We start from the raw sequence: 45207 nt of genomic DNA, 5'->3' as shown, positions 1-45207 counted from the left end.
TTGGTCATAAATTGGCCTAATCAACTCAATGCACAAAAAATATCTTGGCGATTATCAGTTATTCTGATTGTCACCAAGATATTTTTCTGTTTTAAGAGAGTTTTGTCCCACCCTCTTTTTGATACTATTGAGCGATGTTAATCATCTGTCTCCATTGATAAAAGTAGGGCAACTCTAAGTTGAATACTTAAATGAGGATCATCAATTGACTTACCAAATAGTTGTGAACATTTGGTAATCCGATACTTGACTGTATTACGATGTATAAAGAGTTCCTCAGCTGTTTCTGTAATGCGGCATTGATTATTCAAATAGGTATTGAGAGTTTTTCTTAATTCTAAATCACTCTCATTATCAGGGTAAGCCAAATTCTTAAGCATGGCGATACAGAAATAGCGAATGTCATCGGCTGAAACATGTTCGACCAAGCTTTTAATGCCTTGATTTTCATACAAATAAAGTGGAGAATCATGGCGAGGATTGGCTTGTTTAAGACTTTCCATCGCTTCGTTGTAAGAAAAACGGAATAGGTGAATTTCAGCAACGGGGTTGCCAATACCAAAACTAACGGAGATTCCTAAACTGTTTTTGATAGTTTCATGAATGCCCATCAACATGCCTTGAACATCTTTTTCGGGCTTTTGAAAAAGCAATCCGACTCGCCGTTTGTTAGAAAGTGGAAAAGAAACAGTGCTGTTTGCATATTTTTTTGACTCTGTATAAAACCACTCAAACATTAATTCTTCGATTTCTTCGCTATGAAACTCGAATTGCTTCGGAATGGTCATTTCAGCAATTACTGCTCGGTAGCTATTACTTTTGATAATGTTAAATGGTTTTCCGTAATCAATCCAGTTGTCAATTTCCGGATCAACATCAAAATTTTTATCTGTTAACTTAGTGAAAAATTCTTTTTTAGCGGCACCTTCATTAATCATTAGGAGGTGATCCTTATAAATTGTATAAGATAAGACGCTAATGGCTTGTTCAATCGCAAGTTGAGAGAATGGGTACGGAAATTGATCGGATTTTAAAATAACTAGCATATGAGGGAAAATATGATTATTACCAATCGGATACATAGTGATTAATAATGACTGATCTTCTCCCGTTTCTTTAACAATTGAATGAGTTTTACCTTGATTATGGCTTTGACGAATCTCATCTTTTAATTCTTGGAAATGTTCTTGACTCAATAAATCATTCATCTTAAACCCACGGCTTGTTGCCTGAATTTCTCCAAAAGAATTTAAAATGAAAATAGGTCGTTTAATGAGTGAGCTTAAGTGATTGATTAGAGAGTTGACCGAAGCCCCTTTCATCATCATATTAGAAAATTTTCTCTGAATATCAAGGGCGAAATACATGAGCTCTGTGTGGTTGTCCCAAATATATGAGAGAAGCTGATGAGAAATATCACCTAATGTACGGGAAACTGGAATTTGAATCAGTGGAAATCCCAGTTCATCTGCAACGGCAATGATTTCTGGATCTAACTCGCTGATAAAGCGTCCGAGTTTAATGGCAATTCCTGCGCTTGGGAGCGCATTTAAGGTTCTGATTAATTCACAAAGTGCTAGAGGGTTATCCTTAAAGGCCATAGCAGTAGTTAATAGCAGAGCGTTTTGTGGCAAATAGCCAGACATATCTGGTGTTTCTGAAATTTCTATTGTATCAACAACACGTGATAAATCGGCGTGTTGATTAAGTAAGGTTAGATCGGAAAAACGTGGTACATCAAGTATTTCTTTTATCGTTGACATGCTAAAAACTCCTTCATTGTTCCATTACGTCTATTCTACTAAAAATAGGACTAAAGGGAAAGAAAAAGCTGAGAGGTAGAGTGGCTTTATTAGGTAAGAGGATCTATTTGCCTTTTTCTTGCTTTTATTACCTAGAAAGAGAGTGAGTCATTTTTATGAAAGGTGATATTAAGGGATTTTCAAAACTAATCTCATAATTTCGACGATTATATGAGTCATGTTAGCTGAATTAATGGTTTAATCTTAATTAGACAACCTAGTTAATAGTGTGATATAACTAAATAAATAGCAACCATTAAAAGTAGTTGCCAGCAGCGTGTGACAATTAATAGAAAAACAACATTCATTTAGACGATGTATGCTTTTAGCGTACATGAACGAATCGAGAAAAACTTAATATATAACGATGGTTAATACATATCTTTACTTTTAAGGATAAAATGAAGGTGGGAAATTATAATTTTCAAGGACCAAGCTGCTTGGAGTGGCAATGATAAAATAACTATTTTTAAAAACCAGACGTACGCTTTTAACGTACATAGACGAATCGAGAAAAATCAATAACGAGGTCTAGTGCACATCTTCCTTTTTAAGGATTAAAATGAAGGTGGAAAGCTTGTTTGATAGTTAGCCAAACCGATTCTTAAGGAGGTTGACTACTCAAATCAACAATGATAAAATAACGATATTTTGAAAGTGTATGTACACTTTTAGCGTACATGAGCAAATCGATAAAAAACGATGGCTAGTGTTTGTTTTCACTTTTTTGGCCTGAAATGAAAACAAAAGGTTATTTTACCAGCTAGATCAGCTCAATTTGGTAAGGATAAAATAACATTTTTTTGAAAAGCTGTGTATGCCTTTAGCGTACATGAACGAATCGAGAAAATGTAAATAAATAACGTAATAGATTATTAGCAGAGGCTGCTTAAAAGCGACCGACATAAATTAAAGAGAGACTCAACAGTGGTGACTTACCGAAAATTCGGATAAAGTCGTCACTGTTGAGTGTTTTTTATTGAAATTGGCTCTGGTTAGATGAAGAAATCACTCAGACTATCATGATAGTCTGTTAACTAAGATAGTACATTATCTTAATCTTACAGAAAAGGAGAGAGAACAGTGGCAATTAAACTTTATGATTCTGAATTAAATGTCATGGAGGTTATATGGGAGCACGGTGATTTAACTGTCCTAGAGATAGTCAAAATTTTAAAGGAAAAAATAGATTGGAATCGCAACACGACGTATACTGTAATAAAAAATGCATAAAAAAAGAAGTGATTGAACGTCGAGAGCCCAACTTTCTTTGTTATGAATTAGTTAGTAAGGAAGATATTCAAACGCAAGAAGCGACGTTATTGATAGATAAAATGTTTTCAGGTTCGGTTGAAAATTTATTGACAACTCTTGTAGGAAGTCAGTATATTTCTAAGGACGAGATTGAACACCTGAAGAGATACATCGACCAAATGGATGATGAGACTGATGGAAAAAATAGTTGAGTTGAATATAAAGGTGGGGGTATTCATTTTATTTCTGATAACTTGCTACAATTATTGGCGAATGATTTCCTATTTTAATGAAGCTGTTCCACTTGAGGCGTCATCTGAGCTTGAGCAACTAATGAGAGATCAAGCGTTATCAAGGAAGATTAAGCTAAAATCCTTTGATAAAATTTCCACTCCTTTAGTTATAGGAATCATTCATCCAACACTTATTTTTCCTAAAAATTTAGATTTTACTAAAAAAGATGAACTAGCTCATATTGTAACGCATGAATGTATCCATATTAAACGGTTTGACAATCTTATTAAGTTGATGATGATGGTTGCTTTATGTTTGTATTGGTGGAATCCATAGGAAATAGCTGTAAAAAAGCTTATTCACTTACCTTATTAGGAACAGTTGAAAAAAGGCAATCTTTTTTTTCAATCATGCAGACTTTCGCTAAATCCCCTTTACAAGAAAGGCTAAAATTTATTATGACCTATGAAACTAAAAGTAAATTGAATCGTTCTTTAGGCTATCTTCTTATTGGCTCTACTTTGACACTATTTGTAACAGTAACGACCATGTCAAAACAAGAAGCACAGCGTGTCGGATCAGAACAAACAGTCCCAGTGCTAGTACCCACGCCAACAGAAGGTAATAAACTGCCTCAAACAAAAGAAGAAGTGACTACTCGCATGACTAATGCAACAAATTACTATAAGAGTGCAGTGGGTACCTTTGAGGAGAGTTCTCAGAAGGGTAAGCATACTGTCGATTTTTCTGTTTTAAATGATGGAACGTATAAAACATATAAAAAAACGGTCAGTCAATATGAAGAGTCAAATACCACTTCGATTTATTTAAGTGATGATCGCTATCAGATAGAGTATCAGGAATTGGAAGATGGGAGACTAAGTGAAGTGAGTCGAGAAAGCATTGACCAAGATGCACTTAGTTCTTTAAAAGCAGCCAAGGATCATGTTACTACGTTGGCTAGTAGGCTCTCAAAAGATGAAGAGGGGAATTTGATGGTTGACTATAAAATACAGCCTTTAGATATCCGTTATTCTCAAAGCGTTCTACTTCCTGAGCAACTGGTTAGTCGTTACAATCCCACCAGTTACTACTTTGCCTGCATAAGGATCACGTTTACTAATTTTTTCCAGATAAGGCGCAATTTTCTTATCCAAAGTGGTTAGTGTAGCGGATACTACCCAGCTCTCTTTTGGCAGGTCTTTATAAAATTTTTCTGGTTTACCGAAAGCAGGATTTTGATCAGCAAGATGTTTCCAAAGTGACCAACTACCGCCGGGTTCATGGGTGATTGGGGCAGGATGGTCATTATCACCATAGGTTGTACTTTCAGTAATACTGCCATTTGTGACAAATACTAAGTCATTTTCGGTTAGATTAATATGTTTTTCTTGCCCACTGATTTCAACAACTAAAACATTCGCTTGTAATTGATTGTCTTGTTGTTCTACTAAAATATTTTTTACGGTTGTCTCATATTGAAAATGAACACCATGAGCTTCCAAGTATTTAACTAATGGCAATACTAAGGATTCGTATTGATTGTATTTGGTGAATTTTAAGGCAGATAAATCTGGCAGGCCGTCAATATGATGGATAAAGCGCATGATATAACGGCGCATCTCCAAAGCAGAATGCCATGTCTCAAAGGCAAACATAGAAGACCAATAAATCCAGAAATTTGATTCAAAAAACTCGTCAGAGAAGACATCAGTAATTTTTTTGTCTTGCAATAACTCTTCAGAGGTTAGAAAAAGTTTGACGATTTCTTCAGCAGCTTTATCAGACAGAGTGAACTGTCCATCAGTTGGGATGCGACGTCCACGATTTTCAATGACACGACAATTGGAAGAGTTAGGGTCCTCTTTATTGAGCCAGTAGAATTCGTCAAGTACAGAGGCGTCTTCTACTTCTAAAGAAGGCACAGAACGGAATAAATCCCACAAGCATTCAAAATGGTTTTCCATCTCACGACCACCGCGAATAATAAAGCCACGGCTGGGGTGATCGATCCCATCTAGGCTACCACCAGGAATTGGTAATTCTTCAAGAATATGGATATTTTCACCTTTCATTTGACCATCACGAACTAAAAAAGCGGCTGCTGAAAGTGAAGCTAAGCCCGAACCAACTAAATAAGCTGATTTTTGGTCAACATTTTCTGGTTTTTTAGGCCGTGTAAATGCTTCATAATTCCCATTACTTCTATACATAAGATACACCCTTTCTTCTTTTGTTACGTTTATTATGGAAGATAGAGTACCTTTTTGCAACTGTTAACCCCTCAAATAATTATTTGTTTGTATAACGGATATAATGTATTTGTAGAGAGGCAAAATTAACCAGTGTTATAAAAAACTATGAATGATGGATGAGAATTTAACAGGAAAGAATGGTTTGCTATCTCTTAGCTTTTAGAGGGGTCTTTTTTGTTATGCTTTTTTTTAAGAGCTTACTTATTTTGGCATAATGAACTAATTTTTTGTACTCTTTTTTTGATAGAATGACATTTGAGGAAAAAGGAATGTTAAAATGTCTGGTTAAGCGACGATAAGAGTCTTCTTGAGTGAGACTCTCTAGCTTCCATCTATAATAAAGAAGGTTAGAATTTTTGGGGAAAGTTGTTTCATAGATCCGCCAATAAAAAAGAATATCAGAGAGTCTATTTTCTAATTGTCTGTATTTAGTTCTTTTTAAGAACATCTCTCTAAATTCTCCTTTCTTGATTTAATGAGATTATTTCTTTGAGAAAGTATTTTTCCCAAGAAAAAACGTCAGTCTTTTAGACCAACGCTGATTTGAGTTGATTATTACGATAAGCGTCATAATTAGTATAGCATTAATTAATAAAAAAAGAAGAGATTCTTTTGTTGCTTGACTGTTAAAGTGACATTTTCAAGAAGACGAAGATATGATACACTAATAAGAAATAGGATGAAAAAAATGACTCAGTTAATGATTACTAAACCTAAAGCGTTTATTCAATTTTCAAATCAGCGGAGGGAAGAATTTAGTAGCTTCAATTTGCACGATTACTTCATTTTTTTGCTGATTTTAAGGCTCATGGTATTAGCACGTCGATGATGTTGGAGATGCTGATCGTTCTGAAAAATAGAGACTATATAAAAAGAGACGTTAATCCCAAAAGTAGACGAATGACTTTCATTTTTCTATCTGAAAAAATGATAAATTGCAAGCTACAGATGACAAACTAAAATCAATTTCAGGATTATATGTTGTAGGGAATGATGTCGCTGGATTCTATGAAAATAATACTGTTTATCCGTCATACGAGGGATTAGCAACAGGATTCGCTTGGAATTCAAGGCGAATTGCAGGAGAAGATGAGGCTAAAAAAGTAAAGTAACTAACAAAAAAATAGTCTTCCACTTGAACTAGTAATGATTGCTAATTCAAGTGGAAGACTATTTGGTTAAATGGTAACTATAGTCAAGTAAAGAGCTTATTTCTTTCATTGAAATACTACCATCAAGAGCTATAGAAAGCCAATTAGATTTGTTCATATGATAGGCAGGGAAAAAGCCTTCTTTTTGCCTGAGACTTCCGATTAGCTCGGGCTCAAGTTTAAGTGTGATAACATCTATTAGGTGATCTCCTTCTAGTCCGATTTTTTGGTGAGGAATTGTCATTATGATTCCATACCATTTTTGATTTTCTGTATGTCTTAGAACAGCTATTTTTGGAGAGCGTTTAAAAGGATAATCTGGAAGAGTTTGATAGGTAGTTTTCACATAAGTAAGTAATTGCTCTTTAGTCATTTTAGTCACCGTCATTCCAACTAGCTTTACTGAATGCTAATTTATTATTCCTAATTATATCAAAGATATCCCTATTTATCCCTACTAGTTACTCAATAATTTGAAAAATAGTGTCCAATGGTTGACGTTTTTTAGAGGTAGCTCCTTAGCTCGGTAACCGAAGCTAACCATATACAAAATCCCAAATTTGGTTGGATCTATTAAGGGTTTATCGGATAAATAGGCTTGATTAAAGCCTTCGATGGGACAGCTATCAATGCCCAAAAATTTAGCAGTAGTCACCATATCTGCTAAAAGTTTGAAGTCATTTTTCTGAAACTGTTGAAAAATGTTTATTGTCCTACTCTATTTTCAAGTGGAACTTCTATAATAGTCTCAAGAATAAGCGCCATATGATCGCTTGTTGAGGTTGCGTTTTTTCGAGACAGGGCAATAACAAAACGACTTGCTCTGCCAAGGCTATTTAAGGCTCCCCACGCAATTGTCCGGATGTCTTCTTTTAATAAGTAGAAATTTCCAAGGCTTGAATTCGAATGAGCTAGGAGAGAGTCGTGCTAATTCGATAATGGTTATAAAATCCTCGGTAGCAATTTTTTACTAAAATCAAACTTTTTGCAGGCATATCGTCGGTTCATAATAGTAATAATATCATTAGTTTTTGTCATAATATCTCAATCCTCTCTTGTAACTATTCTCATCATAACAACAAAGAAAAAAGATAGAAAGTACGGTAATTTTTTATAATAAATAGATATAGATTTCACTTAGTATCTAAAGTATACTGGTGGAAAGACATAAGCAAGGTAGGTTACCCATATGGAATGTCCTGTAAAAAACAACGGTAAATTTAATTAGTGGCAAATAGAAGCCAATTATTTTATTCCGTTTATTGAGAGGGAAAATGAGATTTAGTGAGATTCAGCGACAGCTATCTGGTATTATACACAAGTCATTAGTGAATCAATTGTAAATTTTGGAAAAAGATGGATTAATAAGTCGGACAGTTTACCAGTAGTTCCACCAAAAGTAGAATATGAATTGACGGAATTAGGAATGTCGATGAAAGAGATTCTTTTAACTATGTATCAGCGGGGCGTGGATTACGATAAGTCAGACTTGCGTGTGGATAGAAAATAAGCAGAGAGAAGAGGAAATATAATGTCAATCGAGGAGTATTTAACCGTAGTGGCAATGGAAGAATGTGCAGAAATTCAACACGTTTTATCTAAAGGATTAAGGTTTGGTTTTGATGACCATCCTGATAAAGCGAGTGCCACAAATGAAATAGTAGTGTTGATCGAATTTTATCAGTTGAGTGCAATGATTGAAGAACTCCAGAGGAAAGAAATTGTTACAGAATTTTCTCAAGAAAAAATTGCTGATATTAAGGCTGAAAAAATAAGAAAAGTTTACTATTATATGAAGTATTCTGTGGAAAAGGGCTTATTAAAAGACTAGCATCACTGGTTATTAATTGGCTTCCCCACATTTTAATGCTAAAATCTGATTAGTTGAGTCATGATTCTAGGAGGAGTGAAAATCATGATAAAAAAATTTGAAATTATTGGATGTAGTCTAATTGAGGCGACACCGTTTGTATTAAGTAACACAGTTGTTCTAATCCCGTATTTATTATTTTTAGAATTGAGTGATGGGCATAGTTCACTAAAAATTTTACCTTTTGTTTTATTCTATACCTGCAGAATGACCGGCATATTTTTGATTCGAGGGATAAGAATCGGGTTAGATAGTCGTAAGTTGTTGGTGTTATCTATTTGGTTTGGCGGAGTTGGAGCTTTTTTTGGTGTACTTGGTTCGTGGGTCTTTTTCTTTTATCTTCTTTCAGGAATATTTCTTGGGTTAAGTGCAGCGTGGTTTCAGCCTGCTAATTTAACGATCCATTATTATGAAAAAAAACAAGTGGCTACAATGACCACAGGCATGACTTATTTTTCGATACTATTACTATTGTTCAGCTTATTTTGGGGAATGAGGGTACCTAATCCTTTTCGCCAATTAGTTGTTTTGTTGCTATATAGCATATTCTATTTAGGGGCATATCAAGCGATTAAACGTCATCCCAAATACGAACTGGAACGAGTGAATCCTGCAAAAAAATTATTTGTTTCTAAGGAGCTTGTTGTTTTTGCGAGCTATTTTGTTTTATTATTTTTTCTGCGTAGTAGTCGGTTATTACGAGATGTAAATGAGTTGGACATAGCTGTTATTGGCTTTTCTGTTGTTTTTTGCATCGCTGTTATTTTACTAGGTCGAACTCATAAAATATGGCAATTACCTGTTTGGTTAAATGTCTTAACTTTTTTAAATGGGATGTTAGGTAATTTTCTCTTTCTATTTGGTTCGTTGTATGTTGGGGCAATTTATGGATTTGGGAAAGTGAGTATTTTAGTCTATTTGCCTTATGTGTTGGGGATGATTTTAGCAATGTTTGGTATGAAGCGTGTTTTTCAGTTTTTTTCTTCTAGTCACCCTATAACAGTTTTGTTGGTGGGACTTGCGCTTGGTTTAGGGCTATTTCTGGTTCCCAATTTTACGGCAGTTGCCTTATTTGCTATTAGCTTCTTTCGCAGCGGACTGAGTAGCTGGCTTAATGATTACTATTATCAGGAGGAACTTATTCCAGTGGATCAGCGACTTATGATAAAATTCGCAACGCAAAATAAAGGCAGTTTAACTCATCAATTTCTGTTAATGTCTAGTATGCTAGCCTTAACGACTTTTTTCGGGAAATCAGGTACATTGTTACTAGATATTACTAGTAAAGGGCCGGTTTCCGCTACAGAACTGACTGTTTTGAATCTAACTAAATGGTTAAGTTGTGTGGCACTTATTGGCGTAATAGTGGGAGTTTATGATTTATGGAGAAAGGCTACGAAGGAGCAGAAAAATGAAAAAATGAATTAGAAGCTGGTGAGATAAAAATGATGTGAGCAGTATTTAGACATATTTTTTAATTAATAGTTGCCAAACAATTTGAGGATGAGCGTTTGTCTCATCTTCTTTTTTATAATGATTTGTGTTGTCTCTTTTTTTTATTTTCTATTCGGTCTTTTTTTTGATCGTTGTTTAGGTTTGTTTTGAAGCTGTGAATGAGTTTCAGGTAGCAGTAAAAAATAAGGGGGAGCATTGCTAAGCCAATTACGCCAGTTACTAGGTCAAGAGTAGTTAGCTGATGCTGTTGTAAAACATAGATCAGCTTAGAAATAGCTATTAAACAGGCCAGTAGGTTAAGTACAAACAATAGGTATAGGTATAGATAAGGTAGTCTTTTTTTTATAAGTGAGACTTGTAAGCGTGTCATATGAACCTCCTTTAGTTTTTCCTTAATAGTAACACTTATTTATGACGAGCGCTGACAAATATTGAGGCGGTTGAATAGGTTTAACAAAAGTAAGCTCTATAATTATTTTCATTTATTGTCTAACAAATGGAACGTTAAATCATATAGTATAGTAGTGAGAGCAGAAAAGAGGGAAGAATGTGGAGCATCTGTTTGAAGAATATCACCAAATGGTGTATAGCTTATCATTTAAGTTGACGGGCAAGCAAGAGGAGGCGGACAATGTTTTCCAAGAAACATGGCTACAAGTTGCAAAGCATATCAGTCAATTAGATGAAACCAAAAATCCTAAGAATTGGTTGTATACGATTTGTCTAAATTGCTTTAGGCAACTACACAATCAGAAAAAACGGAAAAATTATTATGTGAAAAAGTACGCAAAAATGGAAGATTACGAGTATGAAATCACTGGTTTAGTTGCTAGAGAAACGGAAATAGTAGAACAATTGACGGAAAAAGAGCGCAAGGCTTATTTACACCAGATTATTTCTAATTTGAACGAGCTTTATCGAGTGCCTATCATTTTGTTCTATTTCGAAAATTTAAGTTACAATGACATAAGCGAGATGCTAGAATTGCCATTAACGACTCTTAAATATCGACTACACCGAGCAAAAAAATTAATCAAATCTGAAATGGAGGCGTATCAAAAGGATGAGAGAAGGTAAACCTAATTATATGAGTGCAGATGAATTAGTGACGAATTTTTCAGATGAATTTGAACAAGAGTTAAAGAATTTAAATGACGTACCCATTTGCGAGCCGTCATTAGATTTGATAGCTGAAACCCGTCAAAAAATGGTTCAAGTGATTAATCTTCAAGAATATGAACAGCAAGTCAAATTGAATGAAAGAAATCAATTGGATACAGAGGAACATTTATTGGATCGGATGATTCCTTTAACGCTGTTCATGAGTGCTCTACTGTTGATCGCATTGAGCGTATTGTCATACAGATTTTTAGAAGTTGGCACTTTAAAAAAAATGATTGTTTATACGAGTTTATTTTTTTCTGCAGAATCATTTTTATTAAGTGTTGTTATTAGCTGGAAGCAAAAGCAAGTTACACAAAGGAGACGAGATAAATGACAGAAATTGTATTTGTAATTGTTATCTTAATTGTACTATTATTATTTGGTGTAATAATTCCATTAGGATTAATTGGAAGTTGGGTATACAATGATGCTAAACAATTTCAGCGCATCAATGACTGGCTAACACCTAAAATGTGGGTAGTGATTGTTATTTTTAGTAACTATATGGGATTGATCATTTATCTGCTTGTCCGTAAAATATATACTCAAAAGCAAGCGGATTGTCAGATTTGTGGGTATTCTAATTTTAATGACGCCAATTTTTGTAATCGGTGTGGAGAGCCTTTAGATTGGCCCGCTGTAAGGGAAAAGCCGATTAATACATCGTATAAAAAGTTGATCATTGGCGGCTTAAGCTTATTTTTAACAATAGTGACGGTGATTGGTGGAAGTATTTTTTATGCAGCAACCACTAGTGCTCATCATTCGTTTTCAAGTGCTGTTTCCTGGTCTGTTGTAAAAAAAGGGGGAGTGAGGCAGGGCTTCTTAAGTAGAGAGTTTACTAAAATGGTTAAAACAAAAGAGAGATTTACTTTTACAAGTCAAGAGAATCATCCTGAGTTAAAGTATGAATTAAGGGCAAAAGAAGGGCAGATTAAGGTGGAAGTTCTGGATGAGAATGGGAAATCTGTTCTTAAACTGACAAGCCCATCAGAAGGAACGGCGACAAACGAATTAAAAACCAATAGAACTTATGAAGTGATTGTGCGTATTGATTCTGCGAAGAATGGTAAGTACTTGCTAGATTGGAAATAAATGAATAAGATCTATAGAAAAATGTCGATTAGTTAAAAAACGACCCTAAAATGGTAAAAAGTGTCTATTTTTAAATAAGGTTATCCGTTTTTATGTTTTATTTATATTAAATATTGCTTTTAATAATTGTTTAATTCTGTCATTTGTCTATTAAAATATATTGATTGCTCATCACTTCTCTTGACTAATAGCTTGAGTAAGGCCGATAATCTGAAGTAAGAGGGGAACTGACCCGTTTCAGTAGGTTAGGAGGAGATGACGAAATTGGCTGTTTTTTTAGATAAAAATGAAAAACGGGATTTAGAGATATTGTATCACTTGTATTCAGAAGACAAATTCTGGCCAGCTGAGGAATTGGCAAAAATGGTCAATTGCTCTGTTGCTAGTATTTACAACTCTATCTCTATCTTGAATGAATTAATTTTAGTAAATAGTGTTGGTTGTTGGATACAGATAGAAAAACGTTCAGGAATTAAAATACACACCTCTTCCTATGCAAGTGTCTATTATTTAGAGTGTTTATATATTGAACAAACAGTGACGTATCAGTTATTGACTAAGTTATTTCATGGTCAAGTCGAATCAATTGAACAGTTACAAGAAGATTTTTATTTATCTCGAAGTACTATCTATCGTAAACTTACAATAATCGAAAAGTTTTTGAATCAAAATGGGTTTATTTTTTCAAAAAATGACATGGTTATTATTGGATCAGAATCTAGCATTCGTGAATTTTTTTATCTATTTTATATTTCTTTAGCAGATGAGCATATCTGGCCATTTCAAACGGTCTCTTTTACATCGTTAGAAGAAAGACTAGCAAAAATCGTGGAACAAGCAGCTCTAAAAATATCCTATCCTGAAAAACTGAGAATTATCTATCGAATGGCAGTCAATGCTGTTCGATTTCAGCAAAATAAGTATATTACCGAGTTGCCTGAAATCGTTCAAATTGCGCCTAATTTAGAATTTGAGTTGAAAAATGTAAAAGAGTTATTTTTAGAAGAGGTCCCACATGAATATGAAGCTTTAGAATTTAAGGCGTTATCATTAATCTATTTAACTTATAGTGGTTCGCTGGATGTAGATGAGACGCTAGAGATAGAAGAGGCGGTCTTGTGGAATGACACAAAGAAAACAAAGGCATATGAACTAGTCACCAATCTATTAGCAAGGATATCAGATAAGTATCCAAAGCTAGAACTGTCGAAGTTATTTTCGTCACCAGTCTTAATTTATCAATTATTAGCAGTTGCGAATTACAGCCTACTTTATCCAGAACTAGATGTTGACATAGATCTTAATGATCGCTGGAATAAACGGTTTCGTTCTCTCACATATTCGTCACTAGATAGACCGAAATTCACAGAAGTGTTGTGGGATTCAATTTCATTGGTTCATGAAGAAAATAATGGTATTTTGATCAATCCACATCATGTTTTCTATTTTATTTACTCTGTTTTTAGTCAAAATTTTGACTTAAGATTATTCGAAACAAGTATAAAAATTAAACTAATCATGGAAGTAGGCGGTTTAAGTGAGAGTGACTTGAAAGAAAAACTTAGCCGTTTTCTTCCTCATAATGTTGAAATAGTAACAAGTAATACTCGACATGATGAAACGACAGCATATGATTTAATTATCTCGGACTTATCACATCTAATCGTTGACTATTCAGAAACAAAAGAACAATACATCTGGGCTTTCCCGCCAACTGCGAGAGATTGGCAAGCAATTAAGCAGATAGTAGAAAGACTACAATTAAATAACACGTAAAAAATCTCCAGATGTCTTTGTACCAACATCTGGGGATTTTTTTATTCATGTTGATACATAACGCTAATTCCAGCTAAAATGATATCTAGTGATCGAGTGAAACTTTCTTCAATATCAATAGGCTGACCAAAACCTTGGTTCACTTGGAGTATAGAAAACCCGTGCATCATACTGCGGAGGAGTCTAATTGTATGAATAGTTTCGTCATCTGATAAATTGTAACTTGCTAAAACTCTAGCAAAAATCGAAATAATGTCAGTTGATAGAGTATCTGCACGAGAGCTTTTCCACTGATGAACAAGCTGGGTGCTTTCGTATAATCCAGGATTATTTATTGCGAATCTAAGATAGGCGGTACCCATAGAACGCAACGCATTTCCACCAGATAGGCCGACAGCTGATTCAAGTAAAGTGTTTTTCAGGTCGCTTAAACCACGGATAATGAGGAGCTCGTGGAGTTCGTTTAGGCCGTCAATATGATTGTATAGCGAAGGCGTTTTTATGTTTAATTCTGTGGCTAATTTTTTTAAACTTATGTGTTGAAAACCGTCTTGATCAGATAATGTGATGGCTTTATCGATAATAAGAGCTTGAGTAATTGTCCTTTTTTTACGCATTGTTTTCCTTTCTTAACTTGTTTTCTGCTCGTGTGATTGCTTTTTCGAATAGTATTTTAGGGTGATGGAGAATAGGACCATGACCGATTGCTAGTGCCGCTACGTTCATTTGGCTTAATTTTTTTGCGGTTTCAATGGCTACTTTTTTATTCCAGGTAACAAAAGATGGAAATGGGAAAGTAAGTCTTAATTCTCCAGTGACTGTCAAACTTGGACGTGTGTGAAAGGCGTCGCCAGCAATAAGTATCTGTGAGCGTTCGTCATAAAAAGCCATTGCTCTTAAAGAGCCAACATAATCATTCTCAACGAGTTTTTTATCTGGAACTAGATTTAAATTTTTAGCGAATCCGCCTTTAATAGGACTTTTGGGTTCATTATCGCGTAAACTGAAATCACCTGCCATGAGTGCAGAATCTCGCTCTGATATGCAAACAACAGTTGTTGGGAAGGTGCTTTTTAAGACCTCAAGACCTCCAATATGATCCCCATGTGGATGAGTTAAGAGGATTCTAGTTAGTGGTTTTCCTATCAGAGAAACCGTGTTGATAATTTTTTGATAGCCTATACCAATTCCTGTATCAACCAGTGTCAGGCTGTCTTTTTCCTCAACTAAGTAGCAATTGATGGGAAATAGTCTTGGGAAAAAGGTTAATTGATAAACCGATTCTATTTTTGTTAATTTCATAGTTCTCCTCCTAACTTAATTAGTATTATAACTAATTAAGTTAGTTTTTTCAATGGTTGTAATTATGTAGAAATAGTTGATTGATATAGTTAATACAATTTCAGTAGTTTTGAGCACATCATTCAGTAATGAAGTGATAAATAAGTTATACTTACTATATAAAAGGAAAGAAAGGGTGAGCGTCATGAAAGTTGGAAATGTTCTAATTATAGTTGAAATTTTGTTAGTTATTGTTCTATATATCGGTTTCTATCTAGTCATTTTTATAGGACGACTTAAAAGTAAATTTATTAAAATAAAAACACAGACGCTTCCTTTAAAACCAGAAAAAAATTTTCCGACGAAAACTAAATTGAACCAATTTAACTAATCTGCTATTTTTTGTATTACTTTACTGTTAAGCTCTAAGAAAAGTCACAGATTATTCGCTAATAATTAGTGGCATCACAAGCTAAAGTCCGTTAAACTTAAGATAAGTATATGAAAAGTAGGGGATTTTATGGGAAAAAGTCAACAAAAATGGCAAGTAAAAATGATGAAGCTAATGCATGGCCGCTACGGTCAGATGGATACACTGAACAAACATTTATTAGTTGTAAGTTTTAGTTTGATGTTTGTTATTATTTTTTTTAGATATTCGTTAATAAGTATGCTTGAGTTTATTGGACTTGCTGTCGTGTATTATCGGTTACTTTCAAAAAGAATTTATATACGTAGTAATGAGAATCAAAAATATTTGAAGTGGTTAATCAAGATTAAAAAGCCATTTGTTTTTAGATTAAATCAATTTAAGCAACGTAAGGCTTAAGTGTACTAATTGTAAACAAGCAGTTAGAGTCCCTCGAAATCGTGGGAAGATTATGATTACTTGTCCAAGTTGTCATGAGAAATTTGAGAGAAAAACGTATTAAAGGCAAGTGACGTTAAATAAGATAAACGCATCAAATCACTATTATTAAGAAGTGATTTGATGCGTTTTGTTTGATTGGAGGCATTTTTATTTATGAGTTAATATTATCTAACCGTGAGTGATTCTCTTTAAAAAATCATTAATGACATCAAAATATAAGTCTGGATCGTATAGAATTGACGAAAAGTGCGGAGCATCTTGAAAAACCACTAACTCTTTTTTTCCCTGTGTTGCAGCCATATTTTTTTTGGACATTGTCAATGGAACAAAACTATCAGCATCGCCATGAATAAAAAGGACCGGCAAGTGATTTTGTTTTAATTGTTGAGAGGCAGAGGCAGCATAAATGGTGAAGCCTAGTTTGAACTTAACAACGTAATTAAAGAAAGGTAGGATGGGAATCCAAGTGGGGATCTTAAAAGCTGAGCTTAATAAATAAGTGAAGAGATCTGGTAGAGAGGTGTAGCCACAATCCGCTATAATACCATGAACTATATCAGGTACTTTTTCCCCACTAGCCATTAAAACAGTAGCAGCTCCCATAGAGTCGCCAAACCAAATAATCTCAGCTGGTTTTTTCGTTGATATAAGAAAGTTAGTCCAACTTAATACGTCACGGCGTTCTAGCCATCCCATAGTTATGTAACGTCCATCACTAGCGCCATGAGCTCGTTGATCAACTATTAAACAGTTGTACCCTTGAGTTATTAACTGACTAGCTATATAGGCGTTGTCTGTTTTACCACTAGTGCGATAGCCGTGAAAACAAATTACCCATTTTTGACTTGGTTCAGTTGCAAAAAGAAGACGACCTCGCAATGTTAATTCATCAAACGAGTGAATTTCTACATGCTCTTTGGCTTTCTCCCAATATTTTTCAGCAATTTCTTTTTGAAAAGTCTCACGTTTTACGATTAAATCGTCGTGTTCAGCATCAATATCACTATTAACCTGGCTGTGAGCAACATCCTTAAACCATTTATTTTCTCGATCAAAAACACCATTAAATAAAAAGTGAGCAATGAAAATTAATGCACAAAAAATAATGATACTGATAATAGTTAGTAAAATTAGAACAAATTTCATCAGACTTCTCCCCTTAAGAAGGTTTAATTAGTGTCTTTATTATAGCACATATGCTGGATATGACAGTGATTCTATACAGATAAATCAGAGTTATGGTACTATATAATAGAATGAACAATCAATTGAAACGTGTCTAGTTTTATAAAAAGAAATGAGGAGAGGAATATGGAAGAGAGAGGAAAAAAAAGATGGACAACAGCTATTATGCTCATTTGTCTGGCTGCGACACTTAACAGTTTGAGTCAAGTTTTTTGGAAACTGGGAGATATGCACAGTTTAAAAGGAATTTTATTATTGATTTTAGGGTTAGTAATATCTGGTGCGGGCATGATTTTCATGATGATTTCATTTAGATTTGGGGAAGTGTCAATTTTACAACCGATGATGAGTATTGGTTTTGCTCTATCGATTGTTTTTGGTTCACTATTTTTTTCTGAGACGATTACCATTAATAAATTAATTGGTACAGGGATAATCATTATTGGTGCTGCGCTACTTAACAACGAAGGAAAGAAAGGTGGTAAGTGATGACGTGGTTCGTAGGGATTATTTTGTTATTGACGACAACCCTTACAGGGAGTGTTGGGGCATTGTATTTAAAAAAGGCGATGAATGACATGCCAGAGTTAACTGTTAGAAATGTTTTGCGTTCAGGAGCGGCCTACTTAGGACTCTTTTTTTACGTATTAAGTGCGATAACGACCATTATTTTATTAGGATCATTTGAATATTCTGTTGTTTTTCCAATGACGTCCCTTTCTTATGTTTGGACTGCAATGATTTCTGTATTGGTTTTTCATGAACAGCTAACGCCGAAAAAAGTATTGGCAATTTTGTTCATCATTATTGGTATTTTTGTGTTGAGTCAGTAATAATGAGTTTAGGAGATTTGAGACAAATTGATAATTTAGTAGATAAGCGTCAAATTAGGAGAGAGTGGGGGCTAAAAGATGAATCAAGAAAAGTTTTGGGCAATAATTGAGACGACAATTGAAACTTACAATCACACGATGGCATCTTACTTGGAGGAGCTTACTTTCCAGTTGGAGATGCTATCAAAAGAAGATGTGGCAATTTGGGATAATTATTTTGAAGCATACATGCAATTAGCTTATAAGGAGAAATTATGGGCTGGGGCCTTTATTTTAAATAAAGGAGAGTGTAGTGATGATAGTTTTGACACTTTCCGAGCTTGGCTAATCTCTATGGGGAAAGAGTACTATTTTGAAATGCTCGAACATGTCGATAATTTGGCAGATTTAATAGTATCGCATCCTGAAAGTTATGTGGCACGTTTTGAAGAAATAATGTATGTGGGGCAAGATGTTTTTATGGCCAAAGTTATTCGAGAAGAGCCAGAGGAGGATGCAGAAACTGGCTATTTTCAAAGTCTTGCTGAGCATTCATTGTCGCAAGTCGAATTAAATATGCTTTATCATGACATCATTTACGATCGAAACATGGATGCTGAATGGGATGAACATGGTTTAAAACGATTGAAGCCAGAATTACCTAAATTATTTTCTAATTATTGGAGATATATGGATAAAAATGCGAGTAAGTGGGAGTTATCTACTCATAGTGATGATTTTTTTAGTGAAAAGATGATGGATGAATGGGTTGATTAATGTGAAAAAGATGAGTGTTTTGCAATGAATATGAAAAAATAAAAAAATCAGACTTAGGTCTGTTTTTTTTATTTTTTAATAGAGGTATACTTGTCACAATAAGAAAACTAATTGTAACTAAAAAGTAACAAAAGGAAATAATCGTTACAATTTAATCTTAGAATGACGGAATGGAGGAAAATAAAAATGATGAAGAGAACAGGATGGTTGGTTGCTTTATTGATAGTTGCGGCAATTGGGATGGCGAGTATTGTGTCTTATAACAGTATTATAGGAAAGGAAGCCGAGGTTGATAGTCAGTGGGCAAATGTAGAATCGAAATTACAGCGCCGATATGATTTAGTACCAAATCTGGTTAGTGCGGTTAAAGGGAGTATGAAGCATGAGGAAAAGATTTTGACCAATATTACAGAAGCACGTACTAAATTATCTGGAGCAAAATCAGTAAAAGAAGTTTCAGAAGCAAATAGCGAGATGGAGGGCGCGTTGTCACAGTTACTAGTGGTGATGGAAAACTATCCAGATCTTAAATCATCTGACAATGTCAAGACTTTAATGACTCAGCTAGAAGGGACTGAAAATCGTATTTCGGTTGAGCGAGATCGCTATAATGCTTCTGTTAAGGATTACAATTTAACGATCCGTAAGTTTCCAAAATCAATATTTGCCAAAGTTTTAGGATTTGATAAAAAAGACTTTTTTGAAGCGGATAAGGGAGCAGAGGTCGTCCCCGTTGTAGAGTTGGAAAACTAATTAAAATGATGTGATGAAATTGTGAGTGCTTGTTTTAGAGAACAATTATCTTATCATGTGAGGAGAGTGGAGAGAATGAAAAAGTTAAGTAAGGGATTAGCATTACTTGTTGTTTTGTTTGGTTTATCGTTAATAGTCGTGACAAAAGTTCACGCTCAAGAGACTATCTTCGTTGAAGATAAGGCTGGGATTCTATCGGACAAAGACGAACAGTATATTCACGAATTAAATGAAACGACTTTTAAGCAATTAGAAGGTAGCCCGCAATATGCAGTGGTGACACTTAATAGCTTAAAAGGCGAAAGCATTGAAAGTTATGCTGAGAAGAAATTTCAAGCGTTAGGAGTTGGCAATAAGGAAACTAATAATGGCTTCTTATTTGTTATCTCACTTGAAGATCGTGAGTATCGGCTAGAAACAGGCTATGGAGTTGAAGCTGTTATCACAGATGGCATGAAGGACGATGTTATCACAGATCAGATCGAGGATTACTTAAAATCAGAACAATATGAGCAGGCCGTGATGGCCGTGTCAAGAAATATAGAGGGATTGGTCAAAGAGCGTTACGGTAATTACGCAGCTTCAGTTTTGGCTATTCAAAATAGAAAAGCCAGAAACAAACAAATTGGTGTTACTATATTAGTTGTATTTGCTAGTTTGGGTCTTGTGATGGTGCTTATGTTATTGGGCTATCTTGTACGAAAAAGAAAGATTCAGCGTCAGTTAGAACATTATGTTAGTCCTAACTTAAAAGTTAGAGTTTATCGTCGTTCTACGTCATTCAACGAGATAACGATAGGAGGTGGAACGGTTGGTAAGTTTAAAGACTATCAATTGTCTAAAATAGCTGCAACAAAGTTAATTAAACAACCCAATACTTCAGCTGTATTAAAAGATGAGCAGATGGTTAAACAATTGTTGGCCACTTGTTTAGTGGAGGATGTGGTCATCGCTTATTGGTCTAGCAACAAGGCGACTAATTTGTATGAGGTTGATATTTATTTAGTTCATGAGAAGATTCAAGATATGGTTAGAGAGTATGGTAATCAGCTTTTTTCATCTGATATTATGACTAAAAATCCTTTGTTTTCTACTAGTGGTCACCAATTGATTGAGCCCTATATGAACTGCTTGACTGCTGATCATAAACGAGCTTTAGAGATTACTGAGTGCAATAAATCAATCGCTAAAGAGGCGTCTTTTGCTTTTTTGAAAGCGAAACAGATTGCTTTCAAAGATGGTGTAGATCAGCAGCTGATGGTAGGGTTAATGACTTACTTCTTATTAGAAGGTCGAAATTTAGCTGAAGAAGGAGCTGTAAATCGTGATTTTTTAAGTGATATGACTCTTTCAAATGCTTATAAAAAAGCAAAGAAAAAACGTCGTGATATTGAGTCTGGTTATCGTCGCCAAGCGCTCTCTGATTTAGATCATATGGTGATTGGCGGGTATTATATGCAGCAAGCAATGAGTTGGTCAAATTATTCTTCTAGTGGTTCTGATGGTGGAGGGGCATCATTTGGCGGCGGCTCTAGTGGTGGCGGTGGTTTTTCTGGAGGGTGGTAAGTGAAAATACCTTGCGCTATTTTAGTTAGAATTAGAGTTGTTCGGTTGTAATGATTCGTGCTTTCATCAATGCTTGACGAATAAATAATCCGACAAATGATGCTCCAACTGCTTTGATAATCCCAGGAATAATAAAGGCGATAAAGCCACTGGAAAGGGCTACTTGCCAAGTCATGTTGGCAGAAAATTTTAACCAAAAAGTGCCAAAGAATAAAGTAATCAAGGCGCCTATTGTATTAGCGATAATGGCCCAAGAAAGTGTATATCGAGTTCGTTTTAAAATAAGACCTGTGATTAATGTATTAAAAATGAAGCCGACTAAATATCCGCCTGTAGGCCCAAATAAGCTACTAATACCTGATGAAAAGCCAGCAAAAACTGGTAAACCAATAATTCCCATGAGTAAATAGAGAAGTACAGCAATCGTGCTATTAATTGGTGATAGGATAGTTGCGACGATTCCAACCGCAAATGTTTGCCCAGTCAAAGGGACGATACCTAAGGGAATGGTGAATTGAGCTATGATGCCAATCACTACAGCGAATTGAGCATTTATTATCATTTGTTTCAATTTTTTGTTTCTCATAATGAGTCACTCACTTTCTAATGTTAACCTATTTTTATTTAAGGTTAACAAATGAGATAAAAAAAAGCAAGTCTAAATTTTTTTATTAAGAAAAAAACGAGGCAGAGAGATCTGACCTCGTTTCTTTAGTTATCTAACGGTAATTGGTGTACTGCAACTCTATCGGTAAAGCCAAATCTCTTAATAAAGCCATGACAGCTTGGAGATCATCTCTGCTTTTACCAGTGACTCTGACTTTGTCTTCTTGGATAGTTGCCTTGACCTTTAATTTAGAATTTTTTATTGCTGTGGTGATCTTTTTAGTATTTTCACGGTCGATTCCACTAACAAGTTCACCATATTGGCGAGCATTTCCACCTAAAGCCTTTTCGCTTTTAGTAAATTGGATATTTTTTATCGGAACAGCATGCTTGACGAGTTTACTGAATAACACGTCTTTTACTTGTTCAACCTTATAATCATCTTCGGCAACTAATAGTAATTTATTATTTTCTAATTTGATGTCAGCGATAGAATCTTTAAAATCAAACCGATTTTTAATTTCTTTTAGGGCAACCGCCATCCCATTTTTCACATCTTCGATATTAATCTCTGACACAACATCAAAACTTGCTTCTTTTGCCAAATAATATTCCTCCTCTTGTTTTTATCAGCCAACTTATCTTGCTTTTTAAGGTTATGTTTAGAAATGATAACGTTCTTTTAATTTATAGTATCATGAAAAGAGAAAACTATAAAGGAAAGACTATGGATAAAAATGAGAATTTAGTGTGAACGTGATCAATTAGTTTGGCTAGAAAGTCAGTGTTCTCATGGGGAGTTTGTTCGTTTATTGTTTTTTTACTGATTTTAATTCAAAAGGCTTTTAATCGGTTTAACAACCTGATATTCTTAGCTAGGATATAGTTTTGGTAGAAGGGGAAGATGAAATGAAGAGACGTTATTCGTGGTTAATGGAAAATGAATTATTAACAAAAATGGCTGTTATTCTTTTGACGGGAATTTTATCCGCAATATCTTTAAATATGTTTTTAATCCCAGCTAATGTTTTTTCAGCTGGGATGAATGGAGTTTCGCAGTTAGTTTCTGGTGCATTTGAGATGTACTTAGGAATTCAAATAGATACAGGGCTACTGATTTTTATTTTAAATATTCCAATTTTTATCATTAGTTGGTTGAAATTAGGACGATCAGCGACGATTTATAGTTTTATGACTGTTTTATCTATATCGGTTATAACAATGCTAGTTCCACAGGTGATTGTAACTGACAATGTGCTTATGAATTCCATCGTAGGCGGTGTTCTTGTTGGAATTGGGGCTGGATTGTGTTTGAAGTTTGGTTTTACGACTGGTGGTCTTGATGTAATCGCCTTAATTATTGGCAAAACAACTGGGAAATCAGTTGGTAATTTGATGTTTGGTATGAATTTACTGATTATTTTGGTAGCAGGCATGATGTATAATTGGGAAAGTGCTCTTTTCACCATTATCTCTATTTATTGTTTAACACAAGTAATTGATGTGATTCATACTGGTAGTCAAAAAGTAACTGCAATGATTATCTCCCACCAATCTGAACAAGTAATTCAAGAATTGATGGCAAATATTACAAGAGGAATGACACTATTACCAGCTCGTGGGGGCTACACGAACAAGGAAAGTACGATGATTATTATGGTCGTTAGTCGTTACGAGTTATTCGATCTTGAAAAGTCTGTTTACACAGTTGATCCCAATGCTTTTATAAATATCATGCCAACTCAAAGTGTGATGGGAATGTACTGGAATCAAGATCAGCAAAAGGCCTTTAGCCAAAATAAACAAATGCATTAATGCACACCCTAAAAAACAAGTAACGCGAAAAAATTCGCTTTACTTGTTTTTTTAGGGTGTGCAAATAAATGTAATTATGCTATGCTTTATAAAATAAGTATGTAAGGATGTAGATAGGATGGAACTATTCGGGACGAGTAAAATAAATGAGCTTAACCATCTAGAAATTGGGGGCTGTGATACGATTGATCTAGTAAAACAATATGGCTCACCACTATTTGTTTATGATGTGGCGTTAATTAAAGAAAAAGCACGAGGCTTTAAGAAGACATTTGAAAAGTTGGAAATGAAGCATCAAGTAGTTTATGCTAGCAAAGCCTTTACGGCGGTCGCTTTATATAAATTATTGGCAGAAGAAGGTCTGGCATTTGATGTTGTGTCGGGAGGAGAGCTTCATGCGGCATTAAAGGCCGGGGTTAATCCAGAGATGATTGAATTTCACGGTAATAATAAAACAGCTGCCGAGTTGACTATGGCTGTGGAGGCAGGTATTGGAACAATTGTGGTTGATAATTTCTATGAAATTGAATTGTTACAAACTATTTTGAAAGAATTGGGTCAACAGCAAAGAATTCTATTACGTGTTTCACCGGGAGTGGACGCTCATACGCACAGCTATATTTTGACGGGGCAGGAAGATTCAAAATTTGGTTTTGATGTAAAAAGCGGACAAGCTGAGCAAGCACTACAGCTAGTTTTAGCAGATGATGTCTTTCAATTAGTAGGAATTCACTGTCATATTGGATCGCAAATTTTTGGTACAGAAGGATTTGAAGCAGCAACAGAAAAAATGATGGCTATTCTTTTAGATTGGCAAAGTCGATTCGACTATACAGCGACTATTTTGAATTTAGGTGGTGGGTTTGGTGTGAAGTATTCGGAAGAGGACACGCCATTAGCGGCTCCTGAATACGTTAAACAAATCGCCAGCATGGTGAAAGAACGATCATTGGCAGCTAACTATCCTTTACCTGAAGTCTGGATAGAGCCAGGCAGAAGTATTGTAGCAGAAGCTGGCACAACTCTTTATACGGTTGGAGCACGTAAGTCTGTTCCAAGTATTCGTACATTTGTTTCAGTTGATGGTGGGATGGGAGATAATATCCGTCCGGCTCTTTATGAGGCTAATTACTCTGCAGTGGTAGCGAATCGTATGACTGAAAAAGCAGAAGAAACAGTGACTGTTACTGGTAAGTACTGTGAATCTGGAGATAAGTTGATTAGCGATATTTCACTGCCAGTACTTGAGGCAGGAGATATTTTAGCACTTGTTACTACAGGTGCATATGGTTATTCAATGGCTAGTGTTTATAATAAAAATCCGCGACCTGCTGTTGTTTTTGTTGAAGAGGGGGAAAGTCGATTAATTATTCGACGGGAAACATATGATGACTTACTCAGTCTGGATGTCGATTAGTTAAGAAGTACTACATAAAGAATTAATAAAAAAAGAGACAAAGTTCAGAGTTCTTCTGATTTTTGTCTCTTTTCGTCTCAGAATTGAAAAAAATCTAAGAGTGTGGGAGCCAGTAGATCATTGTCAATTATGTAGCTCCCATGATCGTGGCCCTCAACTATAAGTAATTGAGCATTTGGAATAGCTGTTACGAGCGTTGGAAATAGTTCTGGCTTATAGATATCATTTTCAGCCCCCACGATAAGAGTTGGTAGATGTATTCCTTTTAGTGCATCAATAGGAATATTTGGTTCTTCCATCATTAATTTAAACAAGGGATTGTTAGTTTCTGCATATTCTTCTTTAACATAAGCCATTGAATCCTCAGTAAAGTCATCTGGGCTTATATTTGGTCCAAGAAGAGCCATTTTTTTCAGACGTGGATGTTGTTGGATTCCCAAGAGTAAGCCAATTATTCCTCCATCACTGAACCCAACCAGTGAGACATCCTCCAAAGCTAAGGCGTCCATGAAATTTGCAATATCAGTACTCATTGAGTCGTAAGAAAAGTCTTTAGTAATCTCACTCTTGCCATGATTGCGACTATCTATCGCATAAATAGTATAGTGTTTAGCAAGTTTTTTTGCGAGTGCATTAAAAATTTGATGGTCTTCACCATTGCCATGCAACAGGAGTAGTGGGCTACCAGAACCAGAGCGTTTGTAGAATAAACTAATTTTATTAGCAAGTTGTTTCATTTCAGCGACCTCTTTTCAGTTAGTCTTCTCATTATAGAACAAGTGTTCTTGTTAGGCAAGTTCAACAAATAAGATAACAACAATTGTTTTATAGAAAGTAGGCTTTGTGATACAATTGTATAACGAATCAATTAGGAGGACAATTATGATTGAAATATATGATCGTGTCATTGATGGTATCCCTTTATTAGAAGTTGTTGATAGTGCACTGAAAGATGAGAAGTTGCCAACAGTTGTTTTTTACCATGGCTGGACCAATGTCAAAGAAAGTGTTCTTGTTCATGGATTTGAAATTGCTAAAAAAGGCTTTCGAACTATTTTACCTGAGGCACTTTACCATGGTGCCCGAAATGATGGACAGCCCTTAACAGACGAGCGTCTTTTAGATTTTTGGGAAATTATTCACCACAATGTAGATGAGTATCCGCAATTAATGGCTTACTACATTAATGCTGGGCTGACAGATCCAACTCGATTGGGTGTAACGGGGCTTTCTATGGGTGGGATTACAACCTGTGCTTTATTAGCTACGTATCCTGAGATTAAGGCGGCAGACTGTTTGATGGGGTCTCCAGATGCTATTGGCTTCACAGAAAAAGTCCTAGAAGAAGCGAAGAAACGCGGCATGACATTGCCGGCAGATATTCAAGCGCAGCTAGCTGCTTTAGTACCTCTATCTTTAGCAGAAGCCCCCTCTAAGATTGCTGGTAGACCAGTTCATTTTTGGCATGGGACACGTGATGATGTGGTTCCGTATCAACCAACATTTGAGTTTTATCAGGCCGTTAAAAATCAAGAGTTTGCCCAAAATATGAGTTTTACAACGACTGAGGATAGCCATAAAGTACCTTATGTAATTTCTCAAGAAACGGCTTGCTTCTTTAAAAATAATTTGTAAGTCACGATAACGGCAACTTTCTCATTTACAAAGAGAGAGTTTACGGGTATTATATGGAAGAGGATGCGTTCATTCTAGGAAATGCTAGAGGCGTATGTCACTAATCAATTGAAATAAGGAGGCATTTTAATGAGCGAGCAGTGGACTGAAGAAGAAGTGGAAGCTATTAAGGAACGCATTTTAACTGCTTTAGAGACGGTCATTGACCCGGAGCTAGGGATTGATATTGTGAATCTAGGGTTGATTTATGAAGTAGAATTTGCCAGCGATGGTTTTTGTACAATAAAAATGACGTTAACAACAATGGGTTGTCCCTTAGCCGATGTTTTAACAGAGAATATTCATGAAGCTTTAAAGGATGTCCCGGAAGTAACCGATTCAGAAGTGAAACTGGTTTGGTATCCAGCCTGGACAACTGATAAGATGAGTCGTTATGCACGGATTGCTTTGGGGATTCGTTAGTTTCAGATGTGTCACAGATTTTTATAAGCTAAACAGCTTCTGTTATCTACTTTTAAATGAGTAGATAACAGAAGTTGTTTTGATTAGTTAGTGATTATTTTGTGTAGAAATAACAGAAATGTGTAACTTTTTTTTAAGATAAAAAAAAATTTGTACCTAAAAATGACGAGGTGGAGTCTGATTGTTATAATAGTTAGACTAAAAAGCTTTTTGAATGGAGATAGATTTATGAAGATGATTAAACAATTATTAATAGTGGCTACGCTTTTTGTAAGCCTAATATCAGGAACAGCAGCATTAGCAGCAGAAAAAGCAAAGGATGAAGGATGGGACATCCCCAATATTGCACTTGGTAATGGATTGAGCGATTCAGAAAAAGAGGCAACTAAGAGTCTTTTAATGAAAGACTTGGATAAAGTCTCACTTTTGAAAGGGACAGGTGTTACAAAAAACAATCTATTTGTTGTAGACGGTAATGATTTGGTTAAATATGTGACAGATGTTACTGAGTTCACCAGCCAGTCAAAGGCCTACTCGAGTGCATTCATTGCGCGGACTAAAGAGGGGTCAGGAGTCACCGTTGAAATCGTTACTCCTGAGACAATCACTGCAAGAACCGAAGCGATGTATCGTTCTGCTGCGATTACAAGTGGTGTGTATGATGCGTATATTCGTATTGCAAGTGTTCGAACTATGGATGGCAGTGGCGCCTTAGCAGGTATATACAAAATTTACGATGAGGTTGAGCCTGCAACTGATGCTGCTGAGCAGACAGAGCGTGATGAAAAACGTGAAGTGGCCCAAGAACAGATGCAAGTTGTTTCAGCAATTGATGACGAGAATAAAGGTAACAAAAATTACTCATCTGAGAATATTTTAGTGATGTTAGCAGATATTCAATTGGAATTGCAAAAAATTAATGATAAGTTAGACGGCATGTCGAAACCAGAGGTTCAAAAAGAAGTTGAGACAATTGTGGATGATCAAATTACTAAAAATGGTTTAGAAGAGGCCATTACACCTGAGCTGCGCAGCCAAGTTGTGACTAACATGGTGAATTTTTCAAGTACAAACGCAATTAATGATCAAGAAATGACTAAGCAGTTATCAACATTTAAAAAAGATATTATTAAGAATGGCCAAGAATTCAAAGATAGTTTACTTTCTGATGAAAATGTAGCAAAAGCTAAGAGTGGCATTTCTGGCGCATGGCAAAGTGTCAAAAATTTCTTCGCAAATTTGTTTAGCTGATGATTATACATTGTTACAAGTGATCAGAATGTATTCTGCTTACTGGCTAAAAGGATGGAAAATTGATTCCATCCTTTTCTATTTTCTGAAAAGTGTTGATAATTGTGAGTTAAAAGAATAAATGTTAAACTTTAGCGAAGGATCAAAGGGATTTGTAGGTTGATTAGGTAGTGAATTACTTGAATAATTGGAGGAGACAGATGAAAAATAAACTGACTCAGATTAAGCTAGTTTTAGCTGTTTTTATAGTTGGGATGCTTATTTTTGCTTATTTGATGCCACGGATGTTTACTTATTTGTTGTTAATTTCAGAAGTGGTCGGAGTACTTATCAGTTTAGAATTATTACTTGTCGATAAACGTGGAACGAGTTCAAAAATTGCTTGGATTTTAACAATTCATTTACTTCCATATATTGGCATAGTTCTTTTTCTTTTTTTAGGAAGAAACCCTGTTAATCGTCGTTTAACAATGAATCAACTTAGTGAGCAACATAAAATAAAACAAGCAGTAAGTGAATGGATGGGAAAAGCGGGGAGCGACGTCAAGATGCCAGCCTTTGCTGCATACAATCGATCTCTGAGTGGACAAGTTCTCGTTTCCGGGAATCGCTTTAAAATTTTGACGAATGGTCTGGCGACGTATGAGGCTATTCTAACTGAAATTATGCGTGCTGAGGATCATATTCATTTGTTTTTCTTTATTTTTAAAGAAGATGAGATTGGTCAAAAATTAATTAACTCATTGATTAAGAAAGCAACAGAAGGTGTAGAAGTTCGTTTTGCATTTGATAGTTTAGGTTCTTTAAAATTTTCTTTTGACACAATAAAAAAAATGCAGGCAGCAGGAATCGAAGTTTTAGCTTATGATCCTGTGAATACGATTCTTACGGCTAGTCATTTAAACTGGCGCAATCACCGAAAAACAGTTGTAGTTGACGGGAAGATAGGTTTTACTGGTGGTGTAAATGTGGGAGACGATTATTTAAGTTTGGGCTCTCGCTTTGAATTTTGGCGCGATACTCATATGAAAATTGAAGGACCGCTTGTTGTTTATTTGCAAGAATCTTTTCTTTATGATTGGATGTACATGAGTAATCAAGAGAATGCAAGTGAACCGTTTATTTCAAAAGAAGGACGGCAGCTGTTTTTCAGTCCGAATTTGGCAGGAGTTGACAGTGGGCAAGTCATTTATGGTGGGCCATATGATCAGGAGAGAATTGTTCGTGAAAGTTTATTGACATTTATTAGTGAGGCGAAAGAAAGTATACGAATTGCAATGCCATATTTTGTCCCAGATGAAGAGTCATTGGCACTATTAAGGCGTTTGGCGTTAAATGGGATTAAAATTCAATTGCTAATGCCTGGAAAAGGGGATCGAGGGATTTCTTTTAATGGAAGTAATCATTTTATAAAACCGATGATTGAAGCCGGAGCGGAAGTATTTCATTACCAGTCTGAATCATTTTTACATTGTAAAATTATCATAGTAGATAATCATTATGCAACGATTGGAACGACTAATTTTGATGTTAGAAGTTTTCGTCTCAATCACGAACTGTCAGTGTTTATGACTCATGCAAATGAAGCTGTTGCGCATTTAGTTGCTGATTTTGAAGCTGATTTAAGCCGATCAACTCAACTGACATTAGATAGTTTTGCAGAGCGCTCATTGTTAACCAAGATTAAAGAGCAATTGAGTTCTTTATTTGTTCCAATTCTCTAAAAAAGAGCAAATAAAAAGGCATCTTGTGAACTGAATAGTTTCACAAGATGCCTATCTTGAGTTCGAACAATTATCGTCCATGTAATTACTCAATCTCCTTAGCTGATTTTTTTTAAAGCCGCTACTGCTTGTTCAATTGTTACGCCATAACCGACTTTAGCTGCATCTGCTTGATCGTATGCCATAAACAATTGAGTAGTTGTATCAAGTGCGATACGGTACTGCATTGTTGTGTTACCGAATGTCATTGTAGTCATAGTAATTTCTCCTTTCTTTATTTCCTGAAAGGCTAACACTCACTATCAATCAATCCCATAACGAAATTCCATCTTAAATATACCTTAATGTGTCAAAAAAAGCAACTACTATGCTGTTGAAAAGACATTAAGATTACCATAAGAACAAGTTTTCACGTGTTTTCAGTCATTTCTGGTAGATACTTCCAAAATCGTTTTGGCATGTGATTTCGTTGACAGGTTGGATTTGTTCGTTCATCAATAGCAACAGTTTCAAAGAAAGTGCGCCACTGAGAGTGAATCTCAAGTTCCTCAGGAGAGAGGGTCAGCTCAGGTACATTGTGAAGCTTTTTAAATTGGACTCGCCGGTTTTCATAAATGCCAAGCATCTGTGAGTATCTCTCGCAAATAACAAAGCGTTCATAGGGATACCGTTGGCAAAAGAATGGCATCAAATAGGGAAGTACAGGATGTTTTGGGTGAATGACGGCAATTAGCCAACCGTCTACTTCGTTGAATCGGGTGAAACCTTGGTAATGATGAATTTCAACATTTAATTGTTTAATGGCAATAAACAGATGTTCAATTTCCTTTTGATAGGTATGCCGACTCAAATTATCGCCGAAGTGAAGAGCGTATTCAATTGCGATGATTAATGCTGACTCGCGATTCTCTGCAATAGAGGCAAAGCCTTTTTCGATGAAGTCCCAATTACTTGGTATTAATCGTTGTTTAAGTCTTTTTTTTACTCGAGTTGCGAGTTTGAAATCTGTTTCTATATAGCGACCGCTAAACAAGGTCTGATCAATTTCAGCTGTTGAAAGCAGCTGAGAGGGTCTTTTTTTTTCCCGAAAAACAGCTTCAACACTGCAAAGAAATCCCTCAAAACTACCATCGTATTCTAAAATGTCGTTTGTTTCTAGCATCATCCGCTTATGCCTACCTCTCGTTGTTTTTCCCTTGCTAAATACTCGGCATCAAATAGAGTCAATTGTTCGCTTTTGGATTGAGTGTTGGCTCCTTTTAGTTGTTGGTAATCCTTAGCAGACATCAATGAGGCTATTAAGCGCATTGGATCAGAAATCGACTGATTATTTGCATAGTCTTTGCAAGCTACAAAGTATTTTGCTCGTTTCATTACTGCACCCGTCTTCACTAAATCTGTATAGTCTAATTGTCGATGCTTGCGTACCTCAATAATGCGTCGAGCACTCGTTGGTCCAATCCCTGGAATTCTTAACAATTGACCGAGGCTAGCTTGTTGAACATCAATCGGAAATTGGTCGTAGTGCTGAATTGCCCAATTCGCTTTCGGATCAATATAAAGATTAAAGTTTGGCTGTTCAGGTGTTAATATTTCATTAGCGTCGAATTGATAGAAACGCATGAGCCAGTCTGCTTGGTAAAGCCGATGTTCTCTCAGCAAGGGTGGTTTTGTATCTAACGATGGTAAAAGAGTGTGAGCCACAGTTGGAATATAGGCAGAAAAATAAACTCGCTTCAATTGGAATTTTTTATAAAGCGCATTAGTAGTTTGCAAAATTTGGTAGTCATTGTCAGGTGTTGCTCCAATAATCATTTGCGTTGATTGACCAGCAGGAGCATAACGTTGAGCTTGCCGTTGATTTCCGATTAGTGCTAATTCATTTTTCCGTTGAGCTATTTGCTTCATTGGTTTTACAACTGCTTGGGGACTCTTATCAGGTGCCAATAAAGTCAGACTTTTTTGAGTTGGTAATTCTATATTTGAACTAAGTCGATCTGCTAAAAGTGCAAGCCGATCAATTAGGGCAGAGTCTGCACCAGGAATTGCCTTAACATGGATATAACCAGCAAAACCATGATCATTTCGTAATAGTTCTAGCGCTTTTATCATTAATTCACAGGTGTAATCAGGACTTTTGATAATACTAGAGCTCAAAAATAAACCTTCAATGTAATTTCTTCGATAAAAGTCAATGGTCAGTTGAGCTATTTCTGCTGGAGTAAATGTTGCACGTCGAATATGATTTGATTTTCTATTAATACAGTAATGACAGTCAAAAATACAAACATTCGTTAGCAATATTTTTAAGAGTGAAATGCAACGACCATCGGCGGAAAAGGAATGACAGCAACCTGCGACGGCTGTACTTCCAATAGATCCAGATCGTTGACCTCCACTAACACCACTACTTGAACAGGAGGCATCGTATTTTGCCGATTCAGTTAATATTTCTAGTTTCATCTCAAGTTCCATGTTAATGCTCCTTTATTGTATTTTTTTAAAAGGGAACGTATGTTCTATTTCAGCTTAAGCTATTTTGAATGAATTGTCAATGGAAATCAGTCTATAGACCTAAGCAATGAGAAGGAAAAAAAGGTATAGTAAATGAGTAGACAGGAAGAGTAAGGAGACGGCGGAAATGAAAAAGAAACTAAGTAGTATGCTACTATTAGGAAGTTTTGCACTTCTGATTAGTGGATGTGGGATGGGGAAAGCCAAATTGGTAAATTCTCAAGACTTATCAATCAATGGGATTGATAAAGTATCTGTCAGTTATAATTCAGATAGTGTTAATTTTTATGAAAGTGATACAGATCAAATTCGCGTTGAGGAATACTTACTGACAAATAAAAAATCAGCAAAAGCTACTATTAAGTCTAATAGTAAGAGTATTTCAGTAATAGGTGGAAAGAGACAAAGGCTTTGGTTTACGTTTAATGATAGAAGTCATATTGATATATATATGCCAAAGGATTATCATGAAAAGTTAACAATCTCTGTTAAAAGTGGTTCTGTAAGAGGAAATGACCCTCTCGAATTAAGTGAAATTTTTGGGAAAGCTAATAGCGGGAGCCTTAAGTTTAATAGTCTTAAAGCCGATAAAGTTGATTTAGCTTCAACGAGTGGCTCGATAAAAGTTGATCAGCTTCATGGAAAAGAAACTCATATTGAAAGTAATAGTGGAAGTATTAAGCTTGGTGATGTTATCAGTTCTCAACTAGTCGGAAAAGCAACAAGTGGGAGTATTAAACTTGATAAATACAAAGGAAAGGCTGAATTAACTGCTAGTAGTGGCAGCATCAAACTAAATGAGATTACAGGAAGTGCAACGCTTAAAGCTACCTCTGGAGCGATCAACGCTACGTTTAAAAATGTAGTTGATGACATTTATGCTGAGGCGAATAGTGGCAGTATTAAGATTAATTTACCTAAGAAATTAGCGTTTAATTTTGAAAGTGATGTAAATAGTGGGAGCGTTAAGACAGATTTTGATGGTCAACTGAAAAAAGAAGGCAATCAAATGAGTGGCTCTATTGGTGAAAACCCAGTCCTCATGATTAAGACAAAAGCAACCTCTGGAAGTATTAAAGTTAGCCAAAACTGATAAATAAAGTAGTTTTGCTTTAAGCGTGAAGCAGAGCAGAAAGTTTAGTTTAATGAGTAATAGCTGATAATATTTAGGATATTCAAATGTAATATGAGAATTATTTTTTAAACAAAATATATAATTTGGTCTATTAAAAAGGCTGATAAGCGTTTTCGAAATGCTTATTTGCCTTTTTTTACTAGTTGTTTTTTATTATTACGTTTTAATAATGAGTTCTTAATGGGAGTATTTTGATTAAATAAGCAAATTAGTGTTATTTCTTTTTCATGAGTAGTAGAATAGGAATGTCCCATTTGGTTAAGAGGGGGCAAATAATAGAAAAGAGGTATTGATATGGAGTTAAAAAAAGGAGTAGCTGAAATTGTTGGAACATTCGTTCTTGTTCTGTTTGGTACAGGTACAGCAGTTGTAACTGGGGGAGAGGATGTTCTTACTATTGCTATGGCATTTGGTTTATCAATTGTTGCTATGGCTTATTCAATTGGAACTATTTCAGGGTGTCACGTTAACCCAGCTGTTACTATTGGGATGTGGGTAAATAAACGAATTGACACTAAAACAGCTGTAATTTATGTAGTTTCACAAGTTATTGGCGGGTTACTCGCAACAGCAACGCTATTATTTATTTTAAACAGCGCCGGCTTGGATACAGCTAATCTTGGTCAAAATTCGACAGCAACAGTTGGAACTATGGGGGCAGTTGTCATTGAAATTATTTTGACATTTGTATTTGTGACAGTTGTAATGGGTGTTACTGGCAAAAAAGGTGACGGAAAATTTGCTGGATTAGCTATCGGTTTTGGATTAGTTTTAGTTCATTTGTTGGGGATTAAATTGACGGGTACTTCAGTTAATCCTGCTAGAAGTTTGGCGCCGGCTATCTTTGCTGGTGGAGATGCTTTGAAAGATGTTTGGGTATTTATCGTGGCACCATTAATTGGCGGTGTATTAGCAGCAGTCTTTTCAAAACAAGTGTTGGATTCAGAAAAATAAACGTATTATCTAGTTGAAATTAGAAGTAAATGGAGGGTGAGACTTTTGTCTCACTCTTTATTTGGTTTAGAGTAGCTATAGGATAAATTTTGATGACTGAGATTTATACATGTTGGATTCTTTTAATTAAGTCATAATTTATTGTATGATATTCTTGTACGCCAAGGTATAATAAATCAAGAATAGCTAGTTTATAGGTGTGCGAAGGAGAGATGAAAATTGGATAATTTAATTATAAGAACAGTACAAGAAGCAGATTATTTAGCAATCAAGGAGCTGGTTTACCAAGCGTTTGCTAAGATCCAAGAAGAAGTAACGGAAGATCGGATAGTTGAGTCACTTCGAACAGAAAAGACGTATCAACCTGATTTTGAAGTGGTAGCATTTGTAGCGGATAAGCTTGTTGGTCACGGAATGTTAAGTGATATTGCAATTGATGGTCGGGCAAATCTGGCTGCTTTAGCTCCTTTAGCCGTGGATATAACATGTCAAGGTCAAGGTGTTGGTGGTGCAATTATTACAGAGCTCGAAAAGCGTGCAAAAAACGCAGGTTATCAAGGGATTTTAATATTAGGTGATCCAGACTACTATCATCGTTTTGGTTATGAAGAAGCTAAAAACTGCAATATTGTATGTTCTTTTGAAGTACCGTCACCTTACTTTATGGTGAAGGAGCTAGTTCCAGGAGTTCTTGCTAGTGTTTCGGGTACTGTGGTGTACTTAGATAGCCTTACATAAATAGAAATAAAGGGAGTGCGAGTATGAGTGTATTTGATTTTTTTAAGCCAAAAGAACCTGAGGTAGAAATAGATTATCAAGGGGAGCTAGCCAAAATTATTGCTATTTATGAGACTTATCCGGTATTTCCATATATTCCTTATAAAGAAGAAGGGATTTTTGAGTGGATTGAGTTAATGGTTGAACAACCGAATTTATTAATTGCGAAAGAAGTCATGACACCTAATGAAGATGGCTTATTGCTAGGAGAAATTAAATTATTAGAATGGGTGTCAGGCTGTTCAAGTCAAGTAACAGAATTTCCCGCTTATTTTGAACGTGATTTAGGGATCGACCCCGTAGCAAAAACTGACGAATTGCTGTTTGCGGATTATTTAGATATCGATACAAGTATCAATAGTCTAACTTACGGATCATTGGAAGAACTCAATGATCTTCTTATTGAGAATAATCTAACGACAGTTACAACGATTGAAGAGGCCATCAATGTGATTAGTCAGCAGTTTTCAGCTGCGTTTATTGAGGATTTGACTCATCCAGGCGTATATGTGCTGATGCCTAAGGGAGAACAAGTTTTAGAGAAATACGCTTAAATCAGGTGATTTTTTAGTTAATGGTTAATTAATAGTTAGAAAAAAGAGTGTTTTACTTCTAAATACGAACGATTGAGCTGTAATTTTAATTAATATCTATAAAAATCTTGTAAAATAATTTACTTTTGACTATAATGAGTTTATGTTGGTTTAAAAACGAATGCAATCATCTGATTATAAAAATAATGTTCGGATTTTAAGGTGTCTAACTAACAAAAACAGTCATAAGGGAGATTGGGAAAACCAAATGGACAAGTATTTCAAATTAAAGGAAAATAACACAACAATCAGTACGGAAGTGATGGCAGGGTTTACGACATTTTTTGCTATGAGTTATATTTTATTTGTTAATCCTTCTATTTTATCTCTATCAGGTATGCCATTTCAAGCGGTATTTCTAGCCACGATCATATCGGCGGCGATTGGGACGCTTATTATGGGGCTATTCGCTAACGTTCCATATGCTCAGGCTCCAGGAATGGGGCTTAATGCGTTCTTTACCTTTACAGTAGTGTTTGGATTAGGTTATTCATGGGAACAGGCATTAGGAATGGTATTTCTCTGTGGGATTATCAATATTCTTATTACGGTCACCAAGATTCGTAAGTTAATTATTCGAGCGATTCCGGAAAGTATGCAACATGCTATCGGTGGCGGGATTGGTATTTTTGTGGCTTATGTGGGGATTAAAAATGCCAATCTATTAAGTTTTTCTGCGGATTCAGCTACAATTACTAGTTCAGTTGTTGAAGGTGATAATGCCACAAATGTTACGATGAATGGTGGAATTGTCCCTGGTTTAGCTAATTTTAACAACCCAGGTGTTTTATTAGCAGTTATTGGCATAGTTTTAATGATTGTTTTGGTTATTTTAAATGTTAAAGGTGCTATATTAATCGGGATTGTTGGGACCACTGTTATTGGTATTTTTATGGGAGTGGTTGATTTAAGTGCAATTGATTTTCAGACGAATTCCTTAAGTAACTCAATTAAAGAGTTGGGAACAACTTTTGGAGCGGCATTTAGCTCTAAAGGATTGCCGTCACTCTTTTCCGATACTGCAAAAATACCTCAAGTTTTAATGACTGTATTGGCCTTTAGCCTGTCTGACACATTTGATACGATTGGCACTTTTATTGGAACAGGGCGTCGGACAGGAATCTTTAGTAAAGAAGATGAAGCAGCGCTTGAAGATAGTAAAGGTTTTAGTTCTAAGATGGATAAGGCGCTATTCTCCGATGCGATCGCAACCTCAATTGGGGCGATATTTGGTACTTCTAACACTACGACTTTTGTTGAAAGTGCAGCGGGAATCGGTGCTGGCGGACGTACAGGTTTAACGTCAGTTGTCGTGGCAGGTTTATTCTTATTAAGCAGTTTATTCTCACCAATAATTAGTATTGTTCCTGCTCAAGCAACAGCACCGGCTTTAATCTTAGTTGGGGTCATGATGATGGCGTCATTCAAGGATATTAATTGGACTGATTTAGAAGATGCTGTCCCTGCGTTTTTCGCATCGGTCTTTATGGGTCTGTCTTACAGCATTTCAAATGGGATTGCGGCCGGTTTTATTTTCTTTGTGATTGTTAAACTAGCAAAGGGGAAAACAAAAGAGATTTCGCCTATCTTATGGTTGGTTACGGGACTATTTGTTCTAAACTTTATTATTCTGGCAATTCTTTAAAAAATAGAATCTGCTTATTAACAAATAAGAGGAAGAGACATTTTTCGTCTCTTCCTCTTATTTTTTCGTTGATTGATCGTCTTCTTTTTGTCGAAAACTTTGGAAAAGAAAAATGAAGACTCCGAAAAAGAGAGATTCTTCCAGAACTTCTAGAAAACTTGAATGTTTGGCAACCCCTGTCACTAAGTTTCCGCCGTAAGCTACAACAGTGTATAAGAACATACTAATCAAGGTGTTCGTTAGCCGTTTTATCATCAACGTGTTCCTCCAAATTATTAAATTCTCTAGCTTACTTCCAGTTTATCACGAAAAAGTGGCTGATGGTTAATGAAAAGCTGGAAATTTTTAAGTGAAAATTCTCAGATAATCTTTACAATTGATTTGTTTAGCGATATTATGAATATTAACTCTTTTCGTACGTTAACAATAGTCAGAATATTCAATTAAATAACCAATAATGAAAGGTGGCAGTTATGGAAAATAATTATTCGAAAGGGTACCAAAGCTTTTATGAAGGAGTTAAGGCTTGTGTCCCAACTATTTTAGGCTACTTAGGAATTGGTTTGGCAGCTGGGATAGTTGGTAAAGGTTCAGGGCTATCTGTTCTCGAGATTACGCTATTATCAATTATCGTCTATGCTGGCAGTGCTCAATTTATTATTAGTGGTATGATTTTAATGGGAAGTCCAATTGGACCAATTGTTTTGACCACATTTCTAGTTAATTTGCGACATTTTTTAATGAGCCTGTCAGTTGCTGACTATTTTAAGCAAGAATCTATGGGAGAATCGATTGGTATTGGGACATTATTGACAGATGAGTCGTATGGCGTATTGATGACGGCAATTCAAAACGGTAAAAAGGTTACGACAAAATGGACTCATGGCCTTAATATTACGGCTTACATTACTTGGATTTTAGCTACGATGATTGGTGGCTTGATAGGTGATTGGATTCCAAATCCCGAACAATTTGGTTTAGATTTTGCTTTAACAGCGATGTTTATAGGTCTGATTATTTTACAAGTAGAATTGCCAATTCGTAAACGAACTAAGCAAACTATTTTAATCTTATTGTCAGTAATTGTTAGCTTATATTTATTAATGTCAGTTTTTTCGGCTGAAATGAGTGTTATTATAGCAACGTTGATCGGTTGCACAGTAGGGGTGGTGGTAAATCATGACAGCAAATAATATGATTTTATTAACAATTATTTTATGCGGCTTGGTCACATGGCTACCAAGAATAGCGCCATTCGTTTTATCTAAGAAAGTCACTTTTTCTAAAGGATTAAATGAATTTTTATCTTATTTGCCGATGTGTATTTTGACTGCTCTTTTTGTTCAAGGGTTACTTGTTCAACAGGCACATGGTTTGCCAACTTTTAATAGTGAAAATATCTTGGCAAGCATTCCAACAATTGCAGTAGGAATTATTAGCCGTGATTTGATGTGGACGGTGATTATAGGCATTATTTCAATGGCAGCTTTACGCTTTTTCATGTAGTTTTAATTCTTCTATGCTATAATGAGATAACATTTCACACGTAGCAAGGTGTACTGGAGCTCGAAGTGTCGTTGAACTCATGATAAGAAGGAGAGTTACATGCAAAATTTATTAGGAACTGTATTTACTGGTTTAATCACGGATGAAAATGATCAAGCCTATTTCGTACAAAAAGAAGGCATTACGTTTAAGTTGGCAAAAAGTGAAGGGGAACATCAACTGGGAGAAGCGGTTGAAGGGTATGGCTATGTTGACCAAAAACAAGATAATCGTTTGACGACAAAGATCCCCAAAATTTCTCAAGGGCATTATGATTTTGGAGAAGTTGTTGCGACTCGGAAAGATTTAGGTGCATTTATTGATATTGGTTTACCAGATAAGGAAATTGTTTTATCGTTAGATGAACTACCTACCATGCGCGAATTGTGGCCGAAAAAAGGGGATCGCTTGATGGTCGCTGTTAAGGTAGATGATAAGGATCGAATGTGGGCAACTTTGGCTGATGAGACTATCTTCAAAGCCATTAGTCGTCAGGCGAAGGATGAGGCCGAGTTTAAAAATAAAGATGTTATTGCAACTGCTTATCGCTTAAAAGTGATTGGAACTTATGTTATTACTGATGATTATTATTTAGGGTTCTTGCACCCTTCTGAGCGTTACATTGAACCTCGCATAGGAGAAGTTTTGAAGGCTCGTGTAATAGGCATTGGTCCAAATGGAGTTTTAAATATTTCTGTTAAACCGAGAGCGCATGAAGTGATTGGTGATGATGCAATGATGATTTTAACTTTTTTAGAAAAGTCAGCTGAGGGAAAAATACCTTTTACTGACAAATCGACACCTGAGGAAATTCAATTGACTTTTGCGATTTCAAAAGGGCAATTTAAGCGAGCTTTGGGTACCTTGTTAAAACAGCGTAAAATTAAACAAGAAGATGGTTATACAATCTTACTTAAAGATTAAATTGTTGAAAACTGTTTTAGGATGCATTCCTAAGACAGTTTTTCTTATCTAAATGAAATCCATTTTTTAATGAGGAATGAGGAAATATTGACATTTTGTTTGAATATGGAATAATAGAATAAATAGTAAAGGCGAGTTCTTGTGTCAACGAAGGAAAGAAGGGACAAAGATGAATTTTATAAAAAGACCTGTAACTGAAGAGGATTTGACAGAATTTAGTTTAGTACCTTTGTTGGATCCAGTCACACGTAAAAATAGCCAACCGAAAAATATAACCGTCGCTGAAAACGAGTCTACTTATCTTGTGTCGCTGACAAATCGACATATCTCTTTTGAGCATGAAATGCCTCGATATTTTACATTAAATTATCAAGGGCATTTAATCTTTTTCTTTGTTATTGATTACACAGACTCAACGGAAGATGTTACAAAATCAATTTTTGCCAAAGGGATTAAAATGCCTAAGATATTAATTAGAGAAACAGCTACTATTCGACAATTAATCATTAAGTCCTTGTTTGTTTACTATGGTGATTACAAAATTCATCAAATAATTCTAGATGATGTTGAAAAAATGACTTATTATATTACTATTGTTGACGGCAATTTGACTTATGGGTGATTGTTATCAATGCTGAGCTTTCCTTGTTAAGAGGTCATTAATTTTATAGCAGTGTCCGCATTTCTTTGTGGCACTAATATAAAAATAAAAAAGAAAACGTATACAAAGGGAAGTGGAACTGTGGTATACTAAGATAAGGTATTTTTTATAGTCAATAAGAGTGTTGAGTTAAAGTATGATAGTGATGCCATTTGCTTATCCACGCAGATAAATGAATTGATTCAAAATATTCAGTGAACACATACAAAAAACAACTAAAAAAAATTGAGTAGTGTCACGCGCCATGTGACAGAAATATAGAAGTAATTGATGAAAGAGCTTGTTTGAATTGATCAGTTTAGCTATGTAAATAAGTGAAAGCACTTAAAAAGCAGTCGTATGAGAACAAAAAAACGATTAATAAAGTAACTAAAAAAATTGAGTAGTGTCACGCGGCATGTGACAAAAAAATAGAAGTGATTGATGAAAGAGCTTGTTTGAATTGATCAGCTCAGCTATGTAAATAAGTGAAAGCACTTAAAAAGCAGTCGTATGACAACCACCTATAAAACATAAAATTGAAACTATAATCGCAAAATCGAACACCACCAAAACAAGGTATTTAACTTACATCTAAATACCTTGCTTTATTTATATGTACAATCTCACGAAAATCATATTTAATTTACTTAAATCGCCTATAACAATAAAATAAGTATAAATAAAAAACACCCTCGCACAAACGAAGGTGTAAAAGGTGCTAAGATGTGTTTAGTGATTAATGTTGTAAATAGCGATTTTTGCTAGTAAACCAACGACATCACGTTTAGATAATTGACCTCTATAGGGTGATTGAAATAATCCATTAAAAGATACTTCAACACTTCTAGAAACATCAATATATGATGGAACTTTTAGCCCAGCACTTTCCCAGTCCTTGATTTTATAGAATTTTTCGGATAAAGGAGGATAATCATATTTTGATTTTTCTGAGTAAATACCCATGATTTCATAAACAAAGGTTTCCTCATCATAATCAATAACAACTACAGGTCTTTCTTTGCCTTCCTCATTGTTTTCTTCAAATTCAAACCAAGTAAAGTAAACTGCATAATCAGCCATGCCTTACCCATTCCTTGAAATCTTCTGGGGCGTCATCTGGAACAATTAAACCGCCTTTTCCATTAGAATCGAGTTTAAGCTTATTTTTAGGCTTAATCTTTGGAATAAAAGGCAATGTGCCATTTTCTAGACTTTGAGCAATGAATAGCTCAACTGCTTGTTCGACAGTTAGACCGAACTCAGCAAATAACTTTTCCGCTTGCTCTGATTCTTTCTCTGGTAAATGGATATCCAAAGCTATCAACCCCTTTTCTATATATTTCACCCGCTCTTACTAGCGAGGTGAGAGCACCTTTTCACTAGTAAGAGTGAGAGATATTTTGTTAAATTACTACATCTCTGACAGATATTATAGCATAAAAACGTTGATTTATCAAGGTTCTTACATTTTTCTGGTTTTTGGATCGAAGATATAAGCAAACATAACATCTGTATACACGTTGGATACTAGCAAATATTTTGCAACTTCCTCCACTCCAATTTTTTCGATTTCTTCTAAATTATCGTAGCTGATCGGAAAATCGTGAATAAACTTTAATCGTCGTTCCTTCAAAGTTGGAATATCTCTATATTCTTTCAATAATCCATAGCTCGACAACAAAATAGCAGTTGCTAGCTCATCAGGTAAGCAATTAATGTGATAAACAAAAATGATTTTAGCTTTTCTAAAATCATTTTCTTCAAATCCTATAACCTTTTTGAATGTAGGAACTTTAGTCATTCTTAAAAATTTGAACCCCTCACCCTTTTTTAGAAATTGTAAATCGTCTACCAAGTTATCATATAGAAAATCATCAAGCTCTTTATGTCGTCCTTTCTTGTTTACTAAGTTTACTATATCAAAATTCAAATATAATGTCATACTTCTAAAGTCTAATTTTTATTGGCTTTTCATACAATGGTCTGTATAATAAAACCTAGGAGGTGCTTTAAAATGCAAATATATAAATCAAATATTGATGCAATTTCAGATTTTTTGTTCATTGACTCTCAAGTTGAAAAAGTAGATGTAGCTATTGTTCTTGGAAATGACTGGGAAAAAACGATGGATGATTTGTTTCCTTATTATGAAGCCGGACTCGTTCCTAAAATGATTATCACTGGTCATAGTGCAAACAGCGATAAAGAACCAGAATCTCTAAGGTTTAAGCGTCGAGGGCTTGAACTTGGTATAAAAAATGATGATATATTTCTTGAATCTAAAGCAACAAATACAAAAGAAAATTTTGAATTTTCTAAGCAAATTCTCGAAGAAAATTTTAATATCAAAGAAATAAAGAAAGTTTTGCTTGTTTGTAAAAGTTTTCACACGAGAAGAGTGTTAATGACTGCAAGTAATTTTTTTCCAGATAATATTGAATACTATTTTTTGTCAACACTTGATGAGCGGAATATAACTAAAAATAATTGGTCAAAAGATAAAATTGCTACAAAAAGAGTACTTGAAGAGGTTGGAAGAATATCTCAATACACCCTAAAAGGTGATCTAAAGTTATGAATATTCTGAAAAAATTTACTATTATAATCTCATTCTTGCTTACGATAATTAGTTGTAAGCAAGTTTTTTTTAAAGATGATTTCTTGTCTAATATGGTGAAAAAAATAATTGGACTATATGATACCAAAGATTTTAGCTCCATGATACTTTCTCAAATTTTATCAATTGCAGCAATAATATTAACTATGTATTTTTTAAATATACAGCTTATGGGAAAAAAGCCATATGAGCCGTTCAATGAGGTCATATACACAAAAATGGACGCTCTAATGATATTATCTTTTATAACCTCATATCTTCTTCTCTTGTTTGTATATCTTAAAAATAGTAGTCTGTCCTCTGCTATGGACATATCTTATGTTATCCCTATAACAAGTACCTTAAGTATGCTTTTGGTTCTATTGTATTTTATTATAGATACATATGAAAATTTCAGCTCAAAGTATTTTTATAGAAAATGTATGAAAATATTTACTGTTAAAAATGTTCTAAATTATGGTTTAGTTCGAGTATTTGACAATTACAAGGCAGAAATTAGAGCTGGTGGCAATTCTGCTGTTTATAGAGACCCATTGTTGCCATTTCATGAAATCTTATCCGATACAATCAAAACAAAAAACAAACGACAGTTTGATCTAGCTTTACGATCCTCATTCGTTCACATTTTAACAACTCTTAGAGTGAGAAAAATTGAGATTGTAAATGAAGACATAAAAAAGCAACTCAAATATAAAAAATTAGAATTACCAAGGAATGTAGAAAAAGATTTGAAATATGTCATTCATTATCTGCACTATATTACCAGGTGCTCTCTATATTTAGTTGACAAAGAAAAACATAATTGGGGATTTGATAAAATCAGAAAAGTTTTGATTATTAATCTTGGCAACTTTATTTTTTCTCTATCTACTTGTAAATATAAAAAAGAAATCATTGAATATTGCTTGTATGCAAATCTTTCAATTAATCTATTTTTCAAAAATGCAACAAAGTGGGGCGAACACGAACCACTTGCAGAATTTCTGAGGTTTTCCTATTTATTAAAGAATGACATCAACTATGAAAATTATATTCTTTTATTAGAAACTATTGCAATTCTAGAGTTAGAATGTGAATTTCTTGTTGACAGCCTTGTAGCTCATAATGATTTTTATCTATCTGGTGATATTGTAGAAGATTATATATCAGCAAAAGAAAGAGTGGAACAAACTAGATACAACGATGACAATCAGCTAATACTATATGAACGAAACCCTTGGAATTATTTGTTAACACCATAAGTTTTCCTAGAATGTATATCAAAATATTACAAATATTCCTTTTTTCCTCCTTTTTCTCAAAGGAGGCTTTTTTTGTTTTATGCTTATCTCAAGCAATTCGCGAATGCTTAAAATAAAAAATCGAAACGAGGTTATCAAAATGAACAACCAAGAACAAAATGATTTTTCAACTGCATTGTCGCCAAGCAACTTTTCTAGTGAACATATGCCACTTGCTACTAAACGACAAATCCACAAAGATACTTGTGAGGTTGTGCGTGCTGTTATTAGAAAAAATACCATTGAGAACGGAATGTCTTTAATCACTAATACAGCCATGAATAACATTGCCAACTTATCCATGTTAGAACAACAACTTTCTGACATAGCGCCAACTGCTGAACCACGTCTCAAAATGATTGTAGATGA

The 45207-nt window shown here is 35.0% G+C and carries 53 protein-coding genes and 1 pseudogene; 37 read left to right on the top strand and 17 right to left on the bottom strand.

Going from position 1 to position 45207, the window contains the following annotated elements:
* Positions 1-137: 137 nt before the first annotated feature.
* Positions 138-1763, bottom strand: a complete 1626-nt coding sequence (locus AC5KOD_RS08550) for a PucR family transcriptional regulator (RefSeq protein ID WP_496914129.1) — start codon at positions 1761-1763, stop codon at positions 138-140.
* Between the two features lie 1122 nt (positions 1764-2885).
* Here AC5KOD_RS08550 and AC5KOD_RS08545 point away from each other — a divergent pair.
* The 4 genes from AC5KOD_RS08545 to AC5KOD_RS08530 are packed head-to-tail and all read left to right on the top strand — an operon-like array spanning position 2886 to position 4456.
* Positions 2886-3035 carry a BlaI/MecI/CopY family transcriptional regulator gene (locus AC5KOD_RS08545; protein WP_496914128.1) on the top strand — a complete coding sequence of 50 codons (150 nt, stop codon included), beginning with the start codon at positions 2886-2888 and terminating at the stop codon, positions 3033-3035.
* Positions 3036-3043: 8 nt separating this feature from the next.
* Positions 3044-3268, top strand: coding sequence for a BlaI/MecI/CopY family transcriptional regulator (locus AC5KOD_RS08540; RefSeq protein WP_496914127.1), 225 nt, complete (start codon positions 3044-3046; stop codon positions 3266-3268).
* On the top strand, positions 3252-3626 hold the full coding sequence (locus tag AC5KOD_RS08535) for a M56 family metallopeptidase (protein ID WP_496914126.1): 375 nt from the start codon (positions 3252-3254) through the stop codon (positions 3624-3626). The genes AC5KOD_RS08540 and AC5KOD_RS08535 overlap by 17 nt, the downstream gene beginning before the upstream one ends.
* Positions 3602-4456: a hypothetical protein gene (locus tag AC5KOD_RS08530; RefSeq protein ID WP_496914125.1), complete on the top strand. Its 855-nt coding sequence runs from the start codon at positions 3602-3604 to the stop codon at positions 4454-4456. Before AC5KOD_RS08535 ends, AC5KOD_RS08530 begins: the two co-directional genes overlap by 25 nt.
* Here the strand turns inward: AC5KOD_RS08530 and AC5KOD_RS08525 are convergent.
* Positions 4361-5503 (bottom strand): annotated as a pseudogene (locus tag AC5KOD_RS08525) (oleate hydratase); the annotation flags it as partial. The gene AC5KOD_RS08530 and the pseudogene AC5KOD_RS08525 overlap by 96 nt on opposite strands.
* A 977-nt stretch (positions 5504-6480) precedes the next feature.
* On the opposite strand from AC5KOD_RS08525, the gene AC5KOD_RS08520 reads away from it, so the two are divergent.
* A complete protein-coding gene (locus AC5KOD_RS08520) occupies positions 6481-6657 on the top strand; it encodes a hypothetical protein (RefSeq protein WP_496914124.1) in 177 nt (58 codons plus the stop codon).
* 58 nt (positions 6658-6715) lie between these two features.
* On the opposite strand, the gene AC5KOD_RS08515 is transcribed toward AC5KOD_RS08520, so the two are convergent.
* Positions 6716-7069, bottom strand: a complete 354-nt coding sequence (locus tag AC5KOD_RS08515) for an MmcQ/YjbR family DNA-binding protein (protein ID WP_496914123.1) — start codon at positions 7067-7069, stop codon at positions 6716-6718.
* Positions 7070-7528: 459 nt separating this feature from the next.
* Positions 7529-7633, bottom strand: coding sequence for a hypothetical protein (locus AC5KOD_RS08510; RefSeq protein ID WP_496914131.1), 105 nt, complete (start codon positions 7631-7633; stop codon positions 7529-7531).
* A gap of 337 nt (positions 7634-7970) precedes the next feature.
* On the opposite strand from AC5KOD_RS08510, the gene AC5KOD_RS08505 reads away from it, so the two are divergent.
* The 8 genes from AC5KOD_RS08505 to AC5KOD_RS08470 all read left to right on the top strand — a co-directional run bounded on the left by AC5KOD_RS08505 (position 7971) and on the right by AC5KOD_RS08470 (position 14056).
* Positions 7971-8039 carry a hypothetical protein gene (locus tag AC5KOD_RS08505; RefSeq protein WP_496914130.1) on the top strand — a complete coding sequence of 23 codons (69 nt, stop codon included), beginning with the start codon at positions 7971-7973 and terminating at the stop codon, positions 8037-8039.
* 68 nt (positions 8040-8107) lie between these two features.
* On the top strand, positions 8108-8206 hold the full coding sequence (locus AC5KOD_RS08500) for a hypothetical protein (RefSeq protein ID WP_496914122.1): 99 nt from the start codon (positions 8108-8110) through the stop codon (positions 8204-8206).
* 21 nt (positions 8207-8227) lie between these two features.
* On the top strand, positions 8228-8527 hold the full coding sequence (locus AC5KOD_RS08495; RefSeq protein WP_496914121.1) for a hypothetical protein: 300 nt from the start codon (positions 8228-8230) through the stop codon (positions 8525-8527).
* Positions 8528-8611: 84 nt separating this feature from the next.
* On the top strand, positions 8612-9994 hold the full coding sequence (locus AC5KOD_RS08490; protein ID WP_496914120.1) for a hypothetical protein: 1383 nt from the start codon (positions 8612-8614) through the stop codon (positions 9992-9994).
* 576 nt (positions 9995-10570) lie between these two features.
* The gene (locus AC5KOD_RS08485; RefSeq protein WP_496914119.1) at positions 10571-11098 is read left to right on the top strand and encodes an RNA polymerase sigma factor; all 528 of its coding nucleotides are present in this window, start codon (positions 10571-10573) and stop codon (positions 11096-11098) included.
* Entirely contained in the window at positions 11085-11519 is a 435-nt protein-coding gene (locus tag AC5KOD_RS08480; protein WP_496914118.1) for a hypothetical protein, read from the top strand. The genes AC5KOD_RS08485 and AC5KOD_RS08480 overlap by 14 nt, the downstream gene beginning before the upstream one ends.
* A complete protein-coding gene (locus AC5KOD_RS08475; protein ID WP_496914117.1) occupies positions 11516-12280 on the top strand; it encodes a hypothetical protein in 765 nt (254 codons plus the stop codon). Before AC5KOD_RS08480 ends, AC5KOD_RS08475 begins: the two co-directional genes overlap by 4 nt.
* 255 nt (positions 12281-12535) lie before the next feature.
* Positions 12536-14056, top strand: coding sequence for an AcpB/EbpR/MafR family transcriptional regulator (locus AC5KOD_RS08470; RefSeq protein WP_496914116.1), 1521 nt, complete (start codon positions 12536-12538; stop codon positions 14054-14056).
* 41 nt (positions 14057-14097) lie between these two features.
* Here AC5KOD_RS08470 and AC5KOD_RS08465 read toward each other — a convergent pair whose 3' ends face one another.
* Together AC5KOD_RS08465 and AC5KOD_RS08460 are read right to left on the bottom strand one after the other, a co-directional pair.
* Positions 14098-14673 (bottom strand): TetR/AcrR family transcriptional regulator, encoded by a 576-nt coding sequence (locus AC5KOD_RS08465; protein ID WP_496914115.1) that lies wholly within the window; start codon positions 14671-14673, stop codon positions 14098-14100.
* A complete protein-coding gene (locus tag AC5KOD_RS08460) occupies positions 14666-15358 on the bottom strand; it encodes an MBL fold metallo-hydrolase (protein ID WP_496914114.1) in 693 nt (230 codons plus the stop codon). Before AC5KOD_RS08460 ends, AC5KOD_RS08465 begins: the two co-directional genes overlap by 8 nt.
* Positions 15359-15857: 499 nt before the next feature.
* On the opposite strand from AC5KOD_RS08460, the gene AC5KOD_RS08455 reads away from it, so the two are divergent.
* Positions 15858-16166 (top strand): hypothetical protein, encoded by a 309-nt coding sequence (locus AC5KOD_RS08455; RefSeq protein ID WP_496914113.1) that lies wholly within the window; start codon positions 15858-15860, stop codon positions 16164-16166.
* A gap of 210 nt (positions 16167-16376) precedes the next feature.
* Here AC5KOD_RS08455 and AC5KOD_RS08450 read toward each other — a convergent pair whose 3' ends face one another.
* Entirely contained in the window at positions 16377-17354 is a 978-nt protein-coding gene (locus AC5KOD_RS08450) for an alpha/beta hydrolase (protein ID WP_496914112.1), read from the bottom strand.
* A 165-nt stretch (positions 17355-17519) separates the two neighbouring features.
* Between AC5KOD_RS08450 and AC5KOD_RS08445 the strand changes: the two genes are divergently transcribed.
* From AC5KOD_RS08445 to AC5KOD_RS08425, 5 genes are all read left to right on the top strand, one after another.
* Entirely contained in the window at positions 17520-17882 is a 363-nt protein-coding gene (locus tag AC5KOD_RS08445) for an EamA family transporter (RefSeq protein WP_496914111.1), read from the top strand.
* Complete coding sequence (locus tag AC5KOD_RS08440) at positions 17882-18226, top strand: EamA family transporter (protein WP_496914110.1); 345 nt, start codon at positions 17882-17884, stop codon at positions 18224-18226. The genes AC5KOD_RS08445 and AC5KOD_RS08440 overlap by 1 nt, the downstream gene beginning before the upstream one ends.
* A 78-nt stretch (positions 18227-18304) precedes the next feature.
* Positions 18305-18982: a DUF4240 domain-containing protein gene (locus tag AC5KOD_RS08435; RefSeq protein ID WP_496914109.1), complete on the top strand. Its 678-nt coding sequence runs from the start codon at positions 18305-18307 to the stop codon at positions 18980-18982.
* A gap of 186 nt (positions 18983-19168) precedes the next feature.
* The gene (locus tag AC5KOD_RS08430; RefSeq protein ID WP_496914108.1) at positions 19169-19735 is read left to right on the top strand and encodes a LemA family protein; all 567 of its coding nucleotides are present in this window, start codon (positions 19169-19171) and stop codon (positions 19733-19735) included.
* Between the two features lie 75 nt (positions 19736-19810).
* On the top strand, positions 19811-21301 hold the full coding sequence (locus tag AC5KOD_RS08425; protein ID WP_496914107.1) for a TPM domain-containing protein: 1491 nt from the start codon (positions 19811-19813) through the stop codon (positions 21299-21301).
* Between the two features lie 31 nt (positions 21302-21332).
* Here AC5KOD_RS08425 and AC5KOD_RS08420 read toward each other — a convergent pair whose 3' ends face one another.
* Together AC5KOD_RS08420 and AC5KOD_RS08415 are read right to left on the bottom strand one after the other, a co-directional pair.
* Positions 21333-21887, bottom strand: coding sequence for a biotin transporter BioY (locus tag AC5KOD_RS08420; protein WP_496914106.1), 555 nt, complete (start codon positions 21885-21887; stop codon positions 21333-21335).
* A 133-nt stretch (positions 21888-22020) separates the two neighbouring features.
* Positions 22021-22512 (bottom strand): YajQ family cyclic di-GMP-binding protein, encoded by a 492-nt coding sequence (locus tag AC5KOD_RS08415; RefSeq protein ID WP_496914105.1) that lies wholly within the window; start codon positions 22510-22512, stop codon positions 22021-22023.
* Positions 22513-22816: 304 nt separating this feature from the next.
* On the opposite strand from AC5KOD_RS08415, the gene AC5KOD_RS08410 reads away from it, so the two are divergent.
* A complete protein-coding gene (locus AC5KOD_RS08410) occupies positions 22817-23722 on the top strand; it encodes a YitT family protein (RefSeq protein WP_496914104.1) in 906 nt (301 codons plus the stop codon).
* Positions 23723-23840: 118 nt separating this feature from the next.
* Complete coding sequence (lysA, locus tag AC5KOD_RS08405) at positions 23841-25139, top strand: diaminopimelate decarboxylase (protein ID WP_496914103.1); 1299 nt, start codon at positions 23841-23843, stop codon at positions 25137-25139.
* Between the two features lie 77 nt (positions 25140-25216).
* Here the strand turns inward: lysA and AC5KOD_RS08400 are convergent, their stop codons facing one another.
* Positions 25217-25876: an alpha/beta fold hydrolase gene (locus tag AC5KOD_RS08400; RefSeq protein ID WP_496914102.1), complete on the bottom strand. Its 660-nt coding sequence runs from the start codon at positions 25874-25876 to the stop codon at positions 25217-25219.
* A 145-nt stretch (positions 25877-26021) separates the two neighbouring features.
* Between AC5KOD_RS08400 and AC5KOD_RS08395 the strand changes: the two genes are divergently transcribed.
* The 4 genes from AC5KOD_RS08395 to cls all read left to right on the top strand — a co-directional run bounded on the left by AC5KOD_RS08395 (position 26022) and on the right by cls (position 30211).
* Complete coding sequence (locus tag AC5KOD_RS08395) at positions 26022-26774, top strand: prolyl oligopeptidase family serine peptidase (RefSeq protein ID WP_496914101.1); 753 nt, start codon at positions 26022-26024, stop codon at positions 26772-26774.
* Positions 26775-26903: 129 nt separating this feature from the next.
* Complete coding sequence (locus AC5KOD_RS08390) at positions 26904-27236, top strand: metal-sulfur cluster assembly factor (protein WP_496914100.1); 333 nt, start codon at positions 26904-26906, stop codon at positions 27234-27236.
* A gap of 228 nt (positions 27237-27464) precedes the next feature.
* The gene (locus AC5KOD_RS08385) at positions 27465-28487 is read left to right on the top strand and encodes a DUF1002 domain-containing protein (RefSeq protein ID WP_496914099.1); all 1023 of its coding nucleotides are present in this window, start codon (positions 27465-27467) and stop codon (positions 28485-28487) included.
* A 200-nt stretch (positions 28488-28687) separates the two neighbouring features.
* Positions 28688-30211: a cardiolipin synthase gene (cls, locus tag AC5KOD_RS08380; RefSeq protein WP_496914098.1), complete on the top strand. Its 1524-nt coding sequence runs from the start codon at positions 28688-28690 to the stop codon at positions 30209-30211.
* 98 nt (positions 30212-30309) lie between these two features.
* On the opposite strand, the gene AC5KOD_RS08375 is transcribed toward cls, so the two are convergent.
* The 3 genes from AC5KOD_RS08375 to AC5KOD_RS08365 form a co-directional block, all read right to left on the bottom strand.
* A complete protein-coding gene (locus tag AC5KOD_RS08375; RefSeq protein ID WP_496914097.1) occupies positions 30310-30468 on the bottom strand; it encodes a hypothetical protein in 159 nt (52 codons plus the stop codon).
* Between the two features lie 152 nt (positions 30469-30620).
* The gene (locus AC5KOD_RS08370; protein ID WP_496914096.1) at positions 30621-31376 is read right to left on the bottom strand and encodes a TIGR03915 family putative DNA repair protein; all 756 of its coding nucleotides are present in this window, start codon (positions 31374-31376) and stop codon (positions 30621-30623) included.
* A complete protein-coding gene (locus tag AC5KOD_RS08365; protein ID WP_496914095.1) occupies positions 31373-32686 on the bottom strand; it encodes a putative DNA modification/repair radical SAM protein in 1314 nt (437 codons plus the stop codon). The genes AC5KOD_RS08370 and AC5KOD_RS08365 overlap by 4 nt, the downstream gene beginning before the upstream one ends.
* A 166-nt stretch (positions 32687-32852) precedes the next feature.
* Here AC5KOD_RS08365 and AC5KOD_RS08360 point away from each other — a divergent pair, with 166 nt between their 5' ends.
* The 5 genes from AC5KOD_RS08360 (at position 32853) to AC5KOD_RS08340 (ending at position 37829) form a co-directional block, all read left to right on the top strand.
* Complete coding sequence (locus AC5KOD_RS08360; RefSeq protein WP_496914094.1) at positions 32853-33818, top strand: DUF4097 family beta strand repeat-containing protein; 966 nt, start codon at positions 32853-32855, stop codon at positions 33816-33818.
* Between the two features lie 336 nt (positions 33819-34154).
* Positions 34155-34814 (top strand): aquaporin, encoded by a 660-nt coding sequence (locus AC5KOD_RS08355; protein ID WP_496914093.1) that lies wholly within the window; start codon positions 34155-34157, stop codon positions 34812-34814.
* Between the two features lie 219 nt (positions 34815-35033).
* Positions 35034-35552 carry a GNAT family N-acetyltransferase gene (locus AC5KOD_RS08350; protein WP_496914092.1) on the top strand — a complete coding sequence of 173 codons (519 nt, stop codon included), beginning with the start codon at positions 35034-35036 and terminating at the stop codon, positions 35550-35552.
* Positions 35553-35575: 23 nt separating this feature from the next.
* Positions 35576-36145, top strand: a complete 570-nt coding sequence (locus AC5KOD_RS08345) for a hypothetical protein (RefSeq protein WP_496914091.1) — start codon at positions 35576-35578, stop codon at positions 36143-36145.
* A gap of 247 nt (positions 36146-36392) precedes the next feature.
* Positions 36393-37829: an NCS2 family permease gene (locus AC5KOD_RS08340; RefSeq protein ID WP_496914090.1), complete on the top strand. Its 1437-nt coding sequence runs from the start codon at positions 36393-36395 to the stop codon at positions 37827-37829.
* Between the two features lie 57 nt (positions 37830-37886).
* Here AC5KOD_RS08340 and AC5KOD_RS08335 read toward each other — a convergent pair whose 3' ends face one another.
* Positions 37887-38084, bottom strand: a complete 198-nt coding sequence (locus AC5KOD_RS08335) for a hypothetical protein (RefSeq protein ID WP_496914089.1) — start codon at positions 38082-38084, stop codon at positions 37887-37889.
* A 218-nt stretch (positions 38085-38302) separates the two neighbouring features.
* Between AC5KOD_RS08335 and AC5KOD_RS08330 the strand changes: the two genes are divergently transcribed.
* The 4 genes from AC5KOD_RS08330 to AC5KOD_RS08315 all read left to right on the top strand — a co-directional run bounded on the left by AC5KOD_RS08330 (position 38303) and on the right by AC5KOD_RS08315 (position 40920).
* Complete coding sequence (locus AC5KOD_RS08330; protein ID WP_496914088.1) at positions 38303-39022, top strand: AzlC family ABC transporter permease; 720 nt, start codon at positions 38303-38305, stop codon at positions 39020-39022.
* On the top strand, positions 39009-39335 hold the full coding sequence (locus AC5KOD_RS08325) for an AzlD domain-containing protein (RefSeq protein WP_496914087.1): 327 nt from the start codon (positions 39009-39011) through the stop codon (positions 39333-39335). The genes AC5KOD_RS08330 and AC5KOD_RS08325 overlap by 14 nt, the downstream gene beginning before the upstream one ends.
* A gap of 99 nt (positions 39336-39434) precedes the next feature.
* Complete coding sequence (locus tag AC5KOD_RS08320; protein WP_496914086.1) at positions 39435-40298, top strand: CvfB family protein; 864 nt, start codon at positions 39435-39437, stop codon at positions 40296-40298.
* A 169-nt stretch (positions 40299-40467) separates the two neighbouring features.
* On the top strand, positions 40468-40920 hold the full coding sequence (locus AC5KOD_RS08315; RefSeq protein ID WP_496914085.1) for a hypothetical protein: 453 nt from the start codon (positions 40468-40470) through the stop codon (positions 40918-40920).
* Positions 40921-41670: 750 nt separating this feature from the next.
* Here AC5KOD_RS08315 and AC5KOD_RS08310 read toward each other — a convergent pair.
* The 3 genes from AC5KOD_RS08310 to AC5KOD_RS08300 all read right to left on the bottom strand — a co-directional run bounded on the left by AC5KOD_RS08310 (position 41671) and on the right by AC5KOD_RS08300 (position 42742).
* Positions 41671-42021, bottom strand: coding sequence for a hypothetical protein (locus tag AC5KOD_RS08310; protein WP_496914084.1), 351 nt, complete (start codon positions 42019-42021; stop codon positions 41671-41673).
* Positions 42014-42256 (bottom strand): hypothetical protein, encoded by a 243-nt coding sequence (locus tag AC5KOD_RS08305; protein WP_496914083.1) that lies wholly within the window; start codon positions 42254-42256, stop codon positions 42014-42016. Before AC5KOD_RS08305 ends, AC5KOD_RS08310 begins: the two co-directional genes overlap by 8 nt.
* 147 nt (positions 42257-42403) lie before the next feature.
* Positions 42404-42742 carry a hypothetical protein gene (locus AC5KOD_RS08300; RefSeq protein ID WP_496914082.1) on the bottom strand — a complete coding sequence of 113 codons (339 nt, stop codon included), beginning with the start codon at positions 42740-42742 and terminating at the stop codon, positions 42404-42406.
* Positions 42743-42955: 213 nt separating this feature from the next.
* Between AC5KOD_RS08300 and AC5KOD_RS08295 the strand changes: the two genes are divergently transcribed.
* The 3 genes from AC5KOD_RS08295 to AC5KOD_RS08285 form a co-directional block, all read left to right on the top strand.
* Complete coding sequence (locus AC5KOD_RS08295) at positions 42956-43519, top strand: YdcF family protein (RefSeq protein ID WP_496914081.1); 564 nt, start codon at positions 42956-42958, stop codon at positions 43517-43519.
* Positions 43516-44799, top strand: a complete 1284-nt coding sequence (locus AC5KOD_RS08290; RefSeq protein ID WP_496914080.1) for a hypothetical protein — start codon at positions 43516-43518, stop codon at positions 44797-44799. Before AC5KOD_RS08295 ends, AC5KOD_RS08290 begins: the two co-directional genes overlap by 4 nt.
* 79 nt (positions 44800-44878) lie before the next feature.
* The coding region (locus tag AC5KOD_RS08285) for a hypothetical protein (protein ID WP_496914079.1) at positions 44879-45207 on the top strand (329 nt) is incomplete at its 3' end.

This window comes from Vagococcus sp. WN80Y (genome assembly GCF_059621045.1).
This window is presented reverse-complemented; position numbering and strand designations above follow the sequence as displayed.

What these genes read in the sequence shown, in the direction of transcription:
- AC5KOD_RS08550 (WP_496914129.1), bottom strand. Translation starts at nt 1,763, where the DNA reads ATGTCAACGATAAAAGAAATACTTGATGTACCACGTTTTTCCGATCTA.
- AC5KOD_RS08535 (WP_496914126.1), top strand. Translation starts at nt 3,252, where the DNA reads ATGGAAAAAATAGTTGAGTTGAATATAAAGGTGGGGGTATTCATTTTA.
- AC5KOD_RS08530 (WP_496914125.1), top strand. Translation starts at nt 3,602, where the DNA reads ATGTTTGTATTGGTGGAATCCATAGGAAATAGCTGTAAAAAAGCTTAT.
- AC5KOD_RS08515 (WP_496914123.1), bottom strand. Translation starts at nt 7,069, where the DNA reads ATGACTAAAGAGCAATTACTTACTTATGTGAAAACTACCTATCAAACT.
- AC5KOD_RS08495 (WP_496914121.1), top strand. Translation starts at nt 8,228, where the DNA reads ATGTCAATCGAGGAGTATTTAACCGTAGTGGCAATGGAAGAATGTGCA.
- AC5KOD_RS08490 (WP_496914120.1), top strand. Translation starts at nt 8,612, where the DNA reads ATGATAAAAAAATTTGAAATTATTGGATGTAGTCTAATTGAGGCGACA.
- AC5KOD_RS08480 (WP_496914118.1), top strand. Translation starts at nt 11,085, where the DNA reads ATGAGAGAAGGTAAACCTAATTATATGAGTGCAGATGAATTAGTGACG.
- AC5KOD_RS08475 (WP_496914117.1), top strand. Translation starts at nt 11,516, where the DNA reads ATGACAGAAATTGTATTTGTAATTGTTATCTTAATTGTACTATTATTA.
- AC5KOD_RS08470 (WP_496914116.1), top strand. Translation starts at nt 12,536, where the DNA reads ATGACGAAATTGGCTGTTTTTTTAGATAAAAATGAAAAACGGGATTTA.
- AC5KOD_RS08465 (WP_496914115.1), bottom strand. Translation starts at nt 14,673, where the DNA reads ATGCGTAAAAAAAGGACAATTACTCAAGCTCTTATTATCGATAAAGCC.
- AC5KOD_RS08460 (WP_496914114.1), bottom strand. Translation starts at nt 15,358, where the DNA reads ATGAAATTAACAAAAATAGAATCGGTTTATCAATTAACCTTTTTCCCA.
- AC5KOD_RS08455 (WP_496914113.1), top strand. Translation starts at nt 15,858, where the DNA reads ATGGGAAAAAGTCAACAAAAATGGCAAGTAAAAATGATGAAGCTAATG.
- AC5KOD_RS08450 (WP_496914112.1), bottom strand. Translation starts at nt 17,354, where the DNA reads ATGAAATTTGTTCTAATTTTACTAACTATTATCAGTATCATTATTTTT.
- AC5KOD_RS08445 (WP_496914111.1), top strand. Translation starts at nt 17,520, where the DNA reads ATGGAAGAGAGAGGAAAAAAAAGATGGACAACAGCTATTATGCTCATT.
- AC5KOD_RS08440 (WP_496914110.1), top strand. Translation starts at nt 17,882, where the DNA reads ATGACGTGGTTCGTAGGGATTATTTTGTTATTGACGACAACCCTTACA.
- AC5KOD_RS08435 (WP_496914109.1), top strand. Translation starts at nt 18,305, where the DNA reads ATGAATCAAGAAAAGTTTTGGGCAATAATTGAGACGACAATTGAAACT.
- AC5KOD_RS08430 (WP_496914108.1), top strand. Translation starts at nt 19,169, where the DNA reads ATGATGAAGAGAACAGGATGGTTGGTTGCTTTATTGATAGTTGCGGCA.
- AC5KOD_RS08425 (WP_496914107.1), top strand. Translation starts at nt 19,811, where the DNA reads ATGAAAAAGTTAAGTAAGGGATTAGCATTACTTGTTGTTTTGTTTGGT.
- AC5KOD_RS08420 (WP_496914106.1), bottom strand. Translation starts at nt 21,887, where the DNA reads ATGAGAAACAAAAAATTGAAACAAATGATAATAAATGCTCAATTCGCT.
- AC5KOD_RS08410 (WP_496914104.1), top strand. Translation starts at nt 22,817, where the DNA reads ATGAAGAGACGTTATTCGTGGTTAATGGAAAATGAATTATTAACAAAA.
- lysA (WP_496914103.1), top strand. Translation starts at nt 23,841, where the DNA reads ATGGAACTATTCGGGACGAGTAAAATAAATGAGCTTAACCATCTAGAA.
- AC5KOD_RS08400 (WP_496914102.1), bottom strand. Translation starts at nt 25,876, where the DNA reads ATGAAACAACTTGCTAATAAAATTAGTTTATTCTACAAACGCTCTGGT.
- AC5KOD_RS08395 (WP_496914101.1), top strand. Translation starts at nt 26,022, where the DNA reads ATGATTGAAATATATGATCGTGTCATTGATGGTATCCCTTTATTAGAA.
- AC5KOD_RS08390 (WP_496914100.1), top strand. Translation starts at nt 26,904, where the DNA reads ATGAGCGAGCAGTGGACTGAAGAAGAAGTGGAAGCTATTAAGGAACGC.
- AC5KOD_RS08385 (WP_496914099.1), top strand. Translation starts at nt 27,465, where the DNA reads ATGAAGATGATTAAACAATTATTAATAGTGGCTACGCTTTTTGTAAGC.
- cls (WP_496914098.1), top strand. Translation starts at nt 28,688, where the DNA reads ATGAAAAATAAACTGACTCAGATTAAGCTAGTTTTAGCTGTTTTTATA.
- AC5KOD_RS08375 (WP_496914097.1), bottom strand. Translation starts at nt 30,468, where the DNA reads ATGACTACAATGACATTCGGTAACACAACAATGCAGTACCGTATCGCA.
- AC5KOD_RS08370 (WP_496914096.1), bottom strand. Translation starts at nt 31,376, where the DNA reads ATGATGCTAGAAACAAACGACATTTTAGAATACGATGGTAGTTTTGAG.
- AC5KOD_RS08365 (WP_496914095.1), bottom strand. Translation starts at nt 32,686, where the DNA reads ATGGAACTTGAGATGAAACTAGAAATATTAACTGAATCGGCAAAATAC.
- AC5KOD_RS08360 (WP_496914094.1), top strand. Translation starts at nt 32,853, where the DNA reads ATGAAAAAGAAACTAAGTAGTATGCTACTATTAGGAAGTTTTGCACTT.
- AC5KOD_RS08355 (WP_496914093.1), top strand. Translation starts at nt 34,155, where the DNA reads ATGGAGTTAAAAAAAGGAGTAGCTGAAATTGTTGGAACATTCGTTCTT.
- AC5KOD_RS08345 (WP_496914091.1), top strand. Translation starts at nt 35,576, where the DNA reads ATGAGTGTATTTGATTTTTTTAAGCCAAAAGAACCTGAGGTAGAAATA.
- AC5KOD_RS08340 (WP_496914090.1), top strand. Translation starts at nt 36,393, where the DNA reads ATGGACAAGTATTTCAAATTAAAGGAAAATAACACAACAATCAGTACG.
- AC5KOD_RS08335 (WP_496914089.1), bottom strand. Translation starts at nt 38,084, where the DNA reads ATGATAAAACGGCTAACGAACACCTTGATTAGTATGTTCTTATACACT.
- AC5KOD_RS08330 (WP_496914088.1), top strand. Translation starts at nt 38,303, where the DNA reads ATGGAAAATAATTATTCGAAAGGGTACCAAAGCTTTTATGAAGGAGTT.
- AC5KOD_RS08325 (WP_496914087.1), top strand. Translation starts at nt 39,009, where the DNA reads ATGACAGCAAATAATATGATTTTATTAACAATTATTTTATGCGGCTTG.
- AC5KOD_RS08320 (WP_496914086.1), top strand. Translation starts at nt 39,435, where the DNA reads ATGCAAAATTTATTAGGAACTGTATTTACTGGTTTAATCACGGATGAA.
- AC5KOD_RS08315 (WP_496914085.1), top strand. Translation starts at nt 40,468, where the DNA reads ATGAATTTTATAAAAAGACCTGTAACTGAAGAGGATTTGACAGAATTT.
- AC5KOD_RS08310 (WP_496914084.1), bottom strand. Translation starts at nt 42,021, where the DNA reads ATGGCTGATTATGCAGTTTACTTTACTTGGTTTGAATTTGAAGAAAAC.
- AC5KOD_RS08300 (WP_496914082.1), bottom strand. Translation starts at nt 42,742, where the DNA reads ATGACTAAAGTTCCTACATTCAAAAAGGTTATAGGATTTGAAGAAAAT.
- AC5KOD_RS08295 (WP_496914081.1), top strand. Translation starts at nt 42,956, where the DNA reads ATGCAAATATATAAATCAAATATTGATGCAATTTCAGATTTTTTGTTC.
- AC5KOD_RS08290 (WP_496914080.1), top strand. Translation starts at nt 43,516, where the DNA reads ATGAATATTCTGAAAAAATTTACTATTATAATCTCATTCTTGCTTACG.